Genomic DNA, 49122 nt, shown 5'->3' with positions numbered 1-49122 from the left:
CGGAGAACGGATTCGGCTCTGACTCGTCGGTAAATCACACTTCAGCGCCGGTTAGCTGAGACTGATTTGTGAGGTACTGATACTTACCATGCCGTTACATACGTCTGATTCGCCGATTCTTTTGCTGGTCGCGTTCGGCAACTGAGAGGTAGCAACAGTCTGCGTTAGGCTGCTAGATACACCACTATGTCCGCTGTTCTCTCCGCAAAGGAAACTTCCCTCCTCACGAACAGCGGACACGGTGGTGTGTTTACCGGCCGCCTTTCTCGTGTTTCTCGCAAGAAGAGTAGTGGTGACACGCCCGAACAGCGGACACGGTGGTGTTTTCGAAATGGATTCAATTCTTTCCCGGCTTTCCTGCCTTTCAGCCCCCCAAAACTGTTATTTCTATTTCTCTCTTCTCTCACCCTACTCCATGATGTCCGCAGTTCTTGCCACAAAACATCAAAATAACAACGGACATTGTGGTGTTGGAGATACAGTCACCGAAGTCGGTTCGAACGTCGATTCGCTCGAGAGGCCCACAATGCTCCGCCTCGAGCAATATTCGTCGAAGGACGAAGTTCGAACCCTCCGGTTGGTTCCGATACCACCCATCAGTAGACTCAAGGATCTGTAATCGTATCTCCTAAACTAAGGCATATCCAATGAAGATATCTGAACGACTTCTTTGTCTGTTTTCAGGACAAATCGAAGAGCGAGATGGATCATACGTTATCGAAGTTCCCGAGCAGGAACTCCAACTCGGCGATATAGACGAGGAACACTCGTACCGAGTCGCAGTGTTGCAGTCCGCTACGGACACCACAGAACAGACGGAATCAACGTCAACATCGACGTCGACATCAGCGGCTGCCCCGAAACCCGAGTCGACAGCTGATCGAACATCCACGTCGACGTCCGACTCATTGCAACCACCCGTCGAAGAGGGTGAAACTCGAACGGTCGAGATCGAAGATATTGGCGATCAGGGCGACGGAATCACGCGCGTTGAGCGCGGATATGTCGTTATCGTTTCGGATGCCGATAAGGGAGAACGCGTGCGAATAGAGATCACACAGGTGCAGGAAAACGTCGCATTCGCCGACGTTATCGAACGGATCGATTACTACGAGTAACCCGCGGGAACCACCTCCCCCTTACGAGACACCGAAACCCGCCCACCATCACCGTGCCGTTGCTCACTCTTAGTTGAATTGCGGTGCTAAGTTCCCCACCTCAGGGAGCGTGACCAGGAGAGGGCGCGAGCATGTGTGAGATACAGCGCTCCACAGTCCGTATCACTGCAGTCTGCAAATCGTTTCAGTGGCTACTATCGTTTTGTCGGCCGTCTTCGTCCCTATCCTCATCTGCTGGTACGACGATCACGGGAATCGATGCCTGCCGGACGAGTCGATCCGCGGTACTTCCGAGAAGTGCTTCAGCCACTCGCCCACGTCCTGTCCGTCCGATCACGAGCAGGTCAATCGCGTTTTCGTCGGCGTAGGTGAGGATCGTACTCGCGGGGTGGCCGCGACGAATCGATCCGTGAACCTCGATATCACGGTTGTCGATGGCTGCAACGATTTCGTCGACGACTCGTTCTCTGGTCTCGTGCAGTTCAGCAACGTCCGCTACACCGAACCGCATCGGGTTCGACGTTGTATCGACCACGGAGAGGATATGGACGTTTGCACCGGTTGCCTCGGCGAGTTGTAGCCCTCGCTCGAGCGCGTCCTTTGCGGAGTCACTTCCGTCGGTTGCGACGAGAATTGATCGGATCGGGTCGTCGATGTGATTGGCTCCAGCCATTGTATTCGTAGTTCAGATCAGTATTCGCCTGGACATAATGGTTGGCTTGATTACCCGTGGTCTCCGGTGGCCATTTCTGATCGGCCACGATGAACAGCAGTGTGGTCGGTCAGTCGAAAAAGTCTCGTCTCAGTACAGTTGAGTTGTCTGTTCGGTTACGTTCTCCACCATGAACCCTTCTATTGCGATCACCTCGCCCTGCTCGTCGTACACGCCTTGACCTTGTTCTCGCACGGGCGTAACCTCGCCCCGTGCAGTTCTGATACGGTATGCGATGTCGAAGCTTCGGCGGTCGTCGAGAGCCGCCTGAACGGCATCCCAAACGTCGTCACCGTCGTCCTCGTGAATCACATCCTCACCGAGCGAGACGGTACCCGCGAGTAGTTGGTCGCTCGTATACCCGGTGAGACGTTCTGTGCCGTCCGAGGCGAACATCACTGGCCATCCATCTTCGTTTTTGACCCGGTAGGCCATCCCCGGAAGGTTGTGGATATACGACGTCAGGTGCTCGACGATCTCGGTCTGTCGGTCGACCAGCGAACCGGCTTCATTCATTTCCGAGGTGACGCGTTCGGAACGCGTATCGATCTGTTCGATGCCGTCGGTAACGCTCTCGACGGCGTTTGCCTGGTCGTCGTTGACGGCTGCGACCTCCGCGATTCCGACCGCAGCTTCGTCGACGGTTTCGGTGATCCGTTCGAATCGGTCGATGACGCCTTCCAGTTCGCTACTCGCTTCTCGAAGGTGCTCGTTGGTCTCTCGAGCTTCCTGACTCGCTTTGTCCGTTTGGCCTTGCAGTTCCGTGAGTTCGTCGGAGATCGAATCAGCGTGGTCGCTCGTTTCGGCCGCGAGCGATTTGACTTCGTCAGCGATGACTGCGAATCCCTCTCCCCCGCTGTTCGTACGAGCCGCCTGAATGGAGGCATTCAACGCCAGCAAATTAGTTTCGTCTGCAACGTCGCTGATGACTTCGATGACGTCGTCGATTTCGTACATCTGCTGTTCGAGTCGGTCCGTCGTCGCTGCGAGCTGTTCGGCGGACTCGACCACTTCACCCATCGTCTTCCAGACGTCCTCGCTGACACCTTTCCCGGTATTTGCCGCCTCCCGAGCGGTTTCCGCGGCGGTCGTCACTTCTTCGGAACTCGCGGCGACCTCTTCCATCGATGCACTCAAATCCGAAATCTCCCGATATATCTCCGTAATTTTCTCGTCCTGAATCGCTGTCAACTGCTCCGTTTCTTCTATATGGTCAGAAATCGTTGTAATATGTTCGAGTGCTGCATCGAGTTCTCCCTCCGTCCGGTTAGTCATATGAGAAGGTCTGATCCACCTGGCATAAGCGTTTTTGCCAACACGAAATTCATGGATGCTACTTGAAATTCGCTCCTTCGTTTCAGTGACTCGAAACGGAACTTCTTAGCGACGAAGCGTTATCTGCTGTTCTCGAGACGTCGCTGCATCTCGGTTTCGACCCACGTCGCGGCTTCCGCCGGCGGCTGATCTGTGAATTCGACCCACTTCTCGAAGAAGCCCGAGGTCCCGAGGAATCTGACTGCGTTGTATACCGGGGTCCGTTCCTCGAATCCCGCGGGAAGCGAGCCAGCACGTTGCGTGTAGCCCTCGTGGAGAGCCGTCACCAGCCGTTCGGTGATATCGCTGTCGTTCGGTACGAGCTGATCTCGAGCACGGTGAAGTTCACCGCACATTCTCTGGTGATTCGAGAGGCGTCTCCGTCGACTGCCACCTTCAGAAAGGCGCTTTGGTCATCGCTGAAGCTGACGCCGACCGTCTGATTCCGGTCGTTCCAGGAAGGGCCGGCGGGCCGGATATCGTCGACGCCTCGTTCGGGGAAGGCGTCCTTGAGAGCCGACGTGACGTCGTCAGTTAGTGTGTTTGCCATGTTTCGGTATCGACTGTATGGTGTCTCTCGCTACTGGAACCCACCGACGGCCGGCAGCACCGTCACGGGAGCAGGCGCCGAAGTCGCGACGAGACGGGATCGTGTCGCTTTGCCAGTACGACCGTGCCGGCAGCGTGCCGGCCGACCGCTTCCGAAATCGTTCCGAGTACTGCTCGCTGGAGAAGTCCCCCGCGTGAAACACCGAGTACGGTTACGTCGTGTTCGGTCGTCCAATCGGTAATTGTCCCGGCGACGTCGGTGCTTTCGACGAGTTCGCTGTCGATCGATTGCACGCCTTCGAACGTGTCTGCCGTCTCTGCGAGCAGCGCTCGTGCGTCTTCTCTCGGGCGATCAGGGTCGTCGGGATCGAATACGTGTAACAGTGTGACGGAAGCGTCATTGCGGCGGGCGATCGAGGCGGCAGCCTCGGCGGCAAAGCCGTCGTGGGGGCCGCCAGCAACTGGAACGAGGACGGATTCGACCTCCTCCGGCGACGGCGTCTTGATTCGTTTGACGAGGACATCACACTCGGCGTTTCGCAGAACTTTGTCGAGGTGGCTTCCCAGAATAACGTCCTGTCGGGGCGGTCGGCCGCGCCACCCCATCAGGATGGCGTCGATATCGTATTTTTCGACGGCACCGGTTATCCCCGTGGCGACGCCCCGAGCGATCCGGATTCGTTTCTCGGCGGGAACACCAGCGGCCTCGACACGCGATTTGGCGTCGATCAGCAGTTGCTCGTCTTCGTCCTCGAGGAGGTATCGACGGCCGTCGTTGAGCGACAGTTGCGACGGCACTTCGAGAACGTAGACGAGAAGGATTCGGTACGACCGATCGATCGCGATTTCGATTGCGGTATCGAGCTGGCGGGTGGCGGTTTCGGGGTTTGCGATCGGAACGAGCAAGGTACCGTCGGCGTTCGAGACTTCGTCGGGCATGGCAACTGCAGTGTCTTTCGGGTGCGAGCAGTATATTGTTTTTCCATACTATATACCTGACCGCTAGTGAACGATACGGTCTCAGCTCGGTCCCTGTCCTTCAAATCGCCGTTGTGCCGGCAATTCACAACTATTAGGCCCTTCCCCCGCCAAGGTCCGAGTATGAGAGATCTCTTCCTCAGGGCGGCTCGAGGCGAACGGACCGAACGGCCGCCGGTATGGATGATGCGCCAGGCCGGGCGATATCTACCGGAATACCGCGAGCTGCGGGAGGACTACTCGTTTCTCGAGGCCATTTCGACGCCCGAGATCGCCGCGGAAATCTCGCTGCAGCCCTGGGAGCGATTCCAGCCGGACGGGGTCGTCATGTACTCGGATATTCTCACCGTCCTCGAACCGCTGGGCTTTTCCTACCACCTCGAGTCCGGCGTCGGTCCGGTCGTCGAGAACCCGGTCGAGTCTCCTGCAGACACCCGCCGTGAACGCGGGGACGTCCGCGAACAGCTCGGGTACGTCGGCGCTCTCATCGAACGACTCACCGCGGAACTCGGTTCGGAGGCCGCGGTGCTCGGCTTCGCCGGCGGGCCGTTTACCCTTTCGGCGTACGTCTGTGAGGGGACGCCCTCGCGTTCGTTCATGGAAATCCGACGACTCCGTGCGGAACACCCGGACGCGTTCGAGCGATTGCTTCGAGCCTTTACCGACGTTCTCGTCGAGTACGTCACGTACCAGGAAGAAGCGGGCGCGGACGCGATCCAACTGTTCGATACGTACGCCGGGCTCCTCTCCCCCGCGGACTACCGCGAATTCTTGTTGCCGCTGCATCGGGAGGTACTGGATGCGGTCGACGTTCCGACGATCATGTTCGCTCGCAACGTAAGCGGCAATCTCGACCTGCTCGCCGACAGCGGTGCCGACGTCGTCGGCCTGGACTGGACGGTCGATATCGCACGGGCTCGAGACGAACTCGGCGACCAGCCAGTCCAGGGGAACCTCGATCCGGCATTGCTGTACGGCGATCCGGAAACTGTTCGAGAGCGAACCCACGAGGTTGTCGACGCTGCGGGCGAATCCGGCCACATCCTCAATCTCGGCCACGGCGTTGATCGGAACACTCCGGTCGAAAACGTCGAAGCGTTCTTCGACGCGGCGAAAAATAGTCGATAAAACGGCCGTATCGGCCGGCGAAACGGTCGTATCGATGACGACTGCGGAGGCGGAAACGGGTCGCAACCACTGCGGTGATGGGACTCTGGCGCAACTACTGCGGCGACGGGAACGGGCCGCAACTACTGCTGTGGTGGCAGTCCGGAATTGAAGCAGTAGGTTCCCGCCTCGGGACGACACTCACACTGGCGAAGCTGGTAGTACGACGGCTCGAAGCCCGACAGGAACGGCTCGAGGATGTCCGACAAAAGATTCGGAAACCGCGGATCGTCGTGTGGAACCGGCACTCGGTGGAGATCCAGCCCGACTTCGGCGGCGTCCTCGCGGAGGTCGACGTCGAGTTCGACGAGGGTCTCGGACTGTTCGTGCATGAAACTCATCGGTTCGACGACGACGCGTTCGGCGTCGCCCTCGAGTCCTTCGACGACGGCTTCGGTTTCCGGCTCGGTCCAGTCGATGCCGCGGTTGGCGTGGTTCTGGTAACCGATCTCGTAGTCGTCGAGGCCGATCATGCTGGCGATCGTTTCGGCGTGTTCCTCGACGTACCGGTCGTAGCGGCTGCCGTCCTCGAGATACTTCGTCGGCGTGCCGTGTGCGGAGAAGACGAACGCGGTGTCGGGATCCTGAAGGTCGATCTCTTCTTCCTCGACGAATTCGGTGATCCCCTCGGCCCGAAGCCGATTGTAGGCCGGCGCTCTGTGCCAGCCGGTGATCGCGCTAAACTCCGGCTCGTAGCCGTCGATATCGTCGATCGATGTCTCGAGTGCGTCGATCGCGGATACCGTCGTCGAGGGACCACACAGCGGGTAGATCGGGATCGCGATGATCGAGTCGAGCCCCTCGTCGGCGACGTCCGCGGCGACGTCCGGAATCAACGGTTCCATGAACTGCATCGCGTGATAGACGCTGATATCGTGGCCGCGGTCTGCAAGCGTCTCCGCGAGCGCCTCGGCCTGCGCGGTCGCCTGCTCTTGTAGCGGCGAGCCACCGATCTCCTCGTACTCTTCCATCAGGCTGGGCAGGCGTCGCTGGGCCAGTTCTCGGGACCGTTCCCACGCTTCGTCTTCGGTCTCGGCGTCTTCGAGCGAGGCGTTGTCGTAGAAGATCCGCGTTAGATACTCGAGGACCTCTTCGCGCTCTGGTGCGGCCGGTTCGCCGAAGTTCAACAGGACAATGCCGGTCTCCATATGGGCCGTTACGATGGGATCGGTTTAGGTACTTCGAACGCGGCAGTCCGGCGGGTCGCCCTGGCATCGTTTCGGCCGAGGGGCCGCCGTGACACCCGTTCCCTCGCCGCTCAGCCGTCGGCGAGTTCGTCCGCGAGTCGCGTCGCGTTCCGGACGCGTCCGGGGATTCCGGCCCGGCCGACGAAGTTCGAACAGAGGTGGATTCCCGTCGGCAGATCGAGGTCGTCCATCGCTGTCCACGACCGGTCGTACGCCGGCATTCCCGGCTCCCAGCGGTGGACGTGGATCGGCGTCGCCGCCGACCCCGTGATCCGTTCGAACTCGGACGCCGCGACCGATCCGAGTTCGTCGTCGGTGCTCTCGGTCATTTCGGGGTAGCTCCCTGAATCGATATAACAGGTAAACAGCCGGTCGCGATCGAGGAAGCTCGCGTTCCAGGTCAGCCCGCTGATTGTGGCGTCAGCGTGCGTCCCGACGAGCGTTCCGATCCCGTCGCGATCGAAATCGGATTCGAGGTATACCATCCCGATCGGGTTGTAGTTGAATCGCTGTAACGTCGCCTCGAGGCCCGAGTCGACGTTCGAAAGCAGCGCCGCGCTGGTTGGTGCAGGCGTCGTCAGGACGACTTCGTCGACGGTCTCGGTCCCGGAATCGGTGACGAGTTCGAACCCGTCGTCGGTCTCGCGAACGTCGGTAACGGGTGTCTCGAGGGAGATGGCATCGGCGTGGGTCTCGTACAGTCGTTCCGGCAGTTGGCCGAGTCCGTTCTCGAACGTACAGATCGGCGGCGTATTCCGTCCGCCGACGATCTTTCGACCGACCCACAGGAGGATGCTCCCGTCGATACCCGCCTTCTCGATCGCTTTCCCGAGCGAGTATTCCATTAGCATGTCCTGTGGATCGGTACCGTACAGCCCGCTGTACAGCGGTCCGAGGTATCGGCGAGCTGCCTGGCGGCCGAACTTCCGGGTGAGAAACTCGTCGACCGTCTCGTCGGGACGCGGCGGACCGGTAATCGGTTCTTTCAGGATCCGAAGCTTCCCGAGCGGGCTGAGGAGATCCGTCGTCAGCGCTTCTTTGACCGACAGCGGAACGACGCTGAGGCACCCGTCGTGATAGGCGTACAGCGGCTGATCGTCGTCCCCGAACTGCAACTGGTCGCGCAGTCCGAGGTCGTCGACCAGCGATTCGATCTGGGGGGAGAGTCGAAGCCGCTGTGGCCCTAGCTCGAGGACGCGTCCGTCGACGCGTCTGCTTCGCATGACGCCACCAGGTTCGTCGTTGGCCTCGAACGCGACGACGTCGACGTCCCGTTCGTCGAGCGCCCGCACGAGCGACAGTCCGGACATTCCGGCTCCGACGACACCGACTCGCATTTCAGCTCACCGCTCGCTTCGACCGATCGCGGTCTCCTGTCCCGTCGATCCCAGACGTGCCGTCACCCATATTCGATAGCGGATGTTGCTAACTGAACGGTATAACGATTCCGTTGTGCGTCGAAATCCCGCGTCGGACGGGGTTGGTTCTCGAGGTAATAGCGTCGACCGGTATTGGATAGGAACTTGATCTCCAGAGCGTCGCTATGGGCCTCAAAGGATCCGACTACGCCCCGGAACAGTTCTTCGGTCTTGTCTTACCGTACCCCAAATCCGCCGCCCTGATCGTGGTTCGGGGAAGATCGTCCGTACCGGAGCGAAAAGTACCGATGACGTCCACGAGAGCCTGAAGATCGTCTTCGAAAAACTCCGAGAACTCCAAATCCAAGTCGAAGATGAGCCAGAAATCGTCGTTCAAAACATCGTCAGTAGCGCCGACCTGGGGCGAAATCTCGACCTAAACGCAATCGCGATTGGGCTTGGCCTCGCGAAGATCGAGTATGAGCCAGAACAGTCCTCCAGACTGGTGTATCGATTCGATGAGCCAGAGGTTGTTGCTCTGCTGTTCGGGTCTGGTAAGCTGGTCGTGACTGGAGGGAAAAGGCGGACAGACAGCTGAACAGGCTGTCGACGTGATCGTAGTGCGGCTTGAGGATCTCGGATTGCTCGAGTAGCGGTTTTCAGCGAGTAATCGGGGTTCTGGTCGTAGAGTCACACTCACACCTCGTACCGAGTGAGCGAGCAAGAAAGTCACAATAGGTGACATAGACAGCCAGTCAACTGGCTCGCGATGCTGATCCCTGAGTAGAGAGTATAAAAAAGGCGTGAATAACGGTTGTGGTAGCTAGTCAATCAGGGGGTCGTACCACGATTCGTGGTAGTAATATAGTAAAGTACTATCTATCTAGTCTAGCTAGGTGGTGGGTGGTGAGATGCAGAGCAATCAGGCTATGTCTGGTTTGATTCTTCCTTCTGAGGCAAGAAGGCACTCAGGTCACTCGGTACGAGGTTAGGATGATTTGTTATTATGTCTGTATAGGATATCCAGTTACATAATACAAGAAACATCTCTGTGATTCGTGAAAAGCTGTGACGCCGACGAGCGTGGCAGTGGACGCGAGTGTCCACAGCCAGTAGCGAACTCCCAGAGAGCAACGATTTTACGAGTGGCCTCCGTCTAGCGGCCGTATGATCTGTTCTGGAACTATTATCGCCGACGCCGACACCGTCATCGATGACGGGAGCGTAGTCGTCGAGGGCTCCCGAATCGAGGCGGTCGGTCCGCGGAGCGAGATCGTCGATCGGTATCCGAGCCACGAGGAACGCGAGTACGATCTTTTGCTTCCGGGACTCGTCGGCGGCCACATTCACTCGGTACAGAGTCTGGGCCGCGGGATCGCCGACGACCACGAACTCCTCGACTGGCTGTTCGAGTACATCCTGCCGATGGAGGCCTCCCTTTCGGCAGAGGAAATGGAAACCGCGGCGAAACTAGGCTACCTCGAGATGATCGAGAGCGGGACGACGACGTGTATCGACCACCTCTCGGTCAACCACGCCGATCGCGCGTTCGAAGCGGCGGGCGAGATCGGAATTCGCGGCGTCCTCGGGAAGGTCATGATGGACCGACGCTCGCCGGACGGCCTGCTCGAGGACACCGACGAGGCGCTGGCCGAGAGCGAGCGACTGATTCAGGCGTATCACGGCTCGTTCGACGACCGTATCCGCTACGCCGTCACGCCTCGCTTTGCCGTCTCCTGCTCCGAACGCTGTCTCCGCGGTGCTCGGGACCTGGCCGACGCGTACGACGGCGTCCGCATCCACACCCACGCGAGCGAGAACCGCAGCGAGATCGAAACGGTCGAGGAAGACACGGGGATGCGAAACATCCACTGGCTGGACGAGGTCGGTCTCACCGGCGAGGACGTCGTGCTCGCCCACTGCGTCTGGACCGACGAGAGCGAGCGCGAGGTGTTGGCGGAGACGGGAACCCACGTGACGCACTGTCCGTCGTCGAACATGAAACTCGCGAGCGGGATCGCGCCGGTGACGGACTACTTAGAGCGCGGGATCAACGTCGCGCTGGGCAACGACGGCCCACCGTGTAACAACACGCTCGACCCCTTCACCGAGATGCGCCAGGGCAGCCTCCTCCAGAAGGTCGACCGGCTGAACCCCGTCTCGGCACCCGCTCCGGAACTGTTCGAGATGGCGACGATAAACGGCGCTCGCGCCGCGGGCTTCGACCGACTCGGCGCGATTCGCGAGGGGTGGCGCGCGGACATCGTCGGCGTCAGTACGGAGCCGACTCGAGCGACCCCGTTGCACGATCCGCTCTCGCATCTCGTCTACGGTGCCCACGGCGACGACGTCGTGTTTTCGATGGTCGACGGCAACGTCCTCGTCGAGGACGGCGAGGTCACCGTCGTCGACGCCGAGGCGATCCGCGAGGAGGCGCGGGCGATCGCGCTCTCGCTCGAGGACCATCGCGAGGCCGCCGAAAAAGTTCGTCCGTAGGAGTTCGACTTCGTTTCCGTGGCTCACGAATCGGCGAATCAGCCGCGGAGAACGAGCCCCGACGCCAGCACGCAGCCGATCGCGGCGAAGACGGCGAGTACGGCGAAGACGGCGACGACCGACGCGTGGGTGAGAACCAAGCCGGTGACGGTTGCCCCGAGCGCGCCGATCCCGAAGATGCCGAGGTAGGTGTAGCCAAAGGAGAGGCCGCGAGCGTCAGGCGGCGAGTACTTCGCGATCGTCGCCTGCGTGAGCGGCTGCATCGCGAACAGCGCGAATCCGAGCGCGACGCTCGCCGCGAACAGCGTCGCCAGACTCGCTTCCGCGGCGGGGACGAACACGAGGGCGATCGCTGAGAGCGTAAGAAGCATCCCGACCAACCCGCGTTCGGGCGCGATTCGATCGGTGAGTTTACCGCCGAAATACTGACCGCCGATGCCGATGGTCAACAACCCGACGTAGACGTACTGAGCGAGGTCGAACTCCTCGGCGACCGGGCTTTCCGGACCGAATAGCTCGAGTCGGAACTCCCCGACGAACGCGACGAGGAAATCGTCCAGCAGTTCGGGGAGGAACGTGAGGACGCCGCGGTAGTACAGCCCGTTAAACATCACCACGACGAAGACGAGCGCGAACCCGAGCGTGAACACCTGTCGCGTGCTGGTGACGAACGCCGAGAGCGAGTCGACCGATGACTCGTCGCGGCCGCCGTCGGTGACCTGCACGGCGGCGGTCTCGTCGAACTCGGTCACCAGTCCGGCGACCGCTGCCAACAGCGCCGGCACAGCGAGCACCGCGACGACGAGTCGCCACTCGAATGCGAGCAACAGTAGCGCGGTCGCCAGCGGCCCGAACGCGATCCCGCCGTTGCCGGCCATCCCGTGATAGGCGAAGGCCGTTCCCCGAACGTCGTCCCGGACGCCGTTACTGATCAGCGCGAGCCCCGCCGGATGGTAGACGCTCGCGGCGATCCCCCAGACGGCGAGCGCGAGCGCGACGCCGCCGATACCCGGGGAGAGCGCGAGCACCAGAAAGGAGAGCCCCATGCCGAGGAGACAGCCGACGATCAGGAGCCGGGAACCGTACCGGTCGACGAGGAGGCCCCCCGGAAGCGCGCCGACTCCGAACAGGCCGTAGCCGATGGTGACGACGAGGCCGAGTACCGCAGCCGTGACCGAAAACTCGAGCAGCCAGATCGTCATCAGGATCGGGATCGACATTTCGTAGGTGTGGACCAGTCCGTGACCGGCCATGACGTAGCCCGTGATCGCGCGATCATTCGCGTTCACGCGATCCACCTCGAGCGAACGCGGGACTGGGCGGTACCCGTTCGAGCCGACTCGAGCGACCAGTGATCAGCCACCATCCAACACATACGGGAAGACTCTCGGTGCCAGTAGGTTGTAGTTTTCCTCCGAAGTACCGTTCACTCTTCCGGACATACTGCGCCGCCGCACGGAGTCTCGAGTTCTACGAGCAGGATCACGTCCAGACGCTGCTCTGGGCGCGAACGCTCGGCGATACGCCGATGATTCTCGGTGCGCTCGCGTTTACCTCGCGGCGGTTCGGCATCTCCGAGCGGCTCGACGGCAGTCGATCGCGTCGAATTAATCGATCGCGTTTCTTTCATCATTTTGCTGTCGTGAGGAGATAGCTCCGCGCGAACGAAACTGATCTGAGCCACTGATCAACGCTGACCGGTATCTGCATTCCTTGAATGATATTTAAACGGATAACTTAGGCGTTCTATTCCGTAACAGGTAGGTTCGACAGCGTATACATCATCGAGGATTTTCGAAATGACGCACTCCCAACTACTGCTTCTGCAGGTTCAGCCCCGTCTACTGTTTGTGTTATCTGAGACAACGGACAGCGTATGGTCGTCTCTTTCCGCTATTGGATTACATAGTCAACCTCACGACCGAAATACGACCCCGACAGCAACTCGTCTCGAGTCGTCGATCGGCGTTGAAAATTCGGTCACGCACAGTTTATTGACTTGATCAGAACCATACCTCTCGGAAGGTAGAACACTATCTGAAACCGAGGGAAGCGAGATCATACTGCGCTTCCGTGACAGCAACGGCGTTGGACCTCGGCGCACAACACCCGGGAGGGGTCGATACTGGAGCGTCTGTAGTTGCGGACGGACGGGGTGTACAGATGTGTTTCCCGTCTTTGGTGGTAAGTAGGCTTGCCGCTTGAGCAGCGGAGTCATCGGATAGCTACGTAATGATTCATAATAGTTCGGACCCTGATAGTATTGCACTGCACGGAATTCGATGGCAAAAATCATGTATCTTCTACACAGAGTACGTCTATCGATGGGCACTCGATCTCGTTCGGATGAAACGACGGAAGCGATAATGCATGCGACATACCGGGCGTTGTGCGAACACGGCTATCCGGATACGACGATCTCGAGTATCGTCGCGGAATTCGACAAGAGCAAGGGACTGTTGTACTACCACTACGAGGATAAAGACGATCTCCTCACCGACTTCCTCCGGTATCTTCTCGAGCGGTTCGAGACGAAAATCAACGAGGAGATGACCGGGGACCCGTACGAGACGCTCGTCGGATTGGTCGATCGAATCCTGCCCGAACAGTTGGACGACGATCAGCTTCGATTCCGACAGGCGTTTTTCGAGATCAGATCGCAGGCACCCCACAGTACCGCGTATCACGACCTGATCGAACAGAACGACCAACTCCTGCAGTCAGAGCTCACGAACGTGATAGAACGCGGTGTCGAGTCGGGGCAATTTCGGTCAGTCGACCCGGAACGAACCGCGGATTTCATCCACTCGGTGCTCATCGGGACGATGGAACGGGGAGCCACGCTCGACGATCGGGAGCTGTATCGTCGAAATCGACAGCACGTGCTGCGATATATCGATCGCCATCTGCTTGAGGAGTCGTCCGCAACTGAGTGATCGCTCTCGAGCGCGACGTTTTGTGCCCCTTCACGGCGGCAGGTGGCGCTTGACGGGTAGCCATTGCTAGTCAGTGTGGGCCAAACGAGAAATACAAAGCCTTCATAGTGATGTAAACTCATCGACCAGTAAGGGGTTGCAAACCAGCGACTAACTGCGGATCTCTGCATGGGATGCGTAACGCCCACCGGTCATCAGCTATGAGAGAAACGATCATCCAGAGACGAACGGAGATTGAAGACGCGATTCGAAGCCGTCTCCCCGAAGCGGACGAGTTCGATCGGTATCGCGAGGCGCCGTTATCGATCGGTCGTCCCCGAACTCGCGGCCAGGTATTTCTTGCACTGGTCGACGGATGTACGGCTGGGCATCGCGCTCTCGATTCCGACCGGAATCGGGGACGGGGTCAGAGTCGGGATCACGATCAGGAGCAGGTTCTTCCCATCGCTGCCGCCCTCGAACTCGCCTCGTTACAGACGGACGTTCACCGAACGGCGTTCGACCACTCCAGTTCGGGGCCCCCGGACTACGATCCGACGCGCGATATTCTTCGCGGCGACCTCCTCGAGTCAACGGCGTTCGAGACGATGCTCTCCGTTTGCGGGCCGCCTCGGATGGTCCAGCGGTATTTCGCCATCCTCGTCAGGGCGAACAGGCGAGTACAGGAAGGACACGCGACCGGGTACGAAGCCGACGCTGCTTCGACTGCCGATCTCGACGCCGTTCGACAGCTCGGTGCTCTTACCGGAGGCGCGGCCGAACTTGCAGCACTCGTCGCAGAAATCGAGTCCGACGACCGACAGCGACTGATCGACCACGGGACTGCACTCGGATTTCACGTATCGGCGCACTTGAACTCCGGCGCTGCACCGACAGAGACACGGTCATCCTCGAAGTCGATAGACGCTTGCCACAGACATATCGATGCACTCGCTGATTGCTGTCCGTCCCAGTCGAGAGACCGAGTGCGTCGCCAGCTACGTGCGTTTCTCGAGGTGGCGACGAACTACGAGTCGGTCGAGTCGGTCGTCTAATCGTCCGGCGACGCGTTTTGGAATTCCCGCTGCAGCGTTCGGCCCGGGCGACGTTGCCCGCCGGGGCGTCGGTTTCAGTACGTGACGCTCCCTTGACTCGTGTGACGGGGCGGACGATAGGCCACTCAACGCATTCTCATCGGTGGCTGGTTCGGCGTCGCATCACCGCTCTCGTACCCTGACAATGCCCGTCACGGGTCGGCGACTAACGAAACCCATTTCAACACCTCTACTAATAAACTGACAATAACTGTGGTCCGTCTCCCGAATCCGTTGCGTCTTACGATTCTCTATATCGGTCTCGCACTCGCCCGTCTGGGGGTGATCGACCGGGAGCGAGCGATCCAGACGACCGCCCTCGCGTGGCCTCGTATCGTCACCGGCATCGCCCGAATGTCGAAAAACGCCGTCGACGTCGCGATGGTCGGCGTCGCGGTCGGGACCTCCGCCGTTGCGGGTGTCGGTTTCGCGGGCCCGTTCTGGGGACTCGCGTTCGCTATCGGCGGCGGCGTCGCCGGCGGCACCATCGCACTCGTCTCCCAGCGATTCGGCGCGGAGGCCTACGACGAGTTAGGCGTGGCCATCCGCTCGAGTACGCTCCTCGTCGTCGTGATCAGCCTGCCGGTCACGGCCGTCTTCTGGCTCGTGCCACACGAACTTATCTCCCTGCTGAGTAGCAACGAGCGCGCGATCGACTACGGCGCGACGTATCTCCGGATCGTCGCACTCGGCATCCCCTTTGCGGGACTGAACCTGGTCGGCAGCCGAGCGCTCGTCGGCGCGGACGATTCCTACACCGCGATGCAGGTCCGCGCCGGCGGCGCGCTCGCCAACATCGTCCTGAGCGCGGCGTTCATTTTCGGTCTCGACCTGGGCGTCGCCGGCGCAGCGTACGGGACGGTCCTTTCGAACGTTGCGGTAACGGCGACGTTCGCGCTCGGAATCGGCGCCGGTCGACTGCCCGGTATCGGCGCGTTCCCCATTCAGGTCGATCCGTTCGGAACCTACCTCGACCCCGAAACCCTCCGCGACATCATCACCATCGGGCTGCCGGTCGGCGGTCGGAATCTCGTCTGGACCGTCGCCGAGTTCCCGATGCTCGGGATCCTCGATCTCTTCGGCGAGAACACCGTCGCCGCGTTCGTCATCGCCCGTCGCATCTGGGGGATCATGAACACGCCGGGTTGGGGCTTCGGATTGGCCTCCTCGAGTCTGGTCGGACAGGCGCTCGGCCAGAACGACGAACGAACGGCGAAAGCGTACGGCCGCGATATTATCCGCTTCTCCGTCGCGACGTACGTCATCTCGGCGATTCTCATCGCGATCTTTGCCGAGCAGATCGTCGTCCTGTTCGCGGACGATCCGACGAGTCCCGAGATACCGATCGCCGTCAATCTCGTCTACGCCGCCTGTTTCGCGGTCGTCTTCCAGGGAGTCGCCGGTGCCGCGGCAGGGCCGCTCGACGCCAGCGGCGATACGCAAGTCCCCTTCGCGAGTCAGTTCATCGGCATGTTTCTCGTCTCGATTCCGCTCGCCTACCTCGGCGCGACGACCGCCCTGGGATACTGGGGGCTGTACCTCGCGTTCCTCGCGGAGACGAGCGTCCCCGCCGCAATCAACTACTGGCGATTCCGCACGGACAAGTGGAAGACGATCAGCGAGACCTACCGGCCCGACGTGGCGGCCAGCGACGATTGATACGGACTGCTGTGGTCAATGCGCACCGGTCGCCGACACCGGTGCTGGCGATGGCCGGTACATCGTTACGGCAATTCGTACGCGTGATCGGTCCGAAGCGGAGCGGGTGGTCGAAGAACAGGACGTTCCCGAAAAACCGTCGAGACCCGGCTACCGGCACCAAGAGCCGACTGCAGCGATCCGATCTCAGCGATCGGCCGTCTCGTTCGGCTCCGCCGCGTCATCGCCGGGATCCGTGGCTTCGTCGATCGGCTCCGGAAGTTCGGCTCCACACCACGAACAGAACGACAGGTCGTCCTCGAGTTCGCGGTAACAGGACGAACAGCGCCAGTCTTCCTGGACCTCGAGGTGGACGTTGTGCGTATGGGCGATCAGATACGCGTCGACGACGCTCAGTAACGCGACGATAGGTCGATCCAGGTGCAGCTGTAGCAGACCCTCTCAGTTCGAATCCGGGCCGGGGTGTTCGTCTGGAGTCGACTTTCGCCTGTAGGCCGTAGAGAAGCCGTGTACTCGGCGTTTTTCGCCGCTCGATTTGCGTCCTCGACGGTCTCAGTAATTACACACATACACGCGTAAATACCCGCTGCTGGCTCTAACTGAACGATTAGTCAGCCGACGGCATAAATGTTACTGACCGTTCAGTCAGCAGCGGGTCGTAATCCTTTGTGAGCGTATGGGCGTATTGCCCACTCCCGCGTACGGGTCCGTCGGTTGTGCCATGCCAATCGGGTGTGAAGCCGTTAATTGGAACACCAGTGTGTCCGCTGTTTCTCCGGTTGCGAAACCCGCACCCTCTGCGTCCCACCTCCACCGCGTCAAAGCTAGCCACCATCGAATAGCTGTGGCAGTTGCTCCACGATCCTATTTCGCTCGAGTACAACTAACGTATCAGAGAGGTCGGTGCCTATAGTGACGAAACCACTTCGCAGATGGAACACCAGTTACTCTGGAACACACACTCCACCGAGTTCGAATCACAGCACGTACGAAGTGGCGATACTCGGGTTCGACGGTGAACAGCAGCGATTGGGTACAACGACTGGTTCGAGGGAGGAGCCGTTTGCCACTCGACTGCCTTCGTCGAAGTAGCTCTGCTCTCGAGGTGAGAGACGGATACCAAAATCTTTCATTTTGATAATAATCGGATATGGTTGCGAAGTTTACACTCGCGGATGGTGTCGCGCCGATACACCAACGGCGACGGGATATGCTTGCAAGTCGCCGCCCGAACCCGAAGCTGTTGGTAGCTTCCGAACCCAACTTCAGGAGTTCACACTTACGGTGGCGTGTCAACTTCTATCGGACATTGGAGGCGTGCCGATCGGCCACCAGTCCCGGCCGTTGATTTCCTGATGAATCCGTGCGATCAGCCCTAACAGTGGGAGCTCGAGCAGCGGTCCGATGACCAGTGCGAGCGGAATCAGCGGTTCGTGTGGGAACGCGACGACCGCGATCGCGAGGGCCGTCGGCGAGTTCCGCGAGAGAATCGTATTGTTGAAACAGACCATCTCCGCGTAGGAGAACGACAGTATTCGACCGATTCCGAACCCGACGCCGAGATTTATCGCGTAGAAGAGAATCACCGGCACGGCGAGCAGTGCGAGCAGTCCCGGATTGTCGACGATTATCTGGCCCTGTGAGGCGAACATCGCCCCGATAGCGAGGCTCAGAAAGACGATCTGTACCGGCGCGAGTTTCGACGCAAACGTTCGTCTGAACCACTGGTCGCCTCGCCAGCGCACGAGCCCCTTCCGAACACTGCCGGCGAGAACGAGCGGGACGATCAACACGAGGACGACGCTCTCGATCAGTAATTCGAGCGGCAGTTCGACGAGTTCTCCGGCAAACGCGTAGAGATAGACGGGCAACAGTAGCAACTGCAGGACGAGATTGTACGGGAGAATAGCCGTTGCGAGGGGGACATCACCGTCCGCGATATCGGTAAAAATCAGGTACCAGTCCGTACACGGAGTCACCAGGAGCATAATCAATCCAACCCACAGTGCGGGGTGATCGCGGAGAAACGCTGCGCCGAGGACGACGGCCAGCAGCGGACTCCAGACAAAATTCACCAGGAGGCTCGACCCGATGACGCGTCGGTTCCCGAACGCTGAGCGAAGCTTCGACAGCGGCATTCCGGCGAACGCTCCGAACAACATCACCATCAGAAACGGAAGAATGAGCGAGTCTGCGATGGCCGGAACTCCGGAGAGTTGGCCGAGCGCGAGTCCGCCGATAATGGCCACGAGAACGAACACCGTCTGATACTTCTCGACGAACTCCATCCGTGTCGTCATCGGAAGAGGATATCCGTAAGCGTAGGGATTCTGATTCACCCAGTGACCATCGAAAACGGATCGTATGTCCGTCTCGGTATCCCGGGCGAAGGGCCTGTAGCGTCATTCGGAGCGGTAACTCATTGTGATCACTGGCCATTCGATGGTATGACGCGGCAACGGAGCGGGGACGTATCCGGAGTACTCGCCGCGACGGAATCGATCAGTGGTCGCGAAACGCTCGCCAATTTCGGTCGAATCACAACCAAACTCGCTCACGTAGGCCGTTGACGGCTCGGAGCGGTGTTGCTCGGAACCTCGTTGTATCCGTCGGTCGTCCGTCGACTCCCTCTGGCTCTGGTCAGTCGCGATTGCCTTTGGCGTTTTCCCGTTCGAACGAGTCGAAGGCGTTCGTTCCCGAATTGTGTCCCACCTTCTGCCGGCTTGGTCGTCGGTCCCCGGTCACACCGTCGTCGAAAATCCAATAGTTGAATAGGACTTTCCCAGAATGCACACCCATGGACCTTCGAGTCGGATTTATGGTGTTTCTCGTAGCCCTTCTCGGTGGGGTCGGTGCACTGGTCGTGCTCCCGCTCTTGCAGTATCTGTTAGCGGCTGCCCTGCTCGCGTTCGTTCTCTACCCACTCCACGAAGCCCTCGCGCATCGAACGGTCGCGGTCCGGGGAACCACGATTACGATTTCACCGCGAATCTCGGCGGCTGCTGTCACTGTTTTCGGGATCGTCGCGACAGTGCTTCCGTTGCTCGGCCTCTCGCTCGTCGTCCTCCAGACCGTCCTCTCGTTCGTCGACGACCTCGACGACATGGCACTCACCGAAATCGTTCGCGATGCACTTTACGACCTTGGGCTCGACGACACCACTATTGCCGAACTAGAGACGTATCTCACCACCGAAATCGACGGATTCCTCGAGCGGAGTGCCGAACTCGTCCTTCAGGAAATGCTCGGATTGCTGAATACGAGTTTCCAGATTGCGCTGGGTCTACTGGTACTGGTTTTCTTGCTGTATTACTTCCTCGTCGACGGTCACCGATTGATCGGCTGGATCGGTTCGGTCGCACCGATCCAAGACGACGCTCGAGAGGAACTGGTGAGCGAAATCGAAGACGTTACGTGGGCGGTGCTGATGAGTCACGTGCTCGTTGCGTTCGCAGAGGGGGTCCTCGGTGGGATCGGGCTCTATCTGCTCGGCGTTCCGAACGCTGCGTTCTGGACGATCATTATGATCGTCGTTTCGTTCCTTCCGGCGATCGGAATCTGGCTGGTCTGGGCGCCAGTTGTCGGTTACCTGTTTCTGATCGGTGAACCGGTCAGTGCGACGCTGCTGTTGGCGTACGGAATCACCGTTCTGTCGGTCGTGGACAACTACTTGCGTGCCATTCTGGTCGATATGGGATCGGGAGTTCATCCGGGGACAGTTCTCGTCGGTGTCATCGGTGGACTCTACCTCTTTGGGTTCCTGGGACTCCTACTCGGTCCGGTTCTCTTGGCGACGTTCAAAGCCGTTGTAGAGGTGTTCAGTGAGGTGTACGAGGTACGTGACGAACCGTCAGAGGACGCTTCTCCACCGTGAGTTCGGCGTAGTCGTACGACTTGCTGTTGTGGCACGATTTCCGACGTAACAATTACACGAACTATCTGCGGTTAACTGTTTTCGAAGCCCGAGTTCTGTGTCGGAGCGGTTGGGCTGACGATCCTAACGGGAAAATCATGGCCAAATCGACGGAACGTCCCCGCTGTCAACGGCAGTCTGCTGCCGATGCGAGAGCGTCGCCACTCACATCGCAGGGCTAGCCCGGTTCGGGGACACGTTTGTCTGACGGCGAAGTTAAGCAGGGGAGACGGCTGAGTCTATTCAGCGTTTCGAGCCACCGAAAATCGACCTTTCACTCTGGATACTCTTTGGGTAAGGAGAAATCAATTCTCGGATACGGTTTCCGATGCATCAACGGACGGTCCTGACGACCGTCGGCGGACCGGGGCCTCGTCGGGTGTGTGACCGAGACGACGAACGGGTCGGACGGCGATTCCAATACTGTTCGTAAGGACGATAGTCTCGGAGCCACGCAATCGGGCCTGGATATTAATATGTCCGTCATTTTTGAAAACCTCTCTTTTACTATAAACCTTGAGAAAGACGTTAACAAATTCGAATTCGAGATCGAGTCTGAATCGATCGAGGTCGCCCGGACTGACAAAACGCGGGAGACGGAACGGCCGCGGTGAGTCTTTCTCCTGAGGTCCTACGAGTTTCGCTGCGGACGACGTGATCGAATCTCTCGAGGCGTTCGACGAGGCGTATATGACTCACGACGTCCGTTGTAATCGAGATGGCGATGACATCTCCGTTCGGTCGGGATTTCGTTCGGGAACTTACCAGTTCGACTGGTTAGAGACCGTCTCAGTCGATTCATGCGTTGATACGTAGATCCCTCGCTGGACAACGATACAGACGAATTGAGTGGTCCGTCGATCCGGGAATTACTGGCGTCGTCTATCTAATCGGCGAAAGCGGCGTTGCTCGGGTTCCGTTCGACGGCGTTGGGCAACACAAGGATACCGACTTCGAGGCGAACGCGTCGAATCCGATTTTGGAGGGGCATTGATCGAGGTGTTTGAGCGACTTCGTCGTCTCCGAATGTTGATCTCACCCGGTCGAAAAACTGCGCGTGCAATCGCAGTAATGACCGATATTAGTCTATAAAATCTATATGATATATTTGCAAAGGAACAATCAAAAATTCGATATTTCCGTGTGACTACACGAGGACTCTCATCGCTATACCCGTTCGATCGGTGAGACTGATTCCGGTCTCAACTCTCGGTCGACAGCCATCCTCGAGAGGTGGTTTTTAGTTATCGCGGACGGTGTCGATACTATGGCAGTCACACGCGTCGAGACGATTCCGATAGCGGTGCCGGTAGCCCCACTCGAGGAGGGTGGTCTCGCACCGTACAGCAGCAATCACGACGAGGTCGAAACGGTCGGGCGAACGCTGGTTCGTGTCGAGACGGACGACGGCATCACCGGATGGGGGGAGATGCTAACCGCGATGCAGTCCCCGTCGGTGACGAAAGCGGTGATCGACGACGTCATCGCCCCGGAACTGATCGGCCGCGACCTGGACGAAATCCGGGATTTCGTGGCGTCATTTTACTATCCGTACGTCAAGACGCGTCCCTTCCTCGGTGCGGTCGAAACGGCACTCTGGGATGCGCTTGGAAAACGACGCGGCGCGTCAGTCTCGGAACTGCTCGGGGGCGGCCTCCGTGAGACGGTCGACGTCGCCTACTGTCTCGGGATGCTTTCGGAGGACGAATCGCGACGGTACGCCGCCCGCGCGCTCGAACAGGGGTTCGACGTACTCAAGACCAAGGCCGGGCCGGACTGGAAGGCGGATGTCGATCGGATTCGAGCGATGCACGACGAAACCGACGGTGAACTCGAGTTCCGCCTCGATCCGAATCAGGGGTGGACGGTCGACGAAGCCGTCCGGGCCGGTGCGGCCCTCGAGGACGCGGGGATCTACCTTCAGTACTTGGAGCAGCCGTGTCGGATCGATAGCTACGGGACGTACGAACGGCTTCGACAGCGGCTTCGACAACCGATCGCAGCAAACGAGGATACGTACTTTCCGCGGAACCTCTATTATCTCTGTGAGCGCTCGGCGGTCGACGTCGCCGGCGTCGATCTGGTCCCTGCGGGGGGCCTCCTCGGAGTGAGAGAACAGATCGCGGTCGCGGAGGCGGCTGGCATCTCCGTCACTCACCACAACGGATTCGATCTCGGGATCAAACAGGCCGCCGTCTTGCACCTGTATGCGAGTACGCCGGCGCTTACGCTCGCGCCGGATTCGGTGTATTACGGGTGGGCAGATCACGTTCTCGAGGATCCACTCGAGGTCGAAAACGGCGCAATTCGCGTCCCGGACGGTCCGGGTCTCGGCGTGTCGGTAGACGAAGCGGCTGTCGAACGATATCGGGTCGAGTCAGGCAGAGACGCGAGCGGCTGTTGATCCGAAACGGAAAATCCGGGCCAGGAAACCGTCTCAGTCGCCAGCCTCGAGCGCCGAACCCGAGGAATCGTCCGTTTCGTCGGTGGCCTCGCTGAGCGGTTCGCTGTCCCAGTAGGGGTGATCTTCGGGATACTCCCTGAAGCAGGCGGCGTGATGCGCTGAGCTGTCGTCGTGTGTCAGTAGCGGATCGTGCTCCGTACACGCTTTGCGGGCGTCCGGACAGCGGGTGTGGAACGAACAGCCGCTCGGCGGGTCGATCGGGTCCGGAATGTCGATCTCGCGCAGCGGTGATTCCGCGACTTCACCTTCGGTGTCGATATCTTCCGTCGACCACTTGAGAATCTTCGTGTAGGGGTGTTTCGGGTTCGAAATCACCTCTTCGCCCGGGCCGATTTCGACGATTTCGCCGAGGTACATCACCGCGATTCGACCGTCGACACTCGCCGAGAGATACCGCGCGTTCGAGAGGTTGTGCGAGGTAAACAGAAACGAGGTGTCGAAGACGTCCTGCAACTCGAGCATGAGATCCATCATTTCGACGCGTAGCGAAACATCGAGTGCCGAGACGGCCTCGTCGGCGAAGATGACGCCAGGGTTCATCGAGAGGGCGCGAATTAGTGCCACGCGTTGTTGCTCGCCGCCGCTCAACTGGTGTGGGTAGCGATGGGCGTAATCCCGCGGCGGGGACATGCCGACGTGTTCGAGCATGGAGAGAATCCGCTTTTCTCGGTCGTTGTGGTCCATTTCCGTGTTCCACTGCTTGAACGGCACCTCGAGGTTCGCCATGACGGTCCGGTTCGGATTGAGCGAACTGCCGGGGTCCTGGTGGATGATCTGGAGTGCTTTTCTGATCTCGCCGTACGGGATCTCGATGTCGCCCTCGCCGTCCTTTGCGTCCCAAATGTCCTGTCCCGAGTAGGTGATTTCTCCACCGGTCGGCCGCTGTGCCGCGACGATGGTCTTGCCGAGCGTCGTTTTTCCACACCCGCTTTCGCCGACGAGCGCGACGACATCGTTTTCGTAGATATCGAGCGAGACGCCATCGACGGCTCGTACGGGACTCGGGTCGGAGAAGAAACTCTCGAGCAGGCCGACCTGCTGTTCGAAGTGAACCTCGACGTCCGAGAGCGACAGCAGCGCCTCGTCGGATTGTTCGCCCACGATTTCGGTCGTTGTGTCCGTCTCGTCGTCGCTCGTGAGCGGAATTTCGTCGGCGGCATCCTCCCAGTGGAAGCAGGCCGTCCGATGGCCGTCGTCGGCCGGCACGTCGTGGAACGCCGGTTCTTCGTCTTTACAACGGTCGTCCGCGAGTGAGCACCGCGGATGGTAGGTGCACCCGGTGGGCAGTGACACGGGGTCCGGACTCGAGCCCTCGATGGGTTTGATCTCATCGAGGGGTGTATCGAGCGTCGGAATCGCCTTGAGTAACGACCGGGTATACGGGTGGGATGGGTTCTCGAAGAGATTCGCTGCGGTGCCCACCTCCACGAAATCGAACGCGTAGAGGACGGCGATCCGGTCTGCCAACCCGGTTACCAGCGGCAGATCGTGCGTGATGAACACGATGGTGAGATCGTACTCGTCTTTGACGGTCTCGAGGAGACTCAGAATCGAGCGCTGCATGAGCAAGTCGAGCGCCGCCGTTGGCTCGTCCATCACGAGGACATCCGGTTCGAGGACGAGACTCAACGCGATGAGCGCCCGCTGAGACATGCCGCCGCTCAGTTCGTGTGGATAGGAATCGAGCACTCGGTCCGGGTCGAGATACAGCGCTTCGAGTAACTCTCGGGCGTGCTCGAGGCCGGATTCGACGTCGTAATCGTGGGCCTCGAGCGTCTCGACGAAGTGGCCCCGGATGTCCATCGTGGGGTTAAAGGAGTTCATCGCGCCCTGAAAGACCATCGAGACGTGTTCCCACCGGAACGTCCGCAGCGATTCCTTATCGAGATCGAGGACGTCGACGGGTTCGCCGTCGTCCGTGTAATACGTGATCGAGCCGTCGACCCGACCGGGATCGACGACGGCGTCGAGGAGGGCGTCGGCGAACATGGATTTGCCGGATCCCGATTCGCCGACGATACCGAGGATTTCGTTCCGATGGATGTCCATGCTTACCGAGTCGAGCACCCGAGATTCGCCCCGATCCATACCGAACCGCACGGTCACGTCTTCGACGCTCATGATCACGTCGTCGGGTTTCGGCTCGGCCCGTTCGCGTTCCTTGGCCGCCATCACAGCCACCGCCGTTCGATCTGGCAGACTCCATCACGAGACCTCGTGTCCGTGACGATACGTCTCAATACCGGATTCATGACCCGTACTGTGCCGTCCAGTTACTTGAAATTTGTGCCATGCGAACGATTCGCTTTGTCTGCTCTCTACCGACGACCAGTGCGTCCCCAATCGTTATACAGTCGCGCTCGAATACCCCGATAATGAGCGAGTCAGTCTGGGATCGGCTCTGTGCGTACGAGTTTGTGGTCAAAATCCTCAGCATCCTGGTGTTCACCCTCGGCGTCCTGACGCTCTTTTCGTTCCCGTATCTCGAGCGCGGTTCGGCCGAGTACGTCATCGCCTCGTACAACCTGCTCGTCATCACGATCTTCATCGCTATTATCGGGCTGTTTCGGTACAAGTGCGGGTGACAGGCGCGCGATTGTTTTTTGCACAACGGATCGCCGAGCCGAATCCGATCGTGGACGACGCTGCTTCACCGAACGTTCGCGTTCGCCGGTGTCTGTGGTTCGTGCTCGCCTTCGTCGTCTTCGCTTGCGGTCGTCTTCTGGTGACGCGCTCGAATCCGCGGGTTGAATAGCTTGTCTGCGGCCTGTGCGACCAGGATCAGTCCCAGCGAGAGGAAGACCACGGCGAGCATCGGCGCGATCAGCCAGTGGGCCGCACCCCACGAGTACAGCGCGCCGCCGCTCGAGTAGGCGGTGTCCATCGTCACGCCCCAGTTCGGATCGGTGGTGGGGAGGACGCCGAGGAAGTACAGCGCGACGGAATCGAAGACGATGCCCCGGGAAGCGCTGACGAAGCTCACGAGGATGTAGGGCATGAGATTCGGCGCGATGTCTTTGAGGATGATCTTCCAGGTAGAGATCCCCATCAGACGGTTTGCCTCGACGTATTCGACGTTTCGAAGCGGTAGCATCTGCGATCGGATCGAGCGAGCGAGGACCGCCCAGGCGGGTATCGCGAGAATCACACCGACGAGATAGGGGTTTCGCGGCTCGAAGAGAAACGCCAGGACGATGATCAGCGGCAGGCCGGGAATGGCCATCAGCGAGTCGGTGATGACCATCAGCGCCTGGTCGACGCGGCCGCCCTTGTAGCCCGCGACCATCCCGACGATCGATCCGACGGTGACCGCAAAGACGCCGCCGGCGAAGACCATCTTCAACATCGGCGGGGTCGCGTGGACCACGTCGGCGAGCAGACTTCTGCCCGAGCTATCGGTGCCGAGCGGGTACTGCCACATTTCGAACGGGCCGACGAGCGTGTGGGCGGTGTCCGTCTCCGGTGGGGAGATCAGATACGGGCCGGCGATTCCCATAAACAGGTACAGCGCGAGTATCGTCACGCCGACCTTTCCGCGCCAGTCGCTCAGAATGATCCGCATCGGCGCGAGGATCGTCCGATCGATCGTTCGCGACCAGCGTTCTTCCCGCGTCGTTTCGCCCGTCGTCGGCGTCTGGAACGGGAAGTCGTCCCCGCCCGACGTTCCGTCAGAATGACTCATCGGTCCCTCCTTCCTGTGCGCGTGGGTCGAGTTTTCCGTAGGTCAGTTCGGCCAGGAACAGCGCGGTCACGACGGCGATCGTGATCACGATGAACGCCCCCATCATGAGCGGGAAGTCCCTGGCTTCGATACCCCTGAACAGGTAGTATCCAACGCCCCGATAGACGAAGATCGTCTCGAGGACGACCGCTCCGCCGAACGCGTAACCGATGACGACCATCATGTTCGTATACAGCGGGAGGACGGCGTTTCGCGCGACGTAGCGAAGCGTCAGCCGTCGGGTCGGTAACCCTCGTAGGCGGCCCACACGAAGGTAATCTTCGCCCAGGATACTGATACTGTTCGCCCGCATGGCGAGTGCCCACCCGCCGAGGCCGGCAAAGGCCCACGAAAGGGCTGGCAAGGTCGCGTGATAGACGACGCTCGAGAGGAACGGGACGTTTAACCCGGGCGTCGTTCGGTCGTCGTACCGACCGGTGACGGGGAAGAGATCGAGCTGGTGGCCAAGCAGGTAGACGAGGAGAATGGCGATAATATAGTAGGGAATCGAGTTGCTGACGATGGCGACGACCGTCATGACGTTATCGAATCGACTGCCCTCGAGATACGCCATCAACGCGCCGAGTGAGATACCGATGGCGAACGAGATGGCGATCGCGTTGAGCATCAAGAAGACGGTCCACGGAATCGCGGTTCCGAGGAGCTCCGCGACCGACTCGTTGAAATAAATCGAGGTGCCGAGGTCGCCGGTGAGCAACGAGGACATGTAATCGACGTACTGTTCTCCGATCGAGGCCTCCGGGTGCATGTTGAGATACACCGCTGCCATCGCTTCGATTTCACCCTCGCTGAGCCCTTGTTGGCGTGAAAGCTGGGCCTGGAGGTAATCCATCGGACTGCCCGGCAGGAAGTGAACCAGGAGGAACGTAAAATGAACGACGAGGAAAACGGTAAATCCTGCTCTGGCTGCCCGTTTCAGTACCCAATGCATGCTACATTATATCCGTTCTCTCCATGTACATATAGGTACCGATTGACACACCTCTCAGATCCGAGCGTCAGGTCAGAAAGACGGATGCACCGATCGCTCGGATGCCAGGGACCGTTCTCGAGCGATCGGATAGTAGCCACTGGAACTCAGTGCATACCTGATCGCACGACGACTGAGCAATCAGTGTCTAAATAGCTGCAGTTGTTGCTATAGGTGGCCACGGGGAACGCGGCCCTGGTGCAGGATATGGCGTGTGGCTCACTCCGATGTCGATCGAAGGTGGCCGGTTCGAGTCAGGTACATCCACGGCTGTTCCGAGCGGATTCGTGGATCGTCCATTTCGACGCCCCAGTCCCACTTGTCGGTCGCGACGTAGTTGAGGCGGAATTCGGTACAGGTCTGAATGCCGTGAACCCACTGGTTGTAGATCCAGCCGAGTTCTTCGACGTATTCGTTCACCTCGTCCTCGTCCTGTGCGTTGTTGAGCCCCTCGATCCGTTCGTCGATATCGACGGTCTCGAGATCGTTTTCGTCGTCGCCGGGTGGCCAGGGAACGGTGACTTCCGAGAGCTGGTTGTTCCAGCGGGTCGTGTCGGGGGCCGAAACGTCTCCAATCGTGTTCCGGTAGGAACTGACGGCGTGTGGCGCGGCGGGGCCCGAGGTGTAGACGGCGATTTCGAAGTCGTGCTCGGGCATGATCTGAGTCTGGAGCGTCGTGAAGTCCTCGCCGATCCCTTCGGCTTCGATGCCGAAGCGATTGAACTGTTCGACGATATTTTCGTAGGAAGGGACGTTCGCGGCGAAGTCGACCGGATAGAGGATTTCGACGGATAACGGATCGCCGGAGTCGGCGTCGACCCACTGGTCGTCTTCACGTTCGTACCCGGCTTCTTCCATGTACTCCTCGGCGAGATCCTCTTGGATCCAGCCTTCGTCGCTATTACCGTAGTTCGTGAAGTCGTCGACGATGCCGCCGAGCCATTCTTCGTCCATCGGCGAGTTCAGGCCCGTCACGTTGTTCGGATCCGGATAGTCCATGATCTCTTCGCCGAAGATATCGACGTACTCCGTTGGATCGTACATGTACGCGAGCGCTTGACGGAGCGCGCGGCTTTCTTCGGTATCTTCGCCCCAGTGTGAGTCGGGGCTGAACTGGATCGTCTGGAACCCTTCCTGTGGCCCGGTCATAATCTCCCAGTGATCGTCCATCGAGTTGCGGACTTCTCCGGGTGCATCGCCGGTGAATCCGTGGATGTTGTCGGCGATAGCGGCCTGATGGAAGTCGGCTTCGCTGTCTCCGAAGTCGACGATTTCGAAGCCGGCCCAGTTCATGTCGTTGTCGCCCTCCCAGCCGATCGGATAGTTGTCGTATGGCTCCATGACGATTCGCGAATCCGTCACTTCGACGAGCTCGACCGGCCCGTTCCCGAGGCCGGCTTCGATCGCCTCGTCGCCGTCGATGGAGTAGTTCGCGAGATCTTCGTTGATGTCCGATAGTTCCTCGTCCGTCGTCGCGTCTTCGGCTCGCTCGATGAACTCACGATGGAGTTCGGGATGCGTATAGAGCCACCGGGTGAACATATCCCCAAGGAAGACGTGCTCGATCAGGCTCGGCGCGACGGGGTCGACCTCGAACTCGAGCGTGTGCTCTTCGGGTGCGTGAACGTCGGTGGCGTAGTCCCAGATCTCGTCGCCCCAGACCTCGGCCAGTCTGAAGTGATCGACGGCGTGGTCTGCCGTGACCGTGGTCCCGTCGTGCCACTCCAGGTTGTCACGGAGATCGAAGGTGACGGTTCCGGCGTCCATGTCGAAGGTCCAGTCCTCGGCGAACTGTGGATACCAGTCGGATTCGTCGGCCGAGAAGTATGCGAGCTCTTCCCACAACATTCCCGTCTCGAAGAACAGTTGGTTATCGAGACTCCAGACGTTGAAGTGTGCCTGTTCGATGTTTCCGATCGCGGGAAGCACGAAGTACTCGTCGTCTCCGTTCTCGTCTTCGACGCCGAGACATCCGGCGAGCGATCCGACTGCACCGCCGAGTCCGACTGCTTTCAACCATTTTCGACGGGACCAGCTTGTACTTCCGTCGTCTATGTTATTCTCCAGCATACGTACTCTCATTATCAAAACCAACATTATAAATCTGCCGACGATTTGGCACTGAATCCTCACTGTTGGCCGTCTCCGACGAAAATGTGGCCTCAAGGGCACTTCGGTGAATTGAGAATCGCTGTGCAATGAACGTATACCACTTGTTGCAATATCATGACCGTTTTCGAATGATAGAAATCGATCACGTCAGTTTTCGGCCCACTGTCCTCTGCGAATCGATCACATTACGGTCGTTTCGACCTCGCGCCGATGGGTGAACGTTCCCTTCCGTTCACCGTCGACTGTTCACCTGTTTCATTCATACAAAAAGACTATTCTAGCCGTCTATTACGGATGTACTATTGTAAAAATCGTGCTGGCTGAAACCGCGTCGAATCGGGCGGTACCGTCCACAATGAACCGGGAACACTGGATTATGCTAACTCACACCACGAAATATCGGTAAGCAGTACCACCGTTTCACCATTACTGAAGCGGTCGCTTTGGTTCGCTGGACAGCCCTGTACTCGTCGGACGCGCGGCGGTAGACTAATGGTGGCGGGTTCCATCAGACCGCATAACGAATGACACGCGAGGCGAAGAATCCGGTGAAAGCGACTCAACGCTCGCTGGCCATCCTCGAGACGTTGTACGAGTGTGGGACTGCTCGCCTCACGGAAATTTCCGCTCGACTCGATTTACCCGATAGCACGGTTCACAATCATTTGAGCACACTCGTTGAGGGCGGATTCGTAACAAGAACGGACGGCGTTTACCGATTGAGCCTTCAGTTTTTGACTTACGGGGAGTTTGCCAAAAATCAGTACAAAATTTCCGACGCGGCCGAAACGGAACTCCGACATCTGTCGGGCGAAACGTCCGAAGCTGCCAGTATCTGCGTCGTCGAATCCGGTCGCGGGTTCGTGCTTGCTCACGAAGCGGGCGATACTGATCTGCCGCTTGATCTGTTTTCGGGCAAACGCATCCCGTTGCACGCGACCGCGTTCGGAAAGGTTCTCCTCGCCGACCGACCCGACCACGATATCGAGTCGATTCTCGATCGCCACGGTCTCGCTGCGTGTACCGGTAGCACCATCACGGACCGCGAAACGCTGTTAGAGGAACTGGCATCGGTTCGGTCGACCGGTCATGCGATCGGCGACGAGGAGCGACTCCGCGGCGTTCGTTCCGTTGCTACACCCGTCCGCAACGAGCGAGGTGTCGCTGTCGGTGCCGTCGGCGTCACAGGACCCACCAGTCGATTGACGCTCGAGCGATTACGGGGATCGGTTCTCGAGTCGGTAACCGACACGAAAAACGTCATCGAGCTACAGATCAGTTACTCGTAACTCCGTCGCTGGTCGATAGGTTTATTCGCCCGCCGTTCACCGCATACGCTATGACAGCTGATTCCAATGAGGTTGCCGACAGAACGCGACACCGGGGCGATTCCGATGGATGACTGTCCGCTCCTGTTCGACGTCGATGGCGTTATCGTTCGGCATCACCGCGCCGGTCCGACCGTCTACACGAAAGCGATTGACGAGGCGTTCGCCGAGTTCGATGTCAGCCTCACCGCCGAGGAACGGCAATCGTTCGTCGGTGACGTCTCCCCCGAGCGGATGCGGTCGATCTGTCGAACGTACGGTCTCGATCTCCCGACGCTCTGGCCTGTTCGCGAACAGGCGGTTTCAGCTGCCCAGCAAGCGCTCTGTCGAGCAGGAGAGCGCGTTCTGTTCGACGACGTTCGTGCCCTCTCGAAGCTGGCTGGGTCGCATCCGATTGCGTTCGTCAGCAACAATCAACACGCCACGATCGAGTTCATGCTCGACCATTTCGGCCTCGAGTCTCTGGTCGACACGGCCTACGGTCGCGAACCGACGTGGGATGGGTTCGAACGGCGGAAACCTGATCCGTACTACATCGAACAGGCGATGACGGACCTCGAGTGTGATGGGGGGCTCTACGTCGGCGACCGTGCAACCGATATCGAGGCTGCCAGGCGAGCGGGACTCGAAGCGGTGTATCTCGACAGAACTCAGTCCCAGCCGACTGCACCGAGCCCGGATGCGACAATTCAGTCGCTGACCGCGTTACCGTCGGTGATCGACCGTCTATAGTGCGGCTTTCGGTCGCTTTTCTGGAGTTGATATCGACTTTTTCCACTTTCACTTTAGGAGGAATAGTTATATTATAGAACGGTAATTGGAATAGATACGAGGTGAGTAGAACGGAACGTAGACGGCCAGTGAGCGACGCAACTGTCTCTGTGTAGCCAGTCGCCACGAAACAACGGGCAATCGAATCGAGTAACCAATCGAAGACAACGCGGAGCAAGATACGACCAATGACAGGACAACGACTGTCGAACACACGACGACGAACAGTTCTCAAAGCAACCGGCAGCGCGGCAACGCTCGTCGGTCTCGGCGCAACCGGGACCGCACTGGCGAACGATAGCGACGACACGACTGAAACGACGATGGAGGAATTGAGAGCGTTTTGGGTGGACGGTTTCAACGAGGGCATCTACAACGAAGACGAGGTCGCCGATCTCGTCGCGGCGGCCGCCGAATCGAACCACAACGCGATCATCGCCCAGGTCGTCCGACGCGGAGACTGTTTCTGTAACGACGCACTTCCGCCGCGGACGGACGCACCGATTGCCGACGATTTCGATCCGCTCGAGTCGCTCGTGGCGACTGCCCACGAGGCTGACCTCGAGGTCCACGCCTGGATGAACGTCAATACGATGTGGAATCAGGCTGAGCCGCCCGAGGCGGACGACCATCCGTTCAATACGCACGGGCCTGGAACCGAGGATCCGTGGCACAGCATCCGCGAGGACGGTGAGGAACACTTCGCTGACAACTACTTCTTCGATCCGGGCCATCCGGGCGTCGCTGACTATCTCGTCGACTCGGCCTGTAGCCTCGTCGATAACTACGACATCGATGGCGTCAACCTCGATTACGTCCGCTACCCGGATCACAACCTCGAGATCGGGTCGTCGTCGTGGGGATACAACGAAACCGCACTCGAACGGTTCCAGAACGAAACCGGACGAGACGATGTCCCCGACGCGGACGACGAGGAGTGGTCACAGTGGCGTCGCGACCAGGTAACGAATCTGGTTCGTCGGATCTACCTCGAGACAGCCGAGTTGGATCCCGAGATCTGTCTCAGCGCGAACACCATCACGTACGGCTTCGGGCCCGAACAACAGGGTGGCTGGGAGTCCTCTCGGACGTATGCGGAGGTACTCCAGGACTGGCGTGCGTGGATGGAAGAAGGCATCATCGACCTGAACGTCCCGATGAATTACAAGCGCGACTGGGACGACGACCAGGCGGATATGTATCGCCAGTGGAACGAATTCATCGCGGACCACCAGTACGACCGTCACGCCGTCGTCGGCTCGGCGATCTATCTCAACGACGTCTCGGATACGGTCGATCAAATTCGGGCCGCGCTCGCAGAGACCGATGCGGGTAACCGCACCGTCGGCTGGGTGGGGTACTCCTATGCGACACCGGATCTCAAGACGTTCGAGGGCGAACGAGGTGCGGACGAATCCAGAGACGCACTCGCAGACGCCGTCACGGCCGACAGCCCGGACGGCGAGGCGCCGGTATTTGCCGAGTCTGCGAGCGTTCCCGAACGAACGTGGAAAACACGTCCGGAGACGGGCCACGTCGGTGGCACCGTTTCCGTCCGCGACGGCGACCCTGTCACCGGTCTCGAGGTAACGGTCAAACAGCGCAACGAGACCGTGGCGACGACGACCACCACCGGCAACGGCTGGTTCGGCGTCGTCGATCTCAGTCCGGGTCGGTACCGCGTCGAACTGCCGGCGAGTGAAACGCGCGGACGTCGGGTCAAACACGTGACAGTCGACGCGGGAGCCGTCGCGGACCTCGAGTTCACGTTACAGGGGACGGCCTGACCCTCGGTCCCTTTCGACGACGCCGTTTCGCATCGCAACGCCAACCTAATTCCAACCGACATCCTGCACCACGGAAACACGCCGTTGCCGGTCAAGCCGGGGTCTCTGCACCACAACCCTCCGGCTACGGCCGCTTTGCACGGGTTCCGAGGATCGCCGCCCGATCTGCGCCCGTTACGGACGGAAGCGACCCTGGACGTTCCTCTCGGAATAACGCACCGAGCAGCCCGAACAGCGCCGCTTCGCGGAAATCCGGATCGATCCCGCGGTCGCCGCTCGTCTCGACCGGACACGACAGTCGCGCCTCGAGTTGCGACAGCAACGTGTCGTTCCACGCACCGCCGCCCGAAACGATCACACGGTCCGGTTCGAACGGGACGTACCTGTTGTAGGCGTCGGCGATCGAAGCACTCGTCAGCGCGGTCGCCGTCGCAACCAGATCCGCCGCCTCGAGCCCCCGATTTCTCGCCTCGGCGAGCAGCGTTTCGACGTACGAACCGCCGTAGCGTTCCCGCCCGGTCGACTTCGGGGGTTCCATCTCGAAATACGCATCATCGAGCAGCGTCTCGAGGAATGCTTCGTCGACGGTCCCGGTCGCTGCGAGACGGCCGCCGTCGTCGTAGCGCTGCTCGCCGTCGGTTACGGCTTGGACGACGGCGTCGATAACCATGTTTCCCGGTCCGGTGTCGAACGCCGTGACGTCCGCTCGGGTCGGTCCACGCGGTAACAGCGTACAGTTCCCGATACCGCCGATATTCTGTACGATGCGGTGTTCACCGCCGTCGGCGAACTGCAGCCAGTCTAGCAGCGGCGACAGCGGTGCACCGTGCCCGCCAGCGGCGATGTCCGCCCGCCGGAAGTCGCCGACGGCGTCGATCCCGGTTTCGGCGGCGAGTACGCTCTCGTCGCCGATCTGTAGCGTCGTATTGGTTTTTCCGAGGTCGCCCGGCAGGTCCCGCTGCTGTGGCGCGTGCCAGACGGTCTGGCCGTGACTCCCGAGCAGGTCGACGCGTTTCGGGTCGATACCTGCCGTCGAACACAGTCGATTGACCGCTCGAGCGAACCGCTTTCCGACGGCGATATCGGCGTAAGCGAGATCGTCGATCGTCGCCGTATCAGTACACAAGCCCTCGATAAACCGTCGAAACTCGGCATCATACTCGTCGGTGATCGACGCCTCGAGTTCGATCGTCGTCTCCGTCAGCGGTTCGTCGGTGGCCGGCATCTCGATTCGACAGCAAGCAGCATCGACGCCGTCGAGCGAGGTGCCGGACATGAGCCCGATAGTCCGATAGGATGGCACGTCCGAGAGGACGGATAGCAGGAATAAAACAGTACTGCCGCGCGGCCGTCAGTCGGAACGCAGGCTCGTCGGCGGGGTTCCTCGTGGGTCCTGCTCGCCGAGGAGAACGTCGACGAGCGCCGTCAGGTTCCCCAGCGTTGGATCGTACGTCGTGAGAACGGGTTCGACCTGTGACAACTCGAGACAGTCGTAGGGGGTCGTCAGCGCGGCGACCACGGGCGAGTGTCCGGCAGCGCGGAGGGCTTCGACCGCCGTGGCCTGTTCCGGGTTCCGAGCGACATCGGCCGTACAGCAAAGCACCTGTGCGGCGGTCGGAACCGCCGTCTTAAGATCGGTTTCTGACCCGATCTCGATCAGTCGCGTATCGACGTCTCGTTTCTCGAAGAGCGATTCGAGGACGCTTCCGGCGGACTGGGATTCGGCGGCCGGCGAGCCGCTCGTCTGAGCGGGTGCAATGAGGTGGAGTTGGTCGTTCGGGTCAATCGGTCGGGTATCGAGATTCCCTCGAAGCAGCGTCACCGCGTCCCGCGAGATGGTTCGGAGTGCGACCCGGTCGTCGCCGGTGATCACCGTTTCGCTGCCCGATTCCGTGAGGGGTGCCGGTTGCAGGTCGCGATTCGATTTCAATGTGAGGATACGACGGACCGACTCGTCGATTCGCGTCTCTGCGATCTCGCCGCGTTCGACGGCGTCGATGACGCGTTCGATGGCGCGTCGTTGTTTGTCCGGCGAGTGTGAGACTAACACTACGTCGGCCCCCGCGGCGATAGCTTCGACTGCCCCACGGGCCGTCCCGACGGTCTCTGCGATGGCGTTCATCTCCATACAGTCGGTGGTGAGAACGCCGGTGAACCCGAGTTCGTCGCGCAGGAGGTCAGTCAGCACTGCAGGAGAGAGCGTCGCCGGCTTCGTCTCGGACCCGGTGATTGCCGGAAACGCAACGTGTGCGGTCATGATCGCGTCGATTCCCGCCTCGATCGCTCGAGCGAACGGTCGGAGTTCAACCTCCTCTAGACGGTCTCCGTGTGCGTCGACGACGGGGAGTTCGGCGTGTGAGTCGGTCGCAGTATCGCCGTGACCCGGGAAGTGTTTCCCACAGGCGACGACCGATTCTGACTGGAGGGTCTCGAAATATCGGGTGCCGAAGGTCGCGACGGTCTCGGCATCCTCGCTGTAGGATCGAACGCCGATCACCGGGTTCTCGGGGTTGTTGTTCACGTCGAGGACGGGGGCCAGGTTGAAATTGATCCCGACGTCTCGAAGCTGTTTCGCGGTTACGCGAGCCACGGTCGCAGCGTTTACGGGCGTCTCCGTCGCGCCGACGGCCATCTGTCCCGGGACGTCAGTCCCGTATGGAAGCCGTCTGACGGTCCCACCCTCCTGATCGACCGAGAGCAACAGCGGAATCTCCGCACCCGAGTCGAGCGCCCGCTGTTGCAGCGCTTTCGAGAGCGATCGGGTCTGTTCGGGGGTCTCGAGGTTTCGCGAAAAGTAGATCACGCCACCGACGTGGTAGTCGCAAATGAGTTCTTCAAGGGCAGGCGTTGGTTCCGTCTCCGGAAAGCCGACGTGGAACAACTGGCCGACTTTTTGCTCGAGCGAGAGCGTACTGAGGGGTGGCTCGGTCATTGGTACAGCAGGTACTTGTCGGTCGTCTCGGCGAACGCGTCTCGGTCGTCGGTCCACGTTTCATCGAGTCGATCGTAGACCTCGTCGGGGTCTTCACCCGGTTCAACGTCGGCAACCGTTTCTCGTAGCGAGGGGCCACCGGCGAGTTTGTCGACGAAGTAGTCGTCGTTCGACGTAACCCATTCGGAGTCGGGGTATAACTGAAACGCGGTCAGCAGCATCTTCATCCCGATTTCGACCGGCGAAATCTCGTTTCGATCCTTTACGTGTATCTGGACGCCCTCGACGTCGCGGCGCTCGTGTTTCGAGAACATCGGCGTGAAGTAGGCGGGCCGGAAGGCAGCCCCGTCGATGGCGAGATCGTTCAACGTGGTCGCCCACTCCTCGGCGTCGATCCAGGGTGCGCCGATCAACTCGAACGGCTTCGTCGTGCCGCGGCCCTCCGAGAGGGTCGTCCCCTCGAACAGACAGGTACCGGGGTAGATAGTTGCCGTATCGAGCGTCGGCATGTTCGGCGACGGCGGCACCCAGGCGTGTTCGATTTCGTCGTACCAGGTGTCTCGCGTCCACCCCTCGAGTTCGACCACGTGCAGGTCCGCCCCGAGGTCGAACGCGCCGTTGAAGTAGCGAGCTAGTTCCCCGACCGTCAGCCCGTGGGTAATGGGGAGGCGGCGGCCGCCGACGAAGGATTCGTGTTCCGGCGGGACGCGATTACCGTCGATGCCGAGGGGGGCGATCGGATTCGGTCGGTCGAGAACGACGAACGTCGTGTCGGTCTCGCTCACCCCCTCAAGGGCGTACGCGAGCGTGTAGATCAGCGTGTAAAATCGACAGCCGATGTCCTGCATATCGTAGATGACCGTATCAAGGTCGGCGACCATGTCGGGCTGGAGTCGTCGATTGTCTCCGTAGAGACTCGTGACAGGAAGTCCCGTTCGTTCGTCGACGCTGTCTGCCACTTTGACGCCGGCCTGTTCGTTGCCGCGAATCCCGTGTTCCGGACCGAACAGGCGAATCAGTTCAACCTCGTCGTGATTGTAGAGCCTATCGATCGTCGGATTGAGATCGGAATCGACCCCAGACGGGTTCGTGATGAGGCCGATCCGATCGCCTTCGATCGCCGCCAGTTCTGTCTCTACTACCGTCTCGATGCCCACGCGAACCATAGTCTCGGTTACTGAGGGTGAGATTATAAATATGTGGGTGGGCGACAATTTTCGGGCGTAATTTCACGTCGTGTCCCACGGATTGCTCCGGATTTCGCTCGGAAGCCTACTCGACGCGCGGCATGACCTCGTTCGCGATGGCGTCGATCGTCCGCCGTGGGTCGCCCACTTTCGAGACGAGAATGATGCGATCGACACCTGCCGCCGCGAGGCGCTCGACCGTCGGAATCAGGTCGGTCGGATCGTCGGTAACGTTGTTGCTTTTGCGGAGTTCCGCATCCGACACATCCGCCAATCGATCGTTGGCGATCGATTGAATGTCTCGCGGATCCGCGGTCTCGAGTTCGTCGTGCGGCGTGTACTCGCCGTTCGCTCGGAGTTCGTCGACGATATCGCCCGGATCGCCGACGTGGGCCGGCAACTGCACCGAAATCGTTCCGTCGGTTTCGCGGTCCGTCTCGCGCTCGCTTCGTCCGGCTTCGAACGCGGGTGCCAGCGTCTCGTTGATCAGTTCGGCGTCTCCGGCGGTAAGCAGGTTGCCAGCGTATTTCCCGGCACACCGTGCGGACTGTGGGCCCCAGGCAGCCCAGTGAAACGGAATCCGCGTCCGAGGTTTCGTGTACAGCTTCATTTCGTCGTACTGGTAGTATTTCCCGTCGTGATCCACGTACTCGTCGCTTTCCCAGAGGGTTTCCATCACGTCGATCGATTCGATGAGCATCCCGGCGAGCGTCCCCCAGTCGGGCCAGTCGCCATCGTAAAACCGGGCCTCGTTGAGCGCTTCGCCGGTTCCGACGCCGAACTCGAGGCGGCCGGGATACGCGTTATCGATGGTGGCGAGCGCCTGTGCGAGGACCGGCGGCCGGTACCGAATCGTCGGACAACTCACGCAGGTGCCGATGGTCGCGTCGGGAACGCGTTCGGCAACCGACCCGAGCCAGGGCAGTATATGGTGAGTATAGGGCCGATTGTCAAGCCACGGAACGAAATGATCGCCGATCCAGATTCCCTCGAAACCGGCGGCTGCAGCGTCCTCGGCCAGCGCCAGATCCTCTCCGGGAGCGCGAAAGCACCCTCCAACGTTGTAGTGCCACTCGATTGGCATGCTGTGACAACTCCACCGGATCGCATTAAAACCTTCCTGCTCCGCCCCACACGATAGTGCTGTCCGAGACGAACGGTTTCCGACCTAGGTCAGCGTCGTCGTTCCCGCGGGCGCGACCCACTCGAGTTGCCCGTCGGTCAACAGCGCGTGATTGTACACGAAGACGTCGCCGTCGATCTGTCGTTCGATGCGATTGTATAGATCGTCCCAGTGGGCACGGTCGTCGACCACCGATGGATCGAGCGTCGCTCCGGCGTCGACGGTGTGAGAAAGGGTTTCTTCGGCGGCTGTCAGTCGTTCGTCGATCACCGACGTCTCTGCCGTATAACAGAGGGCGGTCACCCGGTCGACGTACGCCTCGAGCAGCGCGGGGGTGACGCCGCTCGGCCAGAGCGAATCAGGCGTGTAGCCGCTGGCGTCAGCGAGATAGTAGGTGAGCGAAACGTCACCGCTGGCGTCGGCAAGCGCGGCGAGTTGGTCGCCGATGACGGCTTCCCGAAACGCGAACAGATCCTCGAGAACCGGGTTTTTTGCGATCAGTTGCGAAAGCGGCGGCGTGTCACCCACGTCGGTCAGGTACCGATCGCAGAGCGTTCTGACGGTGGCTTCGGCAGCCTCGAGATCGACGATATCTCCCTTCGCCGCTCTCGCCCGACAGCCGTCACAGAAACACTGCGAGAGGAGGTATTCTTCGGTGCGGTTCTGAATGACGTGATCTTTGTGGTGACCGTAGCTGTCGCCGTGGCCGTGGACGACGCTCGGAAAGCCAAGCGACTCGAGGTCGATACTGTCGATTTCGTACTGCGTCAGGTTGCGAACGAGGCCGGTGAAGTAGCGCCTGACCTCGGGGTGTGACGGACACAGCGCGTGGTCGTGTGCGGTTCCATACGCATCCTCGATCCGATATGCAGGCCAGTTGCTCGCCAGTCTGGTGCCGTGATAACAGACGACCCACGCATCGACGCCGATACCGTGTCCCGTGGCTACGCTGGTGAGATCACCGAACGAATCGGATCGACGACGAATCTCGTTCGGGGGCGGTCGAATCGTCGTGTGCTCGAAGCACTGATCGTCCGGGTCGAACAGACAGCCGCCGGGAAACGTATAGAATCCGAAGGCGTCGTCTTTGGGGTCGAACGTTCGAACTGAGTGGTAGTGTGCAGCGACTTTGAGCTGGTTAATCCCAGCCGCCGTTAGCGCATCCATGGACGCATCGAAACCGTCGGCCGAAAAACTCCATGGATAGGTCCATAAACCGGTCATCGGGTGTACTTATTTATCATCAAATAAAACTCTTTTCCACCTATCGGTGGCGAACGGGCCGTCGTGTGCGGAGATCGATCGTTCACGTCCCCGAAATTTATACCGATCCGGGGGAATTGGGACGGTATGCGTCGATACGATTCGCGGTTCTCCGACGGGGTCTACTACCTGGAGACGGACGACGGGTGGATCGAAGTAGGTGAGGCCGATACGCTGCTTGCGTTGCTCGGCGAGACCTACACGCTCGAGTATGGCGAGCGAGAACGGGCGGCGGCGTGGCTCGAGACGGATACCGACGGCGAACTGACGTTCGACGTTCGCGAGACGCTTGCCGGGATGACCTACCGGCAGTCGTTTGTCGACCAGATCGAAGACTGTGACCTCTCGGAGACGACTGAGGAGGGCGTCCCGCTTCGGACGGCCGTCTTTGCGGACATGATGGAATCGATCTGGGAGTCGAAGGGCAATCTACAGTCGTAATCCCGGACGGGCCGCTTTCCCGACGTCTCGTACGGTCCGTTGGTGCGTCCGGTCGGTGATCGATCGAACGGGACGATACCGAACGACGACGGACCGTATTAGCACTCCTACGAATCGGTCGCGGGAAACCGATACTGACCGACAGCGGATCGTCTCACACTCCTCACGCCGTATCTTTATTACCGGGCTCTCGTAACGTGAGACCGGATGCACCCATTATCGACAGACGATGCACCAGCCAGTATCGGTCCGTTCTCACAGGGCGTTCGAGACGGCGATCGAATCTACGTCTCCGGGCAGGGACCAGTTGATCCCGACACCGGCGAGATCATCGACGGCGATATCGCCGCCCAGACGGAGCGTACGCTCGAGAACATCGACGCGGTGCTTCGAGCGGGAGACGCCTCTCTCGAGGACGTCGTCAAAGTCACCGTATTCGTGCAGGATATGGACGACTACGACGCGATCAACGAGGTGTACGGCGAGTACATGACCGACCCGTATCCGGCTCGGAGTGCAGTGCAAGTCGAGGACCTGCCGATCGATATCGGGGTCGAAATCGAAGTCGTTGCCTCCGTCTGATCACGTCGGCCGGTGGCGTGAACGAACCTTTTTGTAGATGTGTCGAGAGGCACCGCTTGTGATTGGTGATCTGTTTACACACTCGCAGTCGTGGTTCAGCAAAACGGCCGGCGAGACCCGCGAGATCGGCGAACAGGATGGATCGGTGGTACTCGTTCCCGTCGGCAGTGTCGAACAGCACGGGCGACATCTTCCCGTCGGAACCGATACGCTCCTCGCGTCTGCGGTTACAATGTGCGGCGTGTCACTCGTCGAGGAGTGTCCCGCTCTCGTCACGCCGCCCGTCTGGAGCGGCTACTCACCCCACCATCTGTCGTTTGGGGGTACGCTAACGCTCTCCTTTGACACCGCACTGGCCGTCCTGACCGACATCGTCTCGAGCGCGCTCGAGAACGGGTTCGATGCCGTGTTGCTGGTCAATGGTCACGGCGGGAATGGTCCACTCGTCGGGGCTGCGGTCAGTGAAATCGGGGCTGAACACCCCGACGTGACAGTGACGGGGCTCACCTACTTTTCGCTGGCCGAACCGTTCATCGACGAGATTCGAGACAGCGATCCCGGTGGGATGGCCCACGGTGGCGAGTTCGAGACGTCGCTGCTTTTGCATCTCTTTCCCGACCTGGTTCGCGATGGGCCACGGGAGGCGACGCCGCTTGATGAACCGCTCGTGTACGGCGATACAGACTTGCTCGATTCCGGGCCGCTCTCGGTCTATCGGCCGTTCGAGTCGTACTCCTCCTCAGGAGCGATTGGCGACCCGGACCTCGCATCGGCGGCGAAAGGCCGCGAGCTGTTCGATCGATTGGCGGAGGAACTCGCGACCGTCGTTCAGGCACTCTCCGTACACGTCCACTCGGCCGAGACGGCGGACGGCGAATAGCGGCCAACGAACGGGAAAGGAGACGAGCGGGAACTGTTCGACTACGACGACGGGACCGTCTCGAGGTACGCGTTCCAGACGGCATCGGGATCGTCACAGGCGATGCTCGAAATGGACCGACAGCCGTCATAGCCCCACATGAAGACGCTGTCGACGCCGCCTTCGACGGCAGTTTCGGTTGCCGTTTTGACGGCCTCGATCGTCGACGGCTCGTCGTCAAGGCGGAATCCTTGAATCCAGATCTGACTGTCGACGTCGTGTTCGTTCGCCAGGGAGACGACACGGTCGGTGTACTCGCCCACGAACGATTCCGGCCCGGTGGCGTGGGGAAACGCGGCCCAGTACGGATCGGTCGCAAAAATATCGAGGAACTCGTTCGCTGCGAGCGACTCCCAGTCGGAGAGACCGTGCTCGGTATCCTCCCTTGGTAACAGACAGACGGCGTTTCGTGCTCCCAGACCGTGTACGAGTTCCATCATCTCGTCCAAAAATTCGAGCAACATGTCCTCTCTGAACGCGTCCGTCTGCGGTGTCGGATCGGTCGGCAGCGACTCTCCGTACTGCGCTTCGAATGCCCGTTGACAGTGCTCGCAGTGGCAGGTCCACGCAGTCTCGGGCACCGAAATATCTGCCCAGTCGGCGATGAACCAGTGTGGCTCGTCCCAGAACACGACATCGGCCCCCGTCTCCACGGCGGCTTTCGTCCAGTTGCGAACGAACCGACGAAACGTCGGATTCGAAAAACAGGCGGCGGGAACCCCCTCTCCGGTAGATAACACCTGTCTGGCGTCGGCGCGACGGCCGATAAACTCCGACACGGCTTCGCCGCCGAAAACGCGACCGACTCCCCAGGGGTTGACGTAGACGGTAAAGCCGCGGTCGTGACTTTTCTCGACGATACGCTCCATCGTCCCCTGATAGTACTCGTAATCGCGCTCGCTGAAGGTGTGCAAGACTGCGTTCAGCCCTGCTTCATCGAACCGCTCGAGGTCCCGTTCAGCGTGTTCGACGTTTCGAACGCCGAAATAGCTCGTTCCTCGCTCGAGGTCATCACTCATCGAAGCCCCTCCGCTGCAATCGTGTGATGACGACGGTAGCCTTCCGCGGCGGTGACGCCGGATTTCGTCCCCAGCACCTGGGCTTTCGCGCGTACGCTCTCGAGCAGGTTATCGTACTCGTCGTCGATGCCGCCGTGTTCCTGTAGAAACACGACCTGGGACTCGTGGTGTTCGATCGCGTCGGTTTTCTGCTCGAGATAGCCGGTAATATCGATGTATACGTCGGGTTCGAAGTCGGCAGTCGGTTTGCCGAAGAAGTAGACGTTGTCCGGGTCGTGTGGCTCGTGATCCGTTTCGACCATCGGCAACGACGCCATGTAGTAGGCGTCGGTAACCAGTGTGGCCGTCACACGATGGTCGGGATGCATATCGTCCTCGTAGTGAGTGATCAGTAAATCGGGTTCGTACTCCCGGATGGTATCAACGATTTCGAGTCGATTCTCGATGGTGTTCTCGAGACGTCCGTCTTTGAACCCGAGAAAGGTACACTCACAGCCGAGCGTTTCAGCGGAACGCGTGGCTTCCGCCTTTCGGGTGGCTGCGATTTCGTCTTCCGTGGTCTCGAAGCCGCCGTATTCGCCAGCGGTCAGATGAGCGATGGTGACATCGTCGCCCTGATCGGCGTGTTTGGCCAGTGTTCCGCCACAGAAGATGTCCGCATCGTCAGGATGTGCAACTACTGCAAGTATGCGCATGGTGGGCATAACGCAGTCATCGTTCTTAAAACCGAGCGATACGCGGATTCCCGGTCGGAGCGCCCCGGTCCCCTATTCTTATTTATTAGTTACCCGTAGGATCGGCTATGACCGACTCGATCTACGAAGAGATTGGGGTATCACCCGTGATCAACGCCACGGGGACGAAAACGCGAATCGGTGGGAGCCGAATCAGACCGGAAGCCGCCGATGCGATGCAGCGAGCGGCCGACGGGTTCGCTCGGATCTCCGATCTGCAAGCGCGAGCATCGACGCTGATTCAGGACGCGACCGGCGCCGAGGCGGGCTACGTCTGTTCGGGTGCCAGCGCCTGTCTGACGATGGCTGCGGCGGCGGCAATCGCCGGGACGGATCTCGAGGCGATGGCTCAACTACCGGACACGGACGGACTGGCGGACGAAATCGTCATTCCGCGAACCCACCGCTCTGGATACGATCACGCCTACCGTGTCGCCGGTGCGTCCATCGTCGATGTCGGCACGAACGATGCACACCTCGGCACCGGGTCGGTCAACACCGAACCCTGGGAGATCGATCGGGCAATCTCCGAGGAGACGGCCGCGGTCGCGTACATGCAAAAGTCCTACACCGATCCACCGCTCGAGACCGTCGTCGAAATCGCTCACGACCACGACGTTCCGGTGATCGTCGACGCCGCAGCGGAACTCCCGCCGGTCACGAATCTCAACCGATTCGTCGATCTTGGTGTCGACCTCGTCGCGTTCAGCGGCGGTAAAGCGATTCGCGGCCCGCAGACGACCGGCATACTCGCTGGTCGTGAGGACCTCATTCGATCCGTCGCGGCACAACACCTCGATATGCACGCAGCCGAACCCGCGTGGACGCCGCCGTCGTCGTTGCTCGATGTCGAGGAACTGGGTGGCGTTCCCAGACAGGGCATCGGCCGAGGCATGAAAGTCGGGAAAGAGGAACTCGTCGGGCTCATTACCGCACTCACGGCCTTCCTCGAAGACGATCACGACGAGAACGCCACGGTCTGGCGCGCGCGATCCGAACGAATTGCCCAGGAGCTTGCAGAGTCTCCGGGAGTCGAGACGAGACTGACTGCGGCCGAAAAGACCTCTGTGGCACCGGAAGTTGTCGTCTCGGTCGATGCCTCAGTCGCCGATTCGAGTGCGGTCGATATCGTCCGTGGCCTTCGAACGGAACATCCCCGGATTTACGTCGGTGCGGACGACCTCGATGCAGACGCGTTGACGATCAATCCGATGTGTCTCACGGACGACGAAGCCGAATACGTTCTGGAGCGTCTTCGAACGTATCTCTGAACACATCACCTCCGACTGTGGGAACTGCTGAACCGTCTAGACACTCCTCACGAGGTATGAGCCGACACTCTTGAGTTCGATACAGCCACGCTCGTTTTCACGGCTTCCGGGTTTCCGATCCGCGCCGATCATTTTTGCTGTAAGGAACGGGCTGCACAGGCGATGCCTGCAGTGCGGGGGAACTCAAGGTCGTAGGACGGCTTTGATGACGCCGTCGTCGCGGTTCCGTACGGTCTCGAGTGCCGTTTCGTACTCCGCGAGGTCGAATTCGTGGGTCACGATGCCGTCTACTGAGAGGTCGCCGGTGCGGAACAGTGCCGCGATTTCGTCCACGGCGTTGGCTGCAGTCACGCTGCCGACGACCTCGAGTTCCTTCGCAACGATATCGTTCGGATCGATCTCTCGCGACCCATCGAAGACTCCGGTGAGGATGACCGATCCTTGTGTTCCCGCAACCGTCAGACAGGTATTGACGACGTCCCCGGCGCCCGCGGCCTCGAGACACAGATCGATACCAGTCCCGTCCGTGTAGTCGTCGATCGCGTTAGCGGGATCGGTTTCGCGAATGTTGATCGATTCCACCGCGCCGTAGCGCTCGCCGACGGCTAACCGTTCATCGTGGAGGCCGGTAAGAACGATATCGTCGATCCCCTTCGCTTTGAGGAGTTGGACGCCGAACAGGCCCAACGAGCCCGGGCCGAATACCGCTGCTGTGTCAGTAAATGAGGTTTCGACCCGTTTCAGCGCGTGCAATGTACAGCCCGCCGAATCGATCTGGGTCGCCTCGAGGTCGTTGATTTCGTCCTCGAGCGGCCGCAGGGTTTCGACGGGGAAGGCGGCGTACTCGCGGTAGCCGCCGTCGATGGTAAACCCGATTTCCTCGAGGCTGGTACACTGGTAGTATCGGCCCTCGCGACACGCCCGGCAGGTCCCACAGTAGACGAAGCCGTGGAGGGAGACACGGTCGCCGACCGAAAGCGAGTCGATGCCGGGACCGAGTTCGACGACTTCGGCACAAACTTCGTGCCCTGGAACGAGGGGGTAGTCGGTCCACGGCGGCCCTTCGCCCCGAATCAGACCGATATCGCTGCCGCAGATACCGACTGCTCGGACTCGAACGAGCGCTTCCCCGGCGCCCGGAACGGGCCGCTCGCGGTCTTCCTCCCAGATGTCGTTATTCCCGTCGGTAACGATGGCACGCATTATGCCCTCTTCTGGTAGGCAGCATCAAAAACCTTGCTCGAGGAGGTCATCATGTTCGCTATCAGTGACCGGAGACGTCACCAGGGTCAACCGTTGTTCTCACAGAACATGTACGCACGGTCGCGGTTCGGAGTTATTCACACCTGAACCTTGGATAACTGCGAATTTTCTATATAGCACTATGGGATTTAAATAGTTGGGATTGGCCACATAGACGATCTCACACTACCGATATCGCCCGAATAGACCAGCCAGAAGAACACACTTGATTAGCTCAATAATCAAGTGTGGTTTTATGGTAGTCCCCTCCCTCTGTCAATCACGAACGATGGAAACGAGCCGAATCCGGGCTCTCGAGGGTGAGCAGGCATGAATCAAGATTCGACAGCAGTGGGAGCTCCCCTCGAGCAGTTCCTCCGATCGAAATCGAAGGGCGGAGAGCAAAGCGGAAACTATCGGCGGAACCTCGAGCGCTGCGTCGAGGACTTCCTCGAGTGGCTCGAGGAAGATCACCGCTCGAACGGGACGTTCGCGGACCTGGACGAACGAACGTTTCGCCGGTACGCCCGAGAACTCACGAGTCGCGACCTCGCACCGGGGACGATTCGGACCTACTATGCGCAGGTCAGCGCCTATATCGGCTGGTGTGTTCGCGAGGGGCTTCTCGAGGCGAACTACGCGCAACGAAACGTCGCGAAAGAGCCCCTGCCCGCAAACGACGGTCGACGGTCGGGCGACCAACAGGCCTGGACCGACGAACACCGGCTGGCCATCACCCGCCACGTAGACAAGTGCGCCCACGACGCTGCCGACGAGAAGGGGCTCGACGCGCTCAAAGAGTTCCGCGACCGAGCACTCGTCTACGTCCTCTGTTACTCCGGGGTCCGCGGCGGTGAGATCTTCGCGGATCCGAAAGACGATCGCCGCAACGGGCTCAAATGGGGGGATGTCTCCCTCGAGGATCGGAAGATGACGGTTCTCGCGAAGAAACAGGACTGGTCCGATCGGTCGCTGACGAACCAAACGATAAATCCTATGTCGAGATACAGAAATTTGCTCGATCCGGCCGGTGACGACTGGCCGGTGTTCCCGACGTTTCACCTGCCGACGCTCTACGAAACGCTTCGAACGGGGTTACGGAACGACGAGTGGGAAGCGAGTGAGGTCGAAGCGGTCGTTGATGATCTCACCGGGCAACTCGAGGTGTTCGACGCACTCCGAGAGTACGATCTGGCACCGCCCTCGATCAACACGGACGGTGCTCGGCGAATCATGCGAAGGCTCTGTGCGGACGCCGAAATCGATCTCGACGACAAACACGGCTACCTCGCCCCACACGGTGGCCGACGCGGCGCTGGTGAGGTGATGGTCCGCCAGCGCGGCTTTACCGCCGCCGCGCGGTTACTGGACAACAGCGAAGAAGTCGTCCGAACGTCCTACTCACACATCGAGGCCAAGGAGATGGCCAAGGATGCCGGCGATGCGTTTGCAGAGCACGATACATGAGCTTTCCCGATAGAATCTCCAGTTAGCGTGACCCGACTCGATAACCGTTAGAACTTTCTACTCGTTTCCCGTTTGTAGACATAATGGAACATCTCGACGAAATCGCGATCGAGGAATTGCAAGATGCCCTCGAGAACGTGGAGGGAAAGAAGCCGACACAACGGCTATTAGCGGCGATCGCGTACAAAAACGGAATCACACAGACTGAGCTAGCCGAGTGGCACGATGTCCAGCGGCGGACGATATATAGCTGGCTCAAGCGACTCGATACCGACGAGCCAATCGAGCACGCTGTAACTGATGCTCATCGGCCAGGGAGAAAGCGGAAGCTCTCAGAGAACGAGTACACAGAGTTCCAGGAAACCATCCACGAACCGCCTACTACGGTTGGCTTTGACGCGGCGGCGTGGACACCGCGACTCGCTCAGCAGTATCTCGAGGAAACGTACGATGTCGAGTACTCGATCCCGAGTTGTCGACGGTTGCTCAAAGAAGCGGGATTGAGCTATCAGAAACCACTCCGAACAGCCGGTGGATCTGACGCCGACGACCAGGACGCGCTCAGTGAAACCGAAAAGAGCGGCGGGAAATGGACGCCACAGTAGTCTGACCTGCACGCGATACCCGGCCGTCTATCGACGTACCCGGCTAACGCACCTGGTCGCGGATCTTGGGCGTCCACCGAAGATACTCCTTGACTTTTCGGTTTGGGTTCGTTCACGACAGAAGTTGTGGCTCACTCGACGGTTTTCCAGCAATGAAAATACGGCTCTTGATCGGTTTGGATCCTATACTGAGTGGGTATTTCTAACGCCTATGTTACGTTCGTGACCGAAATGGTGGGGGAGTAAAATAATTTGATACTTTTTCTCTAGACGGCTACTTCTCGTGTGACCGCCTACTGTTGCTACTAAAAATCACTCCAGATCTGGCCGTATGATAGCGTTGCGACCAATGTGTAAATCGTATCAGTTGCTACGATAAACTACCTGAACCCAACACTGACTGCTGATAGATTCCACTATTGCATTTTAACAACTCTTATTGATACTGTCATCAAATGACATATGCCATATCCCGTTGGTTAGAATGATTGACTGCCGGAGGTATTTAGTACTCAGCCACTCACTTAGACAGCACTATGGCTGATGACCCGCCAAGGGACGATGGAACCGATACCGGTTCGGAGAGGCAATCGACTGGGGAACTCCCTCCACAAGAGATTCTCAGTACTTCACAAAGCCGCTTAGTTAGAACGTCTGCTTGCTGTGAATGTGCCTAGCAAACAGCAGCAAGCAGACAATGAAA

39 protein-coding genes and 2 pseudogenes are annotated in these 49122 nt (G+C 59.7%); 19 read left to right on the top strand and 22 right to left on the bottom strand.

The genetic code is table 11. The annotated features are described in order from the left end of the window. Positions 1-647 precede the first annotated feature (647 nt). Positions 648-1118 (top strand): TRAM domain-containing protein, encoded by a 471-nt coding sequence (locus GS429_RS00200; protein WP_160061527.1) that lies wholly within the window; start codon positions 648-650, stop codon positions 1116-1118. Between the two features lie 184 nt (positions 1119-1302). On the opposite strand, the gene GS429_RS00195 is transcribed toward GS429_RS00200, so the two are convergent. The 5 genes from GS429_RS00195 to GS429_RS00180 form a co-directional block, all read right to left on the bottom strand. After that, complete coding sequence (locus GS429_RS00195; protein ID WP_160061525.1) at positions 1303-1791, bottom strand: universal stress protein; 489 nt, start codon at positions 1789-1791, stop codon at positions 1303-1305. A 129-nt stretch (positions 1792-1920) separates the two neighbouring features. After that, positions 1921-3105 (bottom strand): methyl-accepting chemotaxis protein, encoded by a 1185-nt coding sequence (locus GS429_RS00190; protein ID WP_160061523.1) that lies wholly within the window; start codon positions 3103-3105, stop codon positions 1921-1923. A gap of 119 nt (positions 3106-3224) precedes the next feature. Continuing rightward, the gene (locus GS429_RS22040) at positions 3225-3431 is read right to left on the bottom strand and encodes a hypothetical protein (RefSeq protein ID WP_235920692.1); all 207 of its coding nucleotides are present in this window, start codon (positions 3429-3431) and stop codon (positions 3225-3227) included. After that, complete coding sequence (locus GS429_RS22035; RefSeq protein WP_235920691.1) at positions 3428-3694, bottom strand: hypothetical protein; 267 nt, start codon at positions 3692-3694, stop codon at positions 3428-3430. Before GS429_RS22035 ends, GS429_RS22040 begins: the two co-directional genes overlap by 4 nt. Before the next feature lie 62 nt (positions 3695-3756). Next, positions 3757-4632 (bottom strand): universal stress protein, encoded by an 876-nt coding sequence (locus GS429_RS00180; RefSeq protein ID WP_160061521.1) that lies wholly within the window; start codon positions 4630-4632, stop codon positions 3757-3759. 162 nt (positions 4633-4794) lie between these two features. On the opposite strand from GS429_RS00180, the gene hemE reads away from it, so the two are divergent. Next, positions 4795-5799 carry a uroporphyrinogen decarboxylase gene (gene hemE, locus GS429_RS00175; RefSeq protein WP_160061519.1) on the top strand — a complete coding sequence of 335 codons (1005 nt, stop codon included), beginning with the start codon at positions 4795-4797 and terminating at the stop codon, positions 5797-5799. 122 nt (positions 5800-5921) lie between these two features. On the opposite strand, the gene hemH is transcribed toward hemE, so the two are convergent. Both hemH and hemG read right to left on the bottom strand, forming a co-directional pair. Beyond that, a complete protein-coding gene (gene hemH, locus GS429_RS00170) occupies positions 5922-6986 on the bottom strand; it encodes a ferrochelatase (RefSeq protein WP_160061517.1) in 1065 nt (354 codons plus the stop codon). A gap of 110 nt (positions 6987-7096) precedes the next feature. Beyond that, positions 7097-8362, bottom strand: a complete 1266-nt coding sequence (gene hemG / locus GS429_RS00165) for a protoporphyrinogen oxidase (RefSeq protein ID WP_160061515.1) — start codon at positions 8360-8362, stop codon at positions 7097-7099. 125 nt (positions 8363-8487) lie between these two features. Here hemG and GS429_RS00160 point away from each other — a divergent pair. Beyond that, a pseudogene (locus GS429_RS00160) lies at positions 8488-9036 on the top strand (TATA-box-binding protein). 514 nt (positions 9037-9550) lie between these two features. After that, positions 9551-10879, top strand: coding sequence for a 5'-deoxyadenosine deaminase (locus GS429_RS00155; protein ID WP_160061513.1), 1329 nt, complete (start codon positions 9551-9553; stop codon positions 10877-10879). Positions 10880-10917: 38 nt separating this feature from the next. Here GS429_RS00155 and GS429_RS00150 read toward each other — a convergent pair whose 3' ends face one another. Continuing rightward, on the bottom strand, positions 10918-12168 hold the full coding sequence (locus tag GS429_RS00150) for an MFS transporter (RefSeq protein WP_425438167.1): 1251 nt from the start codon (positions 12166-12168) through the stop codon (positions 10918-10920). A 1077-nt stretch (positions 12169-13245) separates the two neighbouring features. Here GS429_RS00150 and GS429_RS00145 point away from each other — a divergent pair. The 3 genes from GS429_RS00145 to GS429_RS00135 all read left to right on the top strand — a co-directional run bounded on the left by GS429_RS00145 (position 13246) and on the right by GS429_RS00135 (position 16547). Beyond that, positions 13246-13815: a TetR/AcrR family transcriptional regulator gene (locus GS429_RS00145; RefSeq protein WP_235920690.1), complete on the top strand. Its 570-nt coding sequence runs from the start codon at positions 13246-13248 to the stop codon at positions 13813-13815. A gap of 200 nt (positions 13816-14015) precedes the next feature. After that, a complete protein-coding gene (locus GS429_RS00140; RefSeq protein ID WP_160061509.1) occupies positions 14016-14849 on the top strand; it encodes a polyprenyl synthetase family protein in 834 nt (277 codons plus the stop codon). Between the two features lie 252 nt (positions 14850-15101). Continuing rightward, complete coding sequence (locus GS429_RS00135; protein ID WP_328821169.1) at positions 15102-16547, top strand: MATE family efflux transporter; 1446 nt, start codon at positions 15102-15104, stop codon at positions 16545-16547. A 186-nt stretch (positions 16548-16733) separates the two neighbouring features. Here GS429_RS00135 and GS429_RS22545 read toward each other — a convergent pair whose 3' ends face one another. Together GS429_RS22545 and GS429_RS00130 are read right to left on the bottom strand one after the other, a co-directional pair. Further along, positions 16734-16919 (bottom strand): DUF7575 domain-containing protein, encoded by a 186-nt coding sequence (locus tag GS429_RS22545; protein ID WP_425438168.1) that lies wholly within the window; start codon positions 16917-16919, stop codon positions 16734-16736. A gap of 920 nt (positions 16920-17839) precedes the next feature. After that, a complete protein-coding gene (locus tag GS429_RS00130) occupies positions 17840-18835 on the bottom strand; it encodes an arsenic resistance protein (RefSeq protein ID WP_160061531.1) in 996 nt (331 codons plus the stop codon). Positions 18836-19344: 509 nt separating this feature from the next. Between GS429_RS00130 and GS429_RS00125 the strand changes: the two genes are divergently transcribed. Both GS429_RS00125 and GS429_RS00120 read left to right on the top strand, forming a co-directional pair. Further along, positions 19345-20421 (top strand): AI-2E family transporter, encoded by a 1077-nt coding sequence (locus tag GS429_RS00125; RefSeq protein ID WP_160061507.1) that lies wholly within the window; start codon positions 19345-19347, stop codon positions 20419-20421. A gap of 1306 nt (positions 20422-21727) precedes the next feature. After that, on the top strand, positions 21728-22864 hold the full coding sequence (locus GS429_RS00120; protein WP_160061505.1) for a mandelate racemase/muconate lactonizing enzyme family protein: 1137 nt from the start codon (positions 21728-21730) through the stop codon (positions 22862-22864). Between the two features lie 33 nt (positions 22865-22897). On the opposite strand, the gene GS429_RS00115 is transcribed toward GS429_RS00120, so the two are convergent. After that, the gene (locus GS429_RS00115) at positions 22898-25096 is read right to left on the bottom strand and encodes an ABC transporter ATP-binding protein (RefSeq protein WP_160061503.1); all 2199 of its coding nucleotides are present in this window, start codon (positions 25094-25096) and stop codon (positions 22898-22900) included. Positions 25097-25299: 203 nt separating this feature from the next. Between GS429_RS00115 and GS429_RS00110 the strand changes: the two genes are divergently transcribed. Continuing rightward, on the top strand, positions 25300-25509 hold the full coding sequence (locus tag GS429_RS00110) for a hypothetical protein (RefSeq protein WP_160061501.1): 210 nt from the start codon (positions 25300-25302) through the stop codon (positions 25507-25509). Between the two features lie 65 nt (positions 25510-25574). Here GS429_RS00110 and GS429_RS00105 read toward each other — a convergent pair whose 3' ends face one another. From GS429_RS00105 to GS429_RS00095, 3 genes are all read right to left on the bottom strand, one after another. Beyond that, positions 25575-26606: an ABC transporter permease gene (locus GS429_RS00105; RefSeq protein WP_160061499.1), complete on the bottom strand. Its 1032-nt coding sequence runs from the start codon at positions 26604-26606 to the stop codon at positions 25575-25577. Next, a complete protein-coding gene (locus tag GS429_RS00100) occupies positions 26593-27597 on the bottom strand; it encodes an ABC transporter permease (protein ID WP_160061497.1) in 1005 nt (334 codons plus the stop codon). The genes GS429_RS00105 and GS429_RS00100 overlap by 14 nt, the downstream gene beginning before the upstream one ends. A gap of 258 nt (positions 27598-27855) precedes the next feature. Then, on the bottom strand, positions 27856-29706 hold the full coding sequence (locus GS429_RS00095; protein WP_160061496.1) for an ABC transporter substrate-binding protein: 1851 nt from the start codon (positions 29704-29706) through the stop codon (positions 27856-27858). Between the two features lie 566 nt (positions 29707-30272). Here GS429_RS00095 and GS429_RS00090 point away from each other — a divergent pair. From GS429_RS00090 to GS429_RS00080, 3 genes are all read left to right on the top strand, one after another. Further along, positions 30273-31037, top strand: coding sequence for an IclR family transcriptional regulator (locus GS429_RS00090; RefSeq protein ID WP_160061494.1), 765 nt, complete (start codon positions 30273-30275; stop codon positions 31035-31037). 66 nt (positions 31038-31103) lie between these two features. Then, positions 31104-31808 (top strand): HAD family hydrolase, encoded by a 705-nt coding sequence (locus tag GS429_RS00085; RefSeq protein WP_160061492.1) that lies wholly within the window; start codon positions 31104-31106, stop codon positions 31806-31808. Positions 31809-32035: 227 nt separating this feature from the next. Further along, entirely contained in the window at positions 32036-33634 is a 1599-nt protein-coding gene (locus GS429_RS00080; RefSeq protein WP_201293918.1) for a family 10 glycosylhydrolase, read from the top strand. A gap of 124 nt (positions 33635-33758) precedes the next feature. Here GS429_RS00080 and GS429_RS00075 read toward each other — a convergent pair whose 3' ends face one another. From GS429_RS00075 to GS429_RS00055, 5 genes are all read right to left on the bottom strand, one after another. Further along, positions 33759-34937, bottom strand: coding sequence for an anhydro-N-acetylmuramic acid kinase (locus GS429_RS00075; RefSeq protein WP_160061490.1), 1179 nt, complete (start codon positions 34935-34937; stop codon positions 33759-33761). Between the two features lie 48 nt (positions 34938-34985). After that, positions 34986-36566: a beta-N-acetylhexosaminidase gene (gene nagZ, locus GS429_RS00070; RefSeq protein WP_160061488.1), complete on the bottom strand. Its 1581-nt coding sequence runs from the start codon at positions 36564-36566 to the stop codon at positions 34986-34988. Further along, a complete protein-coding gene (locus GS429_RS00065) occupies positions 36563-37732 on the bottom strand; it encodes an exo-beta-N-acetylmuramidase NamZ family protein (RefSeq protein WP_160061486.1) in 1170 nt (389 codons plus the stop codon). Before GS429_RS00065 ends, nagZ begins: the two co-directional genes overlap by 4 nt. A 106-nt stretch (positions 37733-37838) precedes the next feature. After that, positions 37839-38837, bottom strand: coding sequence for an LLM class flavin-dependent oxidoreductase (locus tag GS429_RS00060; RefSeq protein ID WP_160061484.1), 999 nt, complete (start codon positions 38835-38837; stop codon positions 37839-37841). A gap of 84 nt (positions 38838-38921) precedes the next feature. Then, positions 38922-40043: a hypothetical protein gene (locus tag GS429_RS00055; RefSeq protein WP_160061482.1), complete on the bottom strand. Its 1122-nt coding sequence runs from the start codon at positions 40041-40043 to the stop codon at positions 38922-38924. Positions 40044-40226: 183 nt separating this feature from the next. On the opposite strand from GS429_RS00055, the gene GS429_RS00050 reads away from it, so the two are divergent. The 3 genes from GS429_RS00050 to GS429_RS00040 all read left to right on the top strand — a co-directional run bounded on the left by GS429_RS00050 (position 40227) and on the right by GS429_RS00040 (position 42042). After that, on the top strand, positions 40227-40580 hold the full coding sequence (locus GS429_RS00050; protein WP_160061480.1) for a hypothetical protein: 354 nt from the start codon (positions 40227-40229) through the stop codon (positions 40578-40580). Positions 40581-40787: 207 nt separating this feature from the next. Further along, positions 40788-41162: a RidA family protein gene (locus GS429_RS00045; protein ID WP_160061478.1), complete on the top strand. Its 375-nt coding sequence runs from the start codon at positions 40788-40790 to the stop codon at positions 41160-41162. Between the two features lie 58 nt (positions 41163-41220). Continuing rightward, positions 41221-42042 carry a creatininase family protein gene (locus tag GS429_RS00040; RefSeq protein ID WP_328821168.1) on the top strand — a complete coding sequence of 274 codons (822 nt, stop codon included), beginning with the start codon at positions 41221-41223 and terminating at the stop codon, positions 42040-42042. Positions 42043-42083: 41 nt separating this feature from the next. On the opposite strand, the gene GS429_RS00035 is transcribed toward GS429_RS00040, so the two are convergent. Together GS429_RS00035 and GS429_RS00030 are read right to left on the bottom strand one after the other, a co-directional pair. Further along, a complete protein-coding gene (locus GS429_RS00035) occupies positions 42084-43100 on the bottom strand; it encodes a hypothetical protein (protein ID WP_160061474.1) in 1017 nt (338 codons plus the stop codon). Next, positions 43097-43795, bottom strand: coding sequence for a PIG-L deacetylase family protein (locus tag GS429_RS00030; protein WP_160061472.1), 699 nt, complete (start codon positions 43793-43795; stop codon positions 43097-43099). The genes GS429_RS00035 and GS429_RS00030 overlap by 4 nt, the downstream gene beginning before the upstream one ends. A 107-nt stretch (positions 43796-43902) precedes the next feature. Here GS429_RS00030 and GS429_RS00025 point away from each other — a divergent pair, with 107 nt between their 5' ends. Further along, entirely contained in the window at positions 43903-45105 is a 1203-nt protein-coding gene (locus GS429_RS00025; protein ID WP_160061470.1) for an aminotransferase class V-fold PLP-dependent enzyme, read from the top strand. A 183-nt stretch (positions 45106-45288) separates the two neighbouring features. On the opposite strand, the gene GS429_RS00020 is transcribed toward GS429_RS00025, so the two are convergent. Then, positions 45289-46308, bottom strand: a complete 1020-nt coding sequence (locus tag GS429_RS00020; RefSeq protein WP_160061468.1) for a zinc-dependent alcohol dehydrogenase — start codon at positions 46306-46308, stop codon at positions 45289-45291. Positions 46309-46677: 369 nt separating this feature from the next. Between GS429_RS00020 and GS429_RS00015 the strand changes: the two genes are divergently transcribed. Further along, positions 46678-47814, top strand: coding sequence for a tyrosine-type recombinase/integrase (locus GS429_RS00015; protein ID WP_160061466.1), 1137 nt, complete (start codon positions 46678-46680; stop codon positions 47812-47814). A gap of 83 nt (positions 47815-47897) precedes the next feature. Then, positions 47898-48421 (top strand): annotated as a pseudogene (locus tag GS429_RS00010) (IS630 family transposase); the annotation flags it as partial. Between the last annotated feature and the right edge of the window lie 701 nt (positions 48422-49122).

The sequence above is a fragment of the Natronorubrum halalkaliphilum genome, from assembly GCF_009834785.1.
GTDB lineage: Archaea > Halobacteriota > Halobacteria > Halobacteriales > Natrialbaceae > Natronorubrum > Natronorubrum halalkaliphilum.
The sequence above is the reverse complement of the archived record's forward strand: the minus strand, read 5'-3'. Positions and strand labels throughout refer to the sequence as shown.

Bases quoted from the DNA above. Each gene is read 5' to 3' on its own strand.
- GS429_RS00145 (WP_235920690.1), top strand. From the start codon at position 13,246: ATGCATGCGACATACCGGGCGTTGTGCGAACACGGCTATCCGGATACG.
- GS429_RS00020 (WP_160061468.1), bottom strand. From the start codon at position 46,308: ATGCGTGCCATCGTTACCGACGGGAATAACGACATCTGGGAGGAAGAC.
- GS429_RS00015 (WP_160061466.1), top strand. From the start codon at position 46,678: ATGAATCAAGATTCGACAGCAGTGGGAGCTCCCCTCGAGCAGTTCCTC.
- GS429_RS00035 (WP_160061474.1), bottom strand. From the start codon at position 43,100: ATGAGTGATGACCTCGAGCGAGGAACGAGCTATTTCGGCGTTCGAAAC.
- GS429_RS00140 (WP_160061509.1), top strand. From the start codon at position 14,016: ATGAGAGAAACGATCATCCAGAGACGAACGGAGATTGAAGACGCGATT.
- GS429_RS00065 (WP_160061486.1), bottom strand. From the start codon at position 37,732: ATGGTTCGCGTGGGCATCGAGACGGTAGTAGAGACAGAACTGGCGGCG.
- GS429_RS00085 (WP_160061492.1), top strand. From the start codon at position 31,104: ATGAGGTTGCCGACAGAACGCGACACCGGGGCGATTCCGATGGATGAC.
- GS429_RS00055 (WP_160061482.1), bottom strand. From the start codon at position 40,043: ATGGATGCGCTAACGGCGGCTGGGATTAACCAGCTCAAAGTCGCTGCA.
- GS429_RS00180 (WP_160061521.1), bottom strand. From the start codon at position 4,632: ATGCCCGACGAAGTCTCGAACGCCGACGGTACCTTGCTCGTTCCGATC.
- GS429_RS00195 (WP_160061525.1), bottom strand. From the start codon at position 1,791: ATGGCTGGAGCCAATCACATCGACGACCCGATCCGATCAATTCTCGTC.
- GS429_RS00155 (WP_160061513.1), top strand. From the start codon at position 9,551: ATGATCTGTTCTGGAACTATTATCGCCGACGCCGACACCGTCATCGAT.
- GS429_RS00105 (WP_160061499.1), bottom strand. From the start codon at position 26,606: ATGAGTCATTCTGACGGAACGTCGGGCGGGGACGACTTCCCGTTCCAG.
- GS429_RS00095 (WP_160061496.1), bottom strand. From the start codon at position 29,706: ATGCTGGAGAATAACATAGACGACGGAAGTACAAGCTGGTCCCGTCGA.
- GS429_RS00060 (WP_160061484.1), bottom strand. From the start codon at position 38,837: ATGCCAATCGAGTGGCACTACAACGTTGGAGGGTGCTTTCGCGCTCCC.
- GS429_RS00090 (WP_160061494.1), top strand. From the start codon at position 30,273: ATGACACGCGAGGCGAAGAATCCGGTGAAAGCGACTCAACGCTCGCTG.
- GS429_RS00045 (WP_160061478.1), top strand. From the start codon at position 40,788: ATGCACCCATTATCGACAGACGATGCACCAGCCAGTATCGGTCCGTTC.
- GS429_RS00200 (WP_160061527.1), top strand. From the start codon at position 648: ATGAAGATATCTGAACGACTTCTTTGTCTGTTTTCAGGACAAATCGAA.
- hemE (WP_160061519.1), top strand. From the start codon at position 4,795: ATGAGAGATCTCTTCCTCAGGGCGGCTCGAGGCGAACGGACCGAACGG.
- GS429_RS00190 (WP_160061523.1), bottom strand. From the start codon at position 3,105: ATGACTAACCGGACGGAGGGAGAACTCGATGCAGCACTCGAACATATT.
- hemG (WP_160061515.1), bottom strand. From the start codon at position 8,362: ATGCGAGTCGGTGTCGTCGGAGCCGGAATGTCCGGACTGTCGCTCGTG.
- hemH (WP_160061517.1), bottom strand. From the start codon at position 6,986: ATGGAGACCGGCATTGTCCTGTTGAACTTCGGCGAACCGGCCGCACCA.
- GS429_RS22035 (WP_235920691.1), bottom strand. From the start codon at position 3,694: ATGGCAAACACACTAACTGACGACGTCACGTCGGCTCTCAAGGACGCC.
- GS429_RS00025 (WP_160061470.1), top strand. From the start codon at position 43,903: ATGACCGACTCGATCTACGAAGAGATTGGGGTATCACCCGTGATCAAC.
- GS429_RS00125 (WP_160061507.1), top strand. From the start codon at position 19,345: ATGGACCTTCGAGTCGGATTTATGGTGTTTCTCGTAGCCCTTCTCGGT.
- GS429_RS00030 (WP_160061472.1), bottom strand. From the start codon at position 43,795: ATGCGCATACTTGCAGTAGTTGCACATCCTGACGATGCGGACATCTTC.
- nagZ (WP_160061488.1), bottom strand. From the start codon at position 36,566: ATGACCGAGCCACCCCTCAGTACGCTCTCGCTCGAGCAAAAAGTCGGC.
- GS429_RS00100 (WP_160061497.1), bottom strand. From the start codon at position 27,597: ATGCATTGGGTACTGAAACGGGCAGCCAGAGCAGGATTTACCGTTTTC.
- GS429_RS00120 (WP_160061505.1), top strand. From the start codon at position 21,728: ATGGCAGTCACACGCGTCGAGACGATTCCGATAGCGGTGCCGGTAGCC.
- GS429_RS00050 (WP_160061480.1), top strand. From the start codon at position 40,227: ATGCGTCGATACGATTCGCGGTTCTCCGACGGGGTCTACTACCTGGAG.
- GS429_RS00130 (WP_160061531.1), bottom strand. From the start codon at position 18,835: ATGGAGTTCGTCGAGAAGTATCAGACGGTGTTCGTTCTCGTGGCCATT.
- GS429_RS00110 (WP_160061501.1), top strand. From the start codon at position 25,300: ATGAGCGAGTCAGTCTGGGATCGGCTCTGTGCGTACGAGTTTGTGGTC.
- GS429_RS00115 (WP_160061503.1), bottom strand. From the start codon at position 25,096: ATGGCGGCCAAGGAACGCGAACGGGCCGAGCCGAAACCCGACGACGTG.
- GS429_RS00080 (WP_201293918.1), top strand. From the start codon at position 32,036: ATGACAGGACAACGACTGTCGAACACACGACGACGAACAGTTCTCAAA.